This window comes from Nocardia sp. NPDC004123 (assembly GCF_053603795.1).
In genome coordinates this window covers 223652-264260 of sequence record NZ_JBSGGG010000014.1, presented here as the reverse complement: position 1 = coordinate 264260, position 40609 = coordinate 223652, and the positions used below count along the sequence as shown (strand labels likewise).

The following is a 40609-nucleotide window of genomic DNA, read 5'->3' as shown; positions in this document are numbered from 1 at the left end:
GAGTAGGTTTTGTGTGTTGTTTGAGAACTGCTCAGTGGACACGGCACGCACGACGGACTCGAACCGAATCGCCTGCGCTGCTTGGTGATTCCCGATTCCGAGGCACCGACTCTCGGCCCCGGCGTCAGTCCCGCCCCGCCGACATGGTGGGGGCGGCCGCGCGGACCTAGACTCCGATCATGACCACCGACGCCACCCCGGAACTGGTCGTCTACCGCCGCCCGGGTTGCCCCTACTGCTCCCGCATGCGCCGAGTGCTCAATCGCCACGGCATCGTCCACCGCGAGGTCGACATCTGGCAGGACCCGGAGGCGGCCGCCTTCGTCCGCTCGGTGGCCGACGGCAACGAGACCGTCCCCACGGTCGTCCTGCGCGACGGCGACTCCGAACGGAACTGGGTGAACCCGCATCCCAAGCAGCTGATCGCCACCGTGACCGCGGACGCACCGAGCCTCACGGGCGGGCCGCGCAAGTTCTGGTCGTTCTAGCCGGGAATCCCTGGCGGGCAACGAATCTCATCGCGACCCAGAGTCGCACCGCGACGCGGAGAGCCCGCCGCGATCATGGAATCGCGGCGGGCTCTCGGTTGTCCGGCGGGCCTCAGCCCAGCAGGCGCCAGTCCTCCAGGCCGTCGTACAGCGGGAAGTCCTGCGCCAGCGTGGAAACGCGCTGACGCAGCGAGTCCAGGTCGGCGGAGCCGGTGAGGGCGGCGGCGATGATGTCGGCGACCTCGGTGAACTGCTCGTCGCCGAAGCCGCGGGTGGCCAGCGCCGGGGTGCCGATGCGCAGGCCGGAGGTGACCATCGGCGGGCGCGGGTCGAACGGAACGGCGTTGCGGTTCACGGTGATTCCGATTTCGTGCAGCAGATCCTCGCCCTGCTGACCGTCCAGCTGCGAGTTGCGCAGGTCCACCAGCACCAGGTGCACGTCGGTGCCGCCGGTGAGCACGGTGATGCCCTTGGCCTTGGCGTCGGGCGCGGTCAGGCGCTCAGCGAGGATCTTGGCGCCGGAGATGGTGCGCTCCTGGCGCTCCTTGAACTCCGCGCTGCCGGCGATCTTGAAGGCCACGGCCTTGGCGGCGATGGCGTGCATGAGCGGGCCGCCCTGCTGACCCGGGAAGACCGCGGAGTTCAGCTTCTTGGCGAACTCCTGCTTGGCCAGGATCAGACCGGAACGGGGGCCGCCCAGGGTCTTGTGCACGGTCGAGGACACCACGTCCGCGTGCGGCACCGGCGACGGGTGCAGCCCGGCCGCGACCAGACCGGCGAAGTGCGCCATGTCGACCCACAGGTAGGCGCCGACCTCGTCCGCGATCTCACGGAAGGCAGCGAAGTCCAGGTGCCGGGGGTACGCTGACCAGCCGGCCACGATCACCTTCGGGCGGGTGTCGCGGGCGATCTTGCGCACCTCGTCCATGTCGACGCGGTGGTCTTCCTTGGCGACGCCGTAGGCGTGGACCTCGTACAGCTTGCCGGAGAAGTTCAGGCGCATGCCGTGGGTGAGGTGACCGCCGTGCGCCAGATCCAGGCCCAGCAGCTTCTCGCCCGGGTTCATCAGCGCCATCAGCACCGCGGCATTGGCCTGCGCGCCCGAATGCGGCTGGACATTGGCGAATTCCGCGCCGAACAGCTCCTTGACGCGGGCGCGGGCCAGATCCTCGACGATGTCGACGTTCTCGCAGCCGCCGTAGTAGCGGCGACCCGGGTAGCCCTCGGCGTACTTGTTGGTGAGCACGCTGCCCTGCGCCTGCAGCACCGCGCGCGGCACGAAGTTCTCCGAGGCGATCATCTCGAGGGTGTCGCGCTGGCGAGCGAGTTCGCCGCCCATCGCGGACGCGACCTCGGGATCGAGTTCGGCGAGGGACTGGCTGTTGACAGAGGCGCTCGTCTGGGTCACGCCGCCGAGTCTATTGGCCGCTGCCGCCGAGCCGATCCGGGGGTTCTCTGTCTCGTTCATCGCGCACCTCCGTTGTCCGGGTACCCCGAATACGGTTCGGGGGTCGCCAGGCACCCAGGCGCGCGGTGCCGGACTTCGGTGCTTCCCGGTGGTTGCTTCCACCTCGAGTGCGCCAGTCGCGGTCCGGTCATCCTATCTCGCGACCGGCGGCGACCATCCGCCGGTCGCCACGCGCGAAGGAATCGTGCCCCGGAAATTGGGGGCAGAGGAATCGTCGGCGCAGGAGAGACGACCGAATCGCCGTGAGCGGTGGACATCACTATGAAATCAGGCTATGGCAGGGCAACAAATCTCGGTAATGTATCGCCGCGCTGGCACAGTTACGCCAGTGACATTGGCCCATCCGATCTTTCGAGGAATCTTTCATGAGCGCTGACGCCACCACCATCCAGTCCCTGATCTTCACCCTGCTCAAGACCATGTGCACCATGTCCAGCGGCGGCGCGTCCTGTGCCAGCTGGGGCGCGTAAGCACCAATCAGGACGTCGGGGAGTACCCCTCACATGCGGCGGATCGCGCCGGGTGTGAGGGGTTCGTCCAAGAGACGGCGAAAACGCTCGGACCGGTCTTCCGGATCGGCTGCCCGGTCCAGCCACCCTCCCAGCAATCGATATCCCTCCACATAGGTGGAGATATAGGCCCGCCACAGCGGCGATGACAGGAATCGCAGCGATTGCGCGGCCCGCTCCGGAGTGACCAGACTCCAGCGCTGCAGAAATTCCGACACCTCGCCGGCATCCCGCCGGCGATCGTGCAGCAGCAGCGCGGCATCCTGGCGCACGCTCAGCAGATTCGCGGACGCGTTCGAAATCCTTTCGGCGCGTTCGCCATCGAAGCGCAGCCCCAGGTCCGCGTAGATCTCCTGCGCCCAGCGGCCCCAGCCCGGGCCGACGATCGACTTCAGGGCCAGATCGGCCAGCCCCTCCGCCATCAGGCACTGCGGGGTGTTCACCAGGAACAGCGTCTGCTCGGCCTGCCCCGCGCCCACCAGCCCGGCCTCTTTCCGGCAGTGCTCGGTGTGATGACCCGGGTAGGCCTCGTGCGCGATCAGTTGCGGCAGCTGTGACATGTGCTGCTTGAGATCGGAATTGATGGCCACCCGGGATTGATAGTTGCCCAGGTAATAGTTGAAGCCCGACCACGGCTTGTCGCCCACCACTTCGTATTCCACGTGCTCGTTGTCCGGCAGCGGATAGCGGTCGCGCACGAGTTCCCGCAGCGCGCCGGAGAACGCGGCCACGCATTCCTTCAGGCGTTCGGGCGGAATCTCGTCCTGGCGGCGGTGCACGGTAATCCGGTCGAGCAGTTCGCCGTCACCGGGCAGCACCTCGTCCAGCTGCCGGTGTGCCTCACGGTAGTTCTCGGTATCGCCGGGGGTGATAGCCACGTCGAAGTAGGCCCGGACCTCGTCGACGAAGTTGATGTCCTCGCCGGCGAATTTGCGGCCCGAGCATTCCATCGCCCGCAGGTGCGCATCCAGGAATTCGACGCGCTCCGCGGGCAGGCCCGCCTCGGGCAGTTCCTTGCGCAGTGCGGCTGCCCCGTGGGCGATATCACGCGGCTCCGGCGCGGGCGCGTTCTCCACCTCGCGGCGCAGGCCGGGATCGCCGGTATAGGCGTCCACGAAACCCTCTTCGAGCCGGTCGAATGCCAGACCCAGCCGCAGATATTCAGTGACCAGTGGATGCGCTCTGTTCAATTTGCCCTCCGCTTCGCTCCGGGCGGGTTCGCGGCCCTGGAGGTCTCGATTCTTCCCTCCCTCCGCTCCTCCGCTGCGCTCCCCCGCTCCACTCAGTCCAGAATCGAGACGGGCCGCGAACCATTATGTCCTTCAGCCGCCCGTATCAGCCTGTCGTGCAACCTCACCGGATACGCCCAGGGGCTGAGGTGTTGCCCATCTCACTAGAGTTACCCGTCAGTAGCAACACCTGGTGTTCACCCGAATGTTGGAGCCGAGCACAATTCGGCTATGCGTGGAGTGTTGGCCGGATCGCCGGGCACGGCGACGATGCGGCTTCCCGAGAGCTGTTGTTGTCGGCCGGCCCGAATGCGGGGACACGAGTGTCGAGTACGGGGACGCGGGTCTCGAGTGCGGGGACACGAATAATGGCGCGGATGAGCGAGCCCAGCCCCTACGTGGAATTCGACCGCAAGCAGTGGCGCACCCTGCGCAAGTCGACTCCCCTGGTCCTCACCGAGGAAGAACTGGTCGGCCTGCGCGGTCTGGGTGAGCAGATCGACCTCGAGGAGGTGGCCGAGGTCTACCTCCCCCTGGCCCGTCTCATCCACCTCCAGGTCGCGGCCCGGCAGCGCCTGTTCGCCGCCACCGCCACCTTCCTCGGCGAGACCCACCCGGACCGTCAGGTGCCGTTCGTCATCGGCGTGGCGGGCTCGGTGGCCGTCGGCAAGTCCACCACCGCGCGTGTGCTGCAGGCGCTGCTGGCGCGCTGGGACCACCATCCGCGGGTGGATCTGGTCACCACCGACGGATTCCTGTACCCGACAGCCGAACTCACCCGGCGCGGCATCATGCACCGCAAGGGCTTCCCGGAGTCCTACGACCGGCGCAAGCTGCTGCGCTTCGTCACCGAGGTGAAATCCGGTGCGCACGAGGTGTGCGCGCCCGTCTACTCGCACATCGCCTACGACATCGTGCCCGGCGAATACCACTGCGTGCGCCAGCCCGACATTCTGATCGTCGAGGGCCTGAACGTGCTGCAGACCGGGCCGCGGCTGATGGTGTCGGACCTGTTCGACTTCTCGGTCTATGTCGACGCCCGCATCGAGGACATCGAGAACTGGTACGTGCAGCGCTTCCTGTCGCTGCGCAGGACCGCCTTCCAGGATCCGAATTCGCACTTCCACCACTACGCGAACTTCAACGACCAGGAAGCCAGCAACCAGGCCAAGGAAATCTGGCACAACACCAACCGCCCGAATCTGGTGGAGAACATCCTGCCGACGCGCCCGCGCGCGACGCTGGTGCTGCGCAAGGACTCCGACCACTCCATCAACCGGCTGCGACTCCGGAAACTCTGAGCTCCCCCGCCTCCCCGGGACTTCAGCGGACGGCTCGGTGCCGTCGGCAGTTTCGCATCCGTGCCGGCGGTTGGGAGCCGAACCTATTGTGGACGTACCCGGCGAGTTACCCTCGCCGCACGAGATCAGTCGTCACGTTGGTTCATAGCTTCCAGGCGGCATCGAGTCGGGCGGCGACATCGATATCGGTGGCTGCCTGGATGTGCGGTTTGGAGATCTCCGTGGCGATATAGCGTGCGACGAAGCGGCGGATCTCGTGGTCGACGCTGGCGAGAATGCGTAGCAATTCCCCGCGGCGGGTCGCGCTGGCGACATTGATGCGGACATTGCTGGGCTGCGGCTCGTCGATTTCGATGAGGACCCGCAGCGGCTCCGCGGTGCGGACGGTCAGGTGCAGGTGAATGGTGCCGTCCACCCGGAACGGATACCGATCCACCGCCAGATCGATGAGCAGGTCGACCTTGAGCGGGATCACCAGGTCGAACGAAATCAGGTCGTCCACTTCGCGATTCAGCCGTGGCCGCCCGAGCCGCACGGTGGCCGAGAGTTTCGCGAGCTTGCCGGGACCCGCCCCGATCGGCCCGAATTCGAACGCCTCCCCCGTGAGCTTCTCGAACGCCCCGGCTATCCGCTCGGTGGAGGCGGCGTATTCCAGGAATCGGCGGCCGAAGTCCTCGTAGCTGATGTACGGCACCGCCACGACCTGACTCTCGGCCGGGCCACTCAGCCCTTCACGCAGCTCGCTCATACTCCCCGACGGTACGGCAGCGACCGTCCCGCGAACACGGAAGCCATTGCACTGCAATGGAACCGTTGATTCGCCGTGTTCTACACCCCGAAGCGGCGGTGCCGCGCCGCGTAATCGCGCAGGGCGCGCAGGAAATCCACGCGCCGGAATTCCGGCCAGTACGCCTCGGTGAACCAGATCTCCGAATACGCGCTCTGCCACAACAGGAATCCCGACAGCCGCTGCTCGCCGGAGGTGCGGATGACGAGATCGGGATCGGGCTGGCCGGAGGTGTAGAGGTGCTGGCCGATGGCGTCGACGGTGATGGACTGGACCAGATCCTCGCCGGTCTCGCCCGCGTCCATCTCCTGGCGGACCAGCGAGCGCACCGCGTCGGCGATCTCCTGGCGGCCGCCGTAACCGATGGCGACATTGACGTGCACGCCGGTGCGGCCCTCGGTGCTCTTGGCCGCCTCGCTCAGGCGCCGGGCGAACTCGGCGGGCAGTTGATCGAGGGCGCCCACGATGCGGACGCTCCAATTCTGTTCCGGCGCAGAGAGTTCGTCGACGACGTCGGTGATGACCTCGAAGAGGGTCTCGAGCTCGTCGGAGTCGCGGCGCAGATTCTCGGTGGAGAGCAGGTAGAGGGTCACCATCTCGATGCCCGCCTCGCCACACCAGCCCACGAGTTCGGCGATCTTCAGCGCACCGACTCGATGGCCATGGCTGATATCGCTGAACCCGTTCTCCCGCGCCCACCGCCGGTTGCCATCGCACATCACGGCGACGTGCCGGGGATGTTGTTTGCCAGCCAGCTGCCTGGACAGCCGTGACTCGTATATGCGATATGGGAGTCCACGCACCTGACTCGCAATCTTCACGGCCGCAACCCTACGCCCCCGGAACGGATGGCGGAGCGACCGGGACAGACGAGCGAAACACCCGGGGCTCGTAGTGACGACAGCCACTATGAAGGGTGGCCCGCCGCCAACCTACGCTACCGTAGGTTACCGAGGAGGAAACTAATGGCCGAGGCAATACAGCCGGTCGACCCGGCGGTGGGGGTCATCGAAACCGTCCGCGAGGAGCTGGAATTCATCAAGCCCCGCATGCGCGGATGGATTCACGCCTGGGCCGTGGGCGTCGCCGCCATCGCGGTGATCGTGCTGGTGTCGGTGGCGAGCACCGTGTCGGCGAAGGCCGCCTGGTCGACGCTGGTCTACGGGATCACGGTGTGCGGGGTTTTCGGGATCAGCGCGACCTATCACCGGGTGAACTGGAAGACCGCGCGGGCCCGCATGTGGATGAAGCGGGCGGACCATTCGATGATCTTCCTGTTCATCGCGGGCAGCTACACACCGTTCGCCCTGCTCGGCGTGCGCGGCAGCGCGGGCACCGTCCTGCTGAGCATGGTGTGGGCGGGCGCGCTGGCCGGGGTAGCGCTGAAGATGCTGTGGCCCACCGCTCCCCGATGGGTCGGGGTGCCGTTGTATCTGCTGCTCGGGTGGGCCATCGTCCCGGTGGCCGGGACGCTCATCCACCACGTCGGCTGGACGCCGGTGATCTTGCTGCTCGCGGGCGGTATCGCCTACAGCGTGGGCGGGATCCTGTACGCGTCGCGCTGGCCGGACCCGTGGCCGGAGGTCTTCGGGCATCACGAGTTCTTCCACGCGGCAACGGTGGTCGCGGCGCTGTGCCACTACGTTGCCATCTGGTTCGTGCTGTTGCGCTGATCCGAGCAATTACTCACAAACGTGCAATCCGAGGCGAACGTTCTCTAAAGTCTGCGACGTGACCAGCAGACTCATCCTGTGGGCGCTGCGGGCGCCGGGGGGTCTGTCTGCTGTCGTCATGGCGTGCAATCTCGGTGGCCTCGCGGTGATCACCACCGAACTTTTCCTGAGTGGTTTCCTGAGCCGGCTCGGACCGGACTGGATGGCCACCTTCATTCAGGTGTCGATCTATCCGTCCATCGGCGCGCTGGTCGGCATCATGCTCGCGGTGCGGGATCGGCACCACTACTTCAGCTGGCTGGACCAGCGCCGGCCACCGACCGAGGTCGAGGCGAAACGGCTGCTGCGGCTGCCGGTCGCGATCACCGGACGGGCCCTGGCCATCTGGCTGCCAGGTGTGTTCGTGGCCGCCTTCGTCTTCGCGCACGCCACCGAGGACCGCAGCTTCCCGGTGGTGCTGTCGATGTTCACCCTGGGCGGGCTGGAGTCCGCGGCGCTGACCTTCCTGATCGTGGACCGGCTGATCCGGCCGACCATTCCGGTGGTGGCCGAGGTGCTGGACGAGACCGCGCACTGGAGCAATACCGTGCTGGCCCGGGTGCTGGTCACCTTCGCGGTGGCGGGCGCGGTGCCGCTGTTCATGTTGATCACGGTGCTGGCCGACCCGTCCACCGATGCCCAGGACCGCATTCGGACCGGGATCTACATGGCCATCGTCGGCCTGTCCGCGGGCGCGGTGGCGACGGCGGCGCTGGCCCGGGCGGTGGCGACGCCCATGCACACGCTGCGCGATGCGCTGGACCGGATCGCCCGCGGCGATCTCGACGCCCGGGTGACGATCAACAGCACCAGCGAGATCGGGCGGCTCGAGCATTCGGTGAACGAGCTGGCCGCCAATCTCAGTGAGCGCGAGCGCATGCGGACCGTCTTCGGCCGGCACGTGGGTACCGAGGTGGCCGAGCGGGCGCTGTCGGGCAGCCCCAGCCTGACCGGCGACATGCGGGTGGCGACCGCGCTGTTCGTGGACGTGACCGGGTCGGTGGCCATGGCCACCGAGCTCGCCCCGCACGATTTCGTGGCCAAGCTGAATCGGCTGCTGTCCATCGTGGTGGCGGCCACCGAGGACAATCAGGGCCTGGTCAACAAGTTCGAAGGCGATGCGGCACTGTGCATTTTCGGCGCGCCCATCGCGCTCGACGACAATGCCACCCCGGCGCTGCGGGCCGCCCGCCGCATACGCGACGAGGTGGCCGCGCTGGGCGAGCTCGATGTGGGCATCGGCATCGCGCGCGGGCTGGTGTTCGCCGGTGATGTCGGCACCGACACCCGGCTGGAGTTCACCGTCATCGGCGACGCCGTCAACGAGGCCGCCCGCCTCACCACCGAGGCCAAACTGGTGCCGCGCCGCATTCTGGCCAGTCAGGCGGTCATAGACGCCGCCTGCGACGCCGAGCGCACGCAGTGGATCCTGCACGACACTCTCCACCTCCGCGGCCGCAAGGAACCCACTCCGGGCTGGACCGACGTGGTGTCCCCCGGAGCGCCCCACCGCAACGGCAGTGCCCCGCAGGCCGGCCCGCGACCGGCCGCACCCCCGTCTTCGGAGTCCGCCGGCCGGGCCACGGATCGCTAATCATCAACCCGCGCAAGGGTCGGCCCTGCACCTGGCGGGACCTGGCAATACTCCGGTGAGAAACATGAACCGAACACCTCCGGGACTGTATGACCGCCCGCTCCGGGCGGCAACGGATTAAGCACCGGCGGCGCGGCCGGGCTCGGCCCGTCGAATCGCGGTGTCGTACCTGAGGAGTGGGCGCATGTCGTACTCGCGGGGGATTCGGTGCGGACCGGGACGCCGGACAGTAGCGCTATGAATGAAATCGGCGCGTTCGAGCGGACTTCGGCCGCGGTGTGGGCACGGCCGCAGCGGGCGGTACTGGCTTATCGAGCGATCGTGGTCGCGCTGATCGCGGGCGTGGGCGAGACGTTGGGACGCGTCGCGCTCGCCCTCGATGAGCCCGGGGTCCACGTGGCCGGCCTCGCCCTCGGGGTGCTGATCCGGGCGGCGATCTATCTGACGGTCTTCGCGCTGGCCGCCCGGATGCTGGCCGGAAACCTGTGGGCGCGAGGGATTCTCGTGGTGGGGTTGGGCACGCTCGGCCTGGCCTCGCTGGCGGTCGAGCCGCTGCGGGCGGCGCTGACGGCCGAGCACCTCGGTGACCTCTTCACGCACTGGACCCCGAATGCGGTGATACTCGGGCTGTTTCGCGCCGCCCACCTCATCGCGGTGCTGGTCGCGGTGCCCGCCGCGGTCATGGCCGGGCACCGCGTCGACAGCGCGACCTGAACGCCGGCCGTGCCCGCAGCAGCGATCAGGCGGTGGGCGGGGGCAGCAGGCCGGCGCGCACATCCTCGACCGTGGTGACCGGGAGGTCGCAGACCGAGCCGCGGCAGATGTAGGCGGCGGAGGTGTCGCGCACCGGAGGCCGGTCGGCCAGCAGCGGCTGGGAGCCGACGGGGCCGGACACGATCACCGATCCGCCCGGGGCGGCGGCGCGGGCGGCCGCCACCAGCGTTGCGGCCCAACCGGATTCGCCATCCGGGCCGTCCACCACGGCCACCTGGATCGGGCCGCGCAGGGCTGCCTCCGCGACGGCGAGCCAGTGGCCGGCCGAGCGGGGCGCGCGAGCCAGCAGCACCGCACCCCGGGTCAGGGTGTGATCGGCCAGCTGCCGGTAGCGGTCGGCCCGCTGCGGGTCGGTGAGGGCGGCCGCGGTGAGCAGCGCCTCCGCGAGAACCGACGTGCCGGACGGGGTTGCGCCGTCCAGCGGGTCGCGCGGCCGGGTCAGCAGGGTCTCGGCGTCGTCGGCGGTGTCGAACCAGCTGCCGGAGGTTTCCGGATCGGCGAAGTGGGTGATGGCGGCGTCCAGCAGATCCTGCGCCGCGTCAAGCCAGTCCCCCTCGGCGGTCTGGTGCAGCGCGAGCAACCCCAGCGCCAGCCACGCGTAATCCTCCAGCACGCCCGGAGCCGCGCCGGGCACACCGCCCAGCGAGGCGCGGCAGACGCGGCCGCCGGTCACATGGGTGTCGAGCAGGAAGCGGGCGCACCGGACGGCGGCCGCGATCCACTCCGGATGTCCGTGTGCCGCACCGGCTTCCGCGAGCGCGACGATGGCCATGCCGTTCCAGGCGGTGACCGCCTTGTCGTCCCGCTCCGGCTGCGGGCGGCGCGCACGGGCGGCGGACAGTTTCGCCCGGATCGCCTCGAACCGCTCGTAATCGGCCGGTGTCGGATCGGCGTACCGGGTCAGCACCGAGGTGCCGTGCTCGAAGGTGCCCGCCGTGGTGACATTGAAAACCTCTGCCGCCCAGGCGCCGTCGAGCGCACCGAGCACACCGTTGAGTTCGGCGGGCGTCCACACGTACGTGGCGCCCTCCACGCCCGGCCCGCCCGGTTCCAGGTGGGTGTCCGCGTCCAGCGCCGAGGCGAAGGCCCCCTGCTCGGTACCGAGGTCCGTCAGCAGGAATTGCACGGTCTCGCGAGTCACCCGCAGCGCCAGCGGTTCCCACGCATCGGTCGCACGCTCATCGGCCGACGCGTCATACCCCCGCCGCGCCAGATGCGCGTACACACGCAGCAGCTGGGCATTGTCGTAGAGCATCTTCTCGAAGTGCGGCACCACCCACGCCGCATCCACCGAGTACCGCGCGAATCCGCCCCGCAGCTGGTCGTAGATGCCGCCGCGCGCCATCGACTCGCAGGTGAACGAAACAGTCTGCAACACAGTCGGATTACCGGTCAGCTCGTAATGCCGGAGCAGTCCCTCCAGCAGGGCCGACGGCGGAAACTTGGGCGCGCCCCCGAACCCGCCGTGCTGCCCGTCCACGTCCTTCGACACCGCACCGACCGCATGCTCGAGCAACTCCGGCCCGATCCCGATCTCCGCATCCGGCAACCCCGCGGTCTGTTGCCGCAGCGCGTCGGCCACCTGCGCCGCCGCCGTGTTCACCTCGTCGCGCCGGTTCCGCCACGTCTCGCTCACCGCTGTCAGCACCTGGGTGAACGACGGCATCCCGTGCCGCGGCGTCTTCGGGTAATACGTTCCGCAATAGAACGGCTCCCCCTCCGGCGTCAGGAAGCAGGTCATCGGCCACCCACCCTGCCCCGTCATGGCCACGGTGGCATTCATGTACACCGCGTCCAGATCAGGCCGCTCCTCCCGATCCACTTTGATGCACACGAAGTTCTCGTTCATGACCGCGGCGGTGGCCTCGTCCTCGAACGACTCGTGCGCCATCACATGACACCAGTGGCATGATGCGTATCCGATCGACAGCAGAATCGGCACATCCCGCTCGGCCGCCTCGGCCAGCGCCTCCGCATCCCACTCCCGCCAGTGCACCGGATTCCCAGCATGCTGACGCAAGTAAGGCGATGTCGCGCTGCCCAATCGGTTCATATCCCCACCCTTCCACACCCGGCGCTCACGCAACACGACCCAGACGCAGCCTCGGGCGGTTCGGGAGCAGCGGGCGAGCCAGCTGCCGAAGCGGCGGGTGAGGAGCGGCATGACGATCCACACCATGGCCGCGACGGTGATCGGGATGAGCAGGGCGAGCCGCAGCGGCGACGGCCGGCATGCGCGGGACATTGACCGCGCCGATGCTGTGACCGACGAGCACGATGTCCAGGGTCGGACCGCTCGCCGCCGCGGTGAGTGTCTCGCGCCACGGATCGAGCCGCGGCGCGTCGGTGCCGGGCAGGTTGGGGATGACGACGCGGTGCCCCATGCGGTCGTGAATTGCGCCCGCCGAGGTGGCCGACGGCCGCTACTGTGCGCCGATGGCCGGGCTGATGGCGGTGCCGCCGCTCACATCAACCACATTGGCGGTGATCCAGCGGGCGTCCTCGGAGGCGAGAAAGGCCACCACATCGGCGATATCGGCAGGCTGCCCCACCCGGCCCAGCGCGGTCATGGCACTGATGCCGGCCCGCACCTGCGGATTGCCATCGAAAAAGGCGGCCATCCCCTCGGTCTCGGTCGCACCGGCGGCCACCGCGTTCACGGTGATACCGCGCGGGCCGAGCTGTACCGCAAGGGTTTTGGTGAGCACATCGATCGCCCCCTTGCTCATCGCGTAAGCCACCTGCGACGGGGCCGCCACCCGCGGTGCGCAGGAGGAGATATTGACAATGCGACCGCCATCGCGCATCAACGGTATCGCCTGCTGCGAAATGAACAGCGGTGCAGACACATTCACCGCGAAGAGACTGTCCACCGCCGCCGGAGTCAGCTGCTCGATCGAGCCGTTGCCACCGCCGCCGCCCGCATTGTTCACCAGAATGTCCAGCCGCCCGTCGGGCAGGCTCTTCGTCAGATCGCCGAACAGCGCGTCGATTCCGGCCGGCGTGCTCAGGTCGGCGCGGATGGCGAACGCCTGCCCGCCCGCCGCTCCGATGTCCGCCACGGTCTTCGCCGCCGCTTCGTCATCGTGTCCGTAGTGCACCGCGACCACCGCGCCGTTCGCCGCCAACCGCAGGGCAATGGCGCGGCCGATTCCGCGAGAAGCGCCGGTAACGAGGGCGAACTTGCCGATCTGAGACATTGGAACTCCTGTGCTCGGGTTTGTTTCCTTGACACAGACGTTCGCCGACCGCGCTCACCAAACCCTCACCGTCTGCTCACCGACGGCGGACGCGCCGTGTTGACCGCGGACCGGCACCTGGCGCGGGCTCGCCCGCGAAGCCCTCGGCGAGGATTGAACTTCCTTGTCCCCGCGAACGCGCCCAACTGGGGTCCTCGCATACGAATCAGGCCTGGTCACACCACAAATCCTGACATCCCGCAGCGAAGACCACCGACTCTACGTACCGGCGATTTGCGACACCTGGGCGATGTGCTGCGCGCTGCACGCCCGATGGCCGGCGGTCATCGTGCCGCCCTCTGGTTGCGGAGCTCGGTGCGTGCGAGCGTGCTCTTGTGCACCTCGTCCGGTCCGTCGGCGAACCGCAGGGAGCGGATGCTCGCGTAGGCGGCGGCCAGCGGGAAGTCCTGGGACAGGCCGCCGGCGCCGAATACCTGGATGGCCTTGTCCAGGATCCACTGCACCGTGGCCGGGGTGGCGATCTTGATCGCTTGGATCTCGGTGTGCGCGCCCTTGTTTCCGACCGTGTCCATCAACCATGCGGTCTTCAACACCAGGAGCCGAAGTTGCTCGATACGGACCCTGGACTCGGCGATCCAATCCCGCACCACGCCTTGCTCGGACAGCGGTTTTCCGAATGCGACCCGCTCGTCCGCCCGCGCGCACAGCAACGCGAGCGCCCGCTCGGCGACGCCGATGGACCGCATGCAGTGGTGGATCCGGCCTGGTCCGAGCCGGGCCTGCGCGATGGCGAACCCGTCGCCCTCGTCGGAGATGAGGTTCTCGACCGGGACCCGCACATCGGTGAACGAGAGTTCCGCGTGGCCACCGTGGTCATGGTCGTCGTAGCCCAGGACATGCATGGCCCGATGGATCTCGAAGCCCGGGGTATCCCGCTCGACCAGGATCATCGACTGCTGGCGGTGTCGCTGCGCGGACGGGTCGGTCTTGCCCATCACGACGAAGATCTTGGCGTTCGGGTTCATGGCGCCGGTGATCCACCACTTGCGGCCATTGATGACGTACTCGTTGCGGTCGCGTTCGATCCGGGTCCCGATATTGGTGGCATCGGAGGAGGCCACGTCCGGTTCGGTCATCGCGAAGGCGGAACGGATCTCGCCGTCGAGCAGCGGTTCGAGCCACTTCTCGCGCTGTTGTCCGCTGCCGAAGAGTGAGAGCACCTCCATGTTGCCGGTGTCGGGGGCGGCGCAGTTCATCGCCGCCGGAGCCAAGTGGCTGTGGCCGGAGATCTCCGCGATGGCGGCGTACTGCAGGTTGGTGAGTCCCGCGCCCTCTTCGCCGGGCAGGAAGAGGTTCCACAGGCCGCGCCAACGGGCCTCGGCCCGCAGCTCCCCGATGATCGGCACCGAGTCCCAGGCCCACCTGTCGTCGAGCTGGGCCAGTTGTTCCGCGAAGACCTTCTCCGCCGGGTAGACGTGGTCGTTCATGAACTCGAGCATCGTCTCCCGCAGCTCCGCGGTGAGGGGGTCATATGCGAAGTGCATCAGCGGACCTCGTGCAGCGCGTCGAGACCGGCGTCGAGCAACGGGTGGATCGCCGCGCCGAGTTCGTCGAATCCCGCACCGACCGTCTGGCCGTTGAGATACCGGAAGTGAATGCCCTCGAGGATCGCGGCCAGCTTGAACGAAGCGAGACCGAGATAGAACCCGAACCGCGACAGGTCACGGCTGCTGGCCCGGGCGTAGCGCTCGATGATCTCCTGCTCATCGAGGAAGCCCGGAGCCGAAGCCGCATCGGCGACCACCTCACCACCGAGCAATTCGCCGAGCCGGTGATAGGTGAGCATCAGCGCCAGGTCGGTCAGCGGGTCGCCGAGCGTCGCCATCTCCCAGTCGAGCACCGCGGTGACCCGGTCGCCGGAGTCGACGAGCAGGTTGTCGAGCCGGTAGTCACCGTGCACGATGCCGGTGGCCGACTCCTCCGGCACGTCGGCGGCCAAGCGCTCGTAGAGGGCATCGGCCGCGGGAAGATCCCGGTTGTACGAGGCGTCGAGCTGTTTCTTCCAGAGATGCACCTGGCGTGCGAGATAGCCCTCCGGCTTGCCGAATTCGGCGAGGCCGACCTCCGACGGGTCCACCCGGTGGAGTGCGGCCAGGGTGTCCACCAGATGCGTCGAGATGACGCGAGTGCGTTCGACGCCGAGCGACTCCAGCTCCGCGGCCCGGCGGTAGGGCACACCGGCGCAGCGCTCCATCACATAGAAGGGCGCGCCGATCACGGCGTCGTCCTGGCACAGCGCGTACACCATCGGCACCGGCACCGTGGTCTGCTGCAGCGCCCACATCACGCGGTACTCGCGGGCCATATCGTGCGCGGTGGCCAGCACGTGGCCGAGCGGTGGCCGGCGAACGATCCAGCTCGACGCGCCGTCGGTGACCGCGTAGGTCAGATTGGACTTGCCCCCGGCGATCAGGGAAGCCTGCAATCGGCTTCCCGCACAGGGGATCTGGGTAGAGAACCAGGTGCCGAGTCGCTCGAGGTCGAGGCCCGGGGGCGCCTGGACGTCCAGGTCGGGAAGCTCTCGGTTGTCAGACATTGATCGCACCCGCCGTCCGGAAGAGCCCGGCGTCACCCAGCCGCTGCCCGCCATCGATGACGAAGGTCTCCCCTGTCACCCAGCTCGCCGCGTCCGAAACCAGGAACGCGATGACGGAGCCGATGTCTTCGGGCTCACCGATCCGCGACAACGCGGTGGCCGAATTCAATTGGTCCTCTTGCTCTTTCCACAGCGCTTCGGCCAACTTCGTCCGCACCACGCCTGGCGCAACGGCATTCACTCGCACCCGCGGCGACAACTCGAGCGCCAATTGCTTGGTGAGATGGATCAGTGCGGCCTTGGATGCGTTGTACACACCGAGGTTCGCCTCGAAACCCATCCCGCCGATCGACGCCGTATTGACCACGACGCCCCCGTGCTCCCCCATCCACGCGCGGGTCGCCAGCGAGGTCCACAGGATCGGCGCCCACAGGTTCACTTCGAAGGTTTTGGCGAAGCGGGCGTAGTCCTGGTCGCAGACCGGCCCATAGGCCGGATTCGTCGCCGCATTGTTGACCAGGATGTCGACACTGCCGAACCGTTCCAACGCCACGTCGATGCAGCACCGGGCCTCGTCCTCGTCGGCCGCGTGCGCGGCGAAACCGATTGCATTGCCACCGATTTCGGCCGCTGCGGCATCCGCGGATTCCTGCCCGCGCGACGTCACGACCACGTTGCCGCCCGCTGCCGCAATCGCTTGCGCCGCGGCCAGACCGATGCCGCGGGAAGCGCCGGTGACGATCGCGGTCCGGCCGGTGAGATCGAATCGGCTGGTGTCAGCGCCGGTTCTGCTGTGAGTCTGCAAGATTGTCCTCTGTGTCGAATTCGGATGGCTGTCGCCGCGGGTGCCACGCCGCACCTGTCAGCGCCAGTGATGGTGTTGAGAACCGGGTCGCTCATGCGAGCACTCCCGACTGCCGGAGCAGGGCCTTGAACTCGCCGTGATGGCGTAGTTGAGAGACGAGCGTGGCGACCAGGATGAGCAGCGCACACGCCAGCGTGACCAGGTAGCCCACCGTGTAGAGAGATGCCGTCGGCAGGTGGGTGACCGGATCGGTGTCGGCGCTGAGCACGCCGGTGATCAACGCGGAGCCGAAGGCGATGCCGATCGCCATCGTGGTGCCCGCCATGCCCGCGGCCATCCCGGCCTTGCGTTCCGGCACGAGCAGCTGCGGCACCGCGAAGGCGCCGCTGTATCCGGCGCGACTGCCGAGTCCGATGAGGGCGGCGCCGACGAGGTACTCCCACCACTGTCGATGGGCGACGACCAGAAATGCCAGCCCGAAAGCGGAGATCGACGCGCCGAGGACGAGCACCTCGCCCGGACGCCCCTTGGCGACACGTTTCTCCGCGACCTTGCCGCTGATGAACATCGTCAGGGCGAAGGGCAGCATCAGCAGGCCGGTGCCCAGGGCATCGACGCCGAGCCCGTAACCGGCGCCCCTCGGTGTCTGCGTGTAATAACTGACCAGCAGGAGGAACCCGGCGTCCACGGCACCGAACAGACCCGCGGACAGCAACGCGACCCCGACGAACGGCATCTTGAGCAACTTCAGATCGAAAACCGCTGTTGCCGAACGCCGTTGCGCGCGCATCCAGGTGATGCCCCCGATGATTCCGGCCACCAGCGGAATCAGCACGACATCGCCCCACACCAGCCCCTGGGTGAAGGTGAGGAGCACGGCAGTGAGCCAACCGAGCATCCAGACAGTGCCGAAAACACCGATCTTGCCGGCCGATTCCGGCTTCGCGGACGGGACGATGACCATCAGGGCCACCGTCGTCGCCGCGGAGACCAGCACCAGGATCCAGAAGAAGCTCGCGATCGACAGGCTGCGGACCGTCAGCCCGCCGCCGATCATGCCGGCGACGACACCCGTGCCGGTCGCCATGATCAGGACGCTGACGGCGGTCGAGACCTTGCTTCCGGGAAGGTGCCGGCGCAGGAATCCGATCGGCAACAGCTGCGCCGAGCTGCCGAATCCCAGTAGGGCACAGCCGAGAGTGATTGTGGGGTACGAGTTTCCGATGGCCGGGATCAGCGCCCCCAGCGTCAGGACGCTGCCCGACAGCAGTGCGGTGGTGCGGTCGCTGAGGACGTCGGCGAGCCGTGGAAGCAGGACGAACCCGGCGCCGCCACCCAGCGTCAAGGCCGTGAAGATCCAGGTCTCATCCGACAGGCCGAGTGCGAACTTCGCCTGCATCAACGGCAGCAGCGGCGGCAGCATGAACGTGACCGCGTTGGTGACGGTCGCCAGGAGTGCCGCGACGCCGATGAGCGAGAGACGCTTCGATGCCGTGCTCGGTGGTGGTGGTGCCATCAGGCCGGCGATATCGAACGCCTGGTGATTGTGGGCCATCGTCTTCTCCAAGGAACGCCGGCTGTCTCAACAAACTCGAATATGATTCGATTTCGAAGTAAGCTAGGTCACGATCCCCCGGGTGTCAATGGGCTCGACGGAAGGCGTTGACGGACCCGTCGGCCGACTTCATACTCAAATTCGAATTGAGTTCGATTTCAGGTATCGAAGCTGCCTCGGTTCACCGCAACGTACGCCGTGTATCCCAGCCCTAGGAGATTTGACAAGCATGATCATCAAGCGCAATGGGCGCTCCACGGAACACCGCTCGAGGCACGTCGACGTCTTGGTCATCGGCGCCGGGATCTCCGGAATCGGCATCGCCCACCATCTGAAGTGCGAACGCCCAGGGACGTCCTTCACGATCCTGGAGGCGCGCGAGGAGATCGGCGGCACCTGGAGCCTGTTCCGCTACCCGGGAATCAGATCCGACTCGGACATGCCCACCTTCGGCTACAGCTTCAAGCCGTGGACCAGCCCCCTGTCGATCGCCGAAGGGCCGTACATCCTCGAATACCTACGCAAGACGGCCGAAGAATGCGGGATCCGCGAGCGAATTCGCTTCGGCCACAAGGTGGTTGCCGCCGACTTCGACACCGGCTCAGGGCTGTGGACGGTAACGGTCCACCGGACCGGCAGCCGGCGTCCCGCGACCTTCACCTCGCGCTTTCTGTTCCTCAGCACCGGCTACTACGACTACGAGTCCGCCTTCGTCCCCGACTTCGAGGGCATCGGCGAGTTCACCGGACGGGTCGTCCATCCGCAGTTCTGGCCCGACGACCTCGTCTACGCCGACAAGCGCGTAGTGGTGATCGGCAGCGGCGCCACGGCTGTCACCCTGATCCCGTCGATGACGCCCCTGGCCAAGCACGTCACCATGCTCCAACGCTCGCCGAGCTACGTACTCTCGGCCCCCGGCGTGGACGTCACCACCCACCTCCTGAACAAGGTCGTCGGACCGGAGCGGGCACACCGGATCAGCCGGCGCAAGAACATCGCGCTCGGTCGGGGACTCTTCAAAGCGAGCAAACTGGCGCCGGGGCTGATGCGCAAGTTGCTCATCGCACAGGTCCGAGCTCAGCTGCCCGAGCACTTCGACGTCGACACGCACTTCACACCCCGCTACAACCCGTGGGAACAGCGCCTGTGCATGGTGCCGAACGGCGATCTGTTCAAGGCCATCTCCTCGGGGAAAGCGTCGGTGGTCACCGACCACATCGACAGGTTCACCGAGAACGGCATCCTGCTCCGATCGGGCCAGGAGCTGGCCGCGGACGTGGTCGTCACGGCCACCGGACTCAATATGCTCCCGTTCGGCAAGATCACCCTCAGCGTCGACGGGCAGCAGGCCCATCTCCCGGACCTGGTCGCCTTCAAGGCGATGATGCTCTCGGGGATTCCCAACCTCGCGTACGCGGTCGGCTACAGCAATCTCTCCTGGACCCTCAAAGTCGAGCTGGTTGCCGAGCACTTCTGCCGCTTGCTGGACCACATGAAGGCTTTCGGCTACGACACCGTCGTCCCGGTCCTGGACAATCCGGGTATGGAGCGGTTCCCGATCCTGGATCTCCAGGCGGGCTACGTCAACCGCGGAATCGGCGCATTCCCCCGGGCCGGTGACGAGGGGCCGTGGACCCTCGAACATGTCTACGAAAAGGACGTCGAGCGCCTGCGCCGCGGTCCCGTCGACGATCCTGCCCTCCATTTCACCACCGTGCGCAAGCCTGCCTTCGCCCGAGCCGGGAGCCGATGAGAAAGCGATGACGAATTCGATGACACGCAAAGAACTCTCATTCACCAGTCACGGAATCACCTGTGCCGCTTGGCATATCCCCGCCACGAGTACTGCCTTCGCACGGCGTTCCGGGCGGCCGTGCGTGGTCCTGGCACACGGATTCGGCGGAACCCGGGACACCGGCCTGCTGCGCTACGCCGAGTCGTTCGCAGCAGCCGGGCTGGACGCATTCGTCTTCGACTACCGCGGATTCGGCGATTCCGAAGGCACGCCACGACAACTCATTTCGTACCGTCGGCAACGACAGGACTACCACGCCGCGATCGATGCCGCGCACCGCCTGCCCGGCGTCGACCCCGATCGAATCGCCCTGTGGGGCACCTCGTACTCGGCGGGCCATGCGATCGCGGTCGCCGCACAGTCACCTCGGATCGCGGCCGTGGTCTCGCTGACACCGGCCACCGATGGCCTGGCCGGCCTCGCCTCGATCGCACGCAAGGACGGGGTCGGCCGCCTGGCTCGCCTCGCAGCACAGGGACTCGCCGATGCGGCGACCGTGATCACCGGCGGCCGGCCTCGCATGGTGCCCATCGTGGGACAACCCGGCAGCACGGCAATGATCACCGTGACGGGCGCGGAGGAGGCCTATACGTCATTCGCCGGACCTACGTGGCGCAACGAGATCGGTGCCCGCCATGCACTCGAGGTCGCCCGCAACCGACCGACGATCTACGCCGAACAGGTGACCTGCCCGGTACTCGTCCAGATCGGCGAGGCCGACCGTGTCGTCCCGGTCGCCGCGGCCCATCGCATGGCGCGGAAACTCGGCGATCACGCCGTCGTCAAGGAATACCCGGTCGATCACTTCGATGTGTATGACGGTGTGTGGCAACGACGCGCGCTCGCCGATCAGCTCGAGTTCTTCGGCCGGGTCCTCCGCTGATAATGTGTCGAATTGTGATCGACTTTCCGGCTGAGGGCAGTATCCATGGCTGAGACTGCCCGCTCCCCCAAGCGTTCGGCTTCGACCAGGAAGCCGAGCACGAAAGCCGCGCCGGCGGCCGATCGCATCCGCGCGAACAAGCACCAGGCACCCGCCCGCCCGGACGCCGTCCTGCAGCGCCGCGGCGCCGAACGCGTCCAGGCCATCCTGGACGCCGCGGAGGCTCTGCTCGCCGAAGAAGGCTACGAGGCAGCGACCCTCAAGGCCATCGGCGAGCGGGCCGGTATCCCGATCGCGTCGGTCTATCACTATTTCTCGGACCGCCACCAGGTCGACGCCGAGATCATCGGTCGCCACATTGCCGAACTGGATCAGCAGCTCTCGAAGTCGCTCGACGGCGACGTCCGGCTGGACTCGGTACAGGATGTCGTCGATGCGGTGATCGATCCGATGCTCACCTATTTTCGTACCCACCCGAGCTGCGTTCAGCTGTGGTTCTCCGGGCGTAGCGATGCGCTGGCCGAACGGGTGCAGTCCTTCGACGAATCGACTGCCGAGCGAACGCTTCAGCTGGGCGTCCAACGCGAACTGCTCCGGCAGGACACACCCCCGCTGGTGATTCAGCTGGCTTTCGAGGTCGGCAATCGCCTGTTCGACATAGCATTCCGCCGGACACCGAACACCGGCGACGACGCCACCATCGCCGAGGCACGCCGCCTGCTCGGTCTCTATCTGGAGTCGTACGCGCCCGAGTCCGAGCGTCCGGAGAACTGACCTCCCCCAACACCTTTCGCACCGCGCGGCGGCCTGGAGCCAGGTAACGCCTCGCGGTCCGCAGTCGCGCGCCGATCAACCCTCGTAGGGCCACAACCTTCCGAGCCGACGATGCGCCGAACCCGTGATCCGACCGGCTGCGCACTCTTCGATCCGTCATTCAGATCCCGGCACCTCCCCCATTGACATAGATCACACTTCTTCTTAAAGTCGAACCCGATTCGGGTTCCATTTCAACTCGATGAGCGGCCGAACGGAGAAGGTCATGGCAGGCGATCACAACGAGGCGCGGAACGTCGACATTGTCGGCCACTCGTGGCCCGACGAGGTGCTCGATCAGCCGGAGGCGCGCCGAGCCGCGATCGTGAAGGATCTCGTCACCCGCTTCGGCCCTGAGGCAGGAGCGCCGGTGCGCATCATCGAGCAGAGCTGGGTCGACGAGCCGTGGATCGCCGGGTGCGTGAGCACCCGGGCCCCGGGGGTCGTGACCAGCTGCACCGACGCGGTCATCGAGCCGGTAGGCCGGATCCACTGGGCCGGCACCGAAGCCGCACCCGAGTTCGAGGGTTTCCTCGAGGGCGCGCCGTCCGCGCGGCCGAGCGCACCGTGACCGAGGTCCTCACCACGCTCTGACACTCGCCGGCCCACTCGTCGGCGAGCCGCTGCCGCAGCAGCTGAAAGTCCTTCATGTGCGGGGACTTCAGCGGAACGGAGGTTCCAACGCTCGACCACATCTAGTCGGCAGACAAATCAGCAGAACCAACGACGACCCCAGCGTTGCCGCTCGATAACCCTGCGGCACTGTTCAATTCGCGTTTCTTGGAAGGTTCGGTTCACCGATGAGGAAGCTCACCGCCTACACCGTCGCCGCCGTCGTCACGCTCGGCGTGCTCACCAACAATATACCCGACTCCAATGCCGCTCCGGCGCAGCCGATCCCGGCCCCGGCCGACCCGGCCGATGCACAGCAGTCCGGCATCCACTGGACCGCCGACCGCGTCGGCGACTCCGTGGTGGTCAAGACCGATCTGGGCGCACTGGCCACCGACGGCGGCCAGTTCCAGGTCCTCGACTCGACCGGAAAGGCTGTCGCCGGTCTGCCACTGAGCTACGACATGCGCGGCCTGCGGTTCCCGATCGCAGCGAAGATCGACGGCAATACCGCCACCCTGACCCCGAACACCGACCCGGCCGCGGCCGCCCCGGTCGACATGATCACCCTTCCCGCGGATCCGCTGAAGCCGGTCGATGCCCAGTTCGACGCCGATCTGGGCCGCGCGGCCGCCCAGTTCGGCCTGGCCACCGGCGTCGGGACCCTCCTCGGCACCATCGTCGGACTCGGCGGTGGCTGCATCCTGGGCGCGGTCGTCGGCGCCGCCCTGATGACCCCGATCTTCGTCCCCGGCTGGGTCGGCAGCTGTATCGCCGGTGCGGCAATCGGTACCGCGCTGGGCGCGGCGGCAGGCATCATCCTGCTGGGTGTGCCGGTGGGTATCGCCTCGGCGATCCAGTTCTTCCAGATGGAGAACGCACCGGCTCCCGTATCCTGACAGCCCTATGTGGTTGCGCCGGTAGCGATCTCGCCCGGCGCAACCACAATATCCACTGACCGGTCCCGGTGGTTCCTCAGCGCAACGGAGCACCCCACTGCACCTGCCGGCGCAGATGGTTCTTGAGCAGTTTGCCCCCGGCATTGCGCGGTAGCGCCTCGGTGACAACCGTGGCGTACTGCGGAATCTTGAAGTCGGCGAGATGGTTTCGGCAATGCGCGAGCACGGCCGCGACATCGATCGGCGCCCGGTCTCCGAACAGGACGGCGCCGACCTTCTCCCCCATCACGTCGTCGGGCACGGCGAGCACCGCGGCGTCGGCGACACCGGGAGCGGACAGCAGTACCGCCTCGACCTCCACACTCGAGATGTTCTCGCCGCCGCGGTTGATGATGTCCTTGATCCGGTCGATGATGTGCACGCGTCCGGCATCATCGATCCGGACGACATCGCCGGTGCGCAGCCAGCCGCCGACGATCGTTTCCGCGGTCGCCTCCGCTCGGTTCCAGTATCCCGCAGTGACATTCGGGCCTCGGACCACCAGTTCTCCCGTGCCCGGTTCACCGTCGATCGGCACGATACCCAGATCCACCGACGGCACCGCGTAGCCGACCGAATCAGCGTGCTCGATCGCGTCCTGGTCCGGTAGCACCGCGATCAAGGACGCCGTCTCCGTCATGCCGTAACCGTTCATCACGGTCGCCCGGGGGAACGCCGCCTGCAACGCCTGTACCAGCGACGGCGCGATCGGCGCGCCACCGTACCCGACTATGCGGACCCGGGACACGTCCGCGTCGGCGAAGTTCGGATGACGGAGCAGCAGGGAGTACACCGCGGGCACCGTCACGAGGAAGGAAATGCGTTCCGCGGCAATAGCTTCGATCAGTGCCGGCAGGTCGAGTGCGGGCAGGATCACCGAGGTGCCGCCGGCGTAGGCGGCGACCAGCAGTTGTGAATTGCAGGCCGTCACATGGAACAGGGGCACGGAGATGAGGGTGCGCAGCTCCGGGCCGGCGTCACGGGAGATGCCGGAACAGCGAATCATGTTCTCGGCGCTGGTGATGAAAGCCTCGTGTGTCGTCGGAACACCTTTCGGGTGTCCGGTCGTACCGGAGGTGTAGAAGAGCGCTGCCACATCACCGGCGCCGAGACCCTCCGCCACGTACGGATCGCCGTCGGGCAGTGGAGTATCGGCCGCCAGATCGACCGTCACATCGGCGTCGTCGAGCACGAACTCCACCTCCGGACGAGCCGAGCGCGTATTGACCGGCACCGCGATGCCGCCCGCGAACACCGTGCCCCAGAAGGCCAGCACCCAGTTCACACCGGCCGGATATCGCAGGGCGACTCGATCCCCGCGCCGCACGCCGAGCGCCCGAAGCCCACCGGCCACCCGCGACGCGCGTTCCCACAGCCGGGCGTAGGTCAGCCGATCACCGCCGATCTCGACGACCGCCTCGACATCGGGGTGCGTGTCGACGTGCGCGCGCACCAGGTCCGGCAACGTCGCCGGCACATCGGTGTAGTGCGCGATTCCCCGCGCGTCCCTGGTCAACGCCGATTGGTCGAAAGGGTTGCGCGAGCGCGCTATTTCGATGATCGCAGTGGTCATTCGGCGACCTCCGGGCGGCGGCGCGAGTCGGCTACGGACATCATGGTGATCTCTCCTCTGTCATCGCTGGGGGAAGTCCGATTCGGCACAGGATCGCGAGTGCCGGTGACGCGAGCCGACAGGCCACCGCGCCAGGGATAGGTCCGCCGGACCGCTGCCTTCGCGAAGAAGTCCAGCAGGATGCGGCTCTCCTTGCGGCGGAGCGAGCACTCCGGCATCGCTGATGTCGACGACGTCATCACAGTTGGCCACGAGACCACTCCGTTCTCTTGGTGTCGTCGTGTGCAGGGCGACATCGCGCAACGCGGCCGGCAGCATCCGCGATGCAGTTCGATATCGAATCGAATTCGAATTTAAGGGCCATGGTGTGAGGGTGTCAACAGTCGGCCGACCTGCGCATGGCGTCCGACTCGACGGCGACTGCCCGACCGGGTCGAGACATTCCTTGCCTCAGTGCCGTGGCGCGTATGTCCCCAGGTACGCAGCGACCAGGCGGCTCGCCTCGTCGATCGTGGCGTCATCCCCCTCCGGAGAGCGCCGAAAGGCGACATCGAAGAGCCTGTCGGCGGCCTCGAAGGCGAGTTCGACAACGGCCGGCGGGGTATCGGGACGAATCAGGGCCCGCTCGGTGAGGTGACACCACAGCTGCCGTGCCTGCGACGCGTCGAACGTCTGCGCCAGTCCGCTGAGCAACGAGCTACGCCCCGAGAACCACAGCTCGCCGAAGCTCGGATGTTCGCGCATGTAAGCGAGATACAGGTCGCCGACCGTGTCGCAGGCGTCGCGCAGGGTGCCCGGCTCGCTGCGACCCAACGCGACACGCAGACGTTCGTCGAGTTCGCGCAGATACCGGTGCGCCAACTCGGTTTCAACCTGATGCCGGTCAGCGAAGTAGTGATACACCGAGGCCACCGGAATGCCCGTTCGCTCGCCCATCGCCTTGAGGGTGGCAGCCTCGTAGCCCCGCTCACCGAGCAACGCCTCGGCGGCGTCGAGAATGGCCTGCACGCGCTTGACTCCCCGGCGCTGGACCGGAGCAGGGCGGGTGGAAGCCCGAGGTGTCGACAGATTTTCGAACACGATTCGAGATCGTAACAGCGCCGAAATTCGACATCGAAATCGATTCGACATCTACACTGCGAGACAGGAAGATGAGGCTACATCACGGCAATCGTTCAATGAGGTGGCCACACCGTCGCTGAACAGGGTTTTCAGGCCACACCGCAGCATCGGCAGACCTTGTTTTCGATCGGGGCAACCACTCACCTTCTCGCGAGGAGTAGGGCTGGTACTGGATATCTCATACCCCTAAGGGGTATGAGATAGGTCACAGCAACCAATATTCCTGCATACCCAATAGGGGTATCAAAGACGGTTTGGAACTGCCAGTGGCCGACCGGCCGCCCGAGATCTCTGTCAGGGAGTGATGCCTATGTCCACCCGGTACTCCGCGCCGCCGCCGTCGCGGCGCCGGATCGCCTTGGGGCTCATCGCCCTCGCCCAGTTCATGGTCATCATGGACACCTCGATCATCGCACCGCAGGCGTGTTCCTGGGCGGGCTGATCACCCAATCCGCCTCGTGGCCTTGGGTTTTCTACATCAATATCCCGATCGCGCTGGTGGCGGTGTTCGGGGCCGTCGTGCTGCTGGGCGCGTTCGTCGCGATTCAGGCCCGGCGCAAGGAACCGCTGATGCCGCTGAGCATCTTCCGGGCCCCGGATCTGGGCGCGGCCAATCGCGCGCAGGTGCTGCTGGGTGCGGCGTGGGTGCCGATGTGGTTCTTCCTGAACCTGTATCTGCGACAGGTGCTCGGGTATTCGGCGTTCCCGTCCGGCGCGGCGGGAGCCGGCCGGATCGGAAACATGAACGGCCCGAAGGGAACCCACCCCCGCCGGGCCGTTCGCCCGCACCGGAGATCGGGTGTCCATTCGCCGGGGTGCATGATGGGGCGCATGCTTCCCACCGACCGCCTGCACCAGGTCGACCGGCATCCCGCCGTGATCGATACGCCGCTCGGCACCGTCGTGTTCGCTGTCGCGCTCGGCTCGGAACGGGTACCGACCGGTCCGGATGCCGTGTGGCGCTTGGCGAACGGCTCGCACCTGCACCGCTGGCGGCACCGGGACGCCACGGTCGATCTGCTCCTGGGCCGCATCGAGATGCCGGCCTGGGACGGCGGCGCGGCCGTACCCATGTGGGCGGGAATCTGGCAGGTGCAGGCGCATTCGGCGGTGCCCGCACTGTCCTTCTCGGCCGAACTGACCGATCTGTCCGCGGACACGTTCTGTGGTCCCGACTCCGGTGAATGCCTCGCGGCCGTGACCGCCGAGAACGACCGCTTCTCGGTGTCGATCGGCGGCCCGGATTCCGAACTGCTGGCCATGCAGGCCGCCGACGGCCGGCTCATGCCCGCCGACTGGGCGGACCAGCTGCCCGCCGACGGCAATGACGACGACTGCGAATACGGTGTGCGCTACCTGGATCCGGCCGGAATCCAGTGGCGGCTACCCGGTCTCGCCACCACGGAGGTGGCCCGGCTCTGCATCGCGACCGCCTGGTGCCCCCGCGACGACGACCGGCCCGCGGCCTGGTTCGCGGTCGACATCCCCCTCGACACCGCCTACCTCCACCTCACCACCGACCACGCCTGAAGAACGCCGGCTACCCGGATATCGAACCGGTGGCCGCCCACCGGCGGAACTCGTCCGGCGATTGCCCCGCCTGACGGCGGAACGCCCGCCGCAGCGCCCTCGGGTCGGTGTAGCCGAGCCGGGCCGCGATCGCGTACATGGGGAGATCGGTGCCGCGCAACAGATCCGACGCGTGCTCGTGGCGGACCGTGTCGACCTCGGCACGCCAGCTGGTGCCCAGCTCCTGCAGACGACGTTGCAGCGTGCGCGGGCTGACCGCGAGCCGGGCGGCGACCTGATCGAGTTCGAGTTCGCCGCACGCCATCGCCTCGCGCAGCACCGCCCGGATCCTGCCGATCGGGCTGGGCACGGGACGCGCACTGGCGAGCAGCAGTTCCGCGTAGTCGCGATGGATCCGGCCCAGGTTCGGGTCGCCCCCGGTGGGCAGGGCCGCCGCATCGAGGAAGGTCAGCTCGGAGTGCGGGGCCTCGAAGCAGATCCGGTTGGTACCGAACGCCTCGACGAGTTGCCGATGATTGCGCGGCGCGCGGTGCCGGAACGCCACCCGGACCGGAACCAGCGGATGCCCGGTCGCCTCACGGGCCCGCTGCAGCATCACCGCGAGCGTGAACTCCTCGACCAGCCCCAGGATCGGACCCGGTTCGACGGTCGCGGTATCCCGGACGATGAGCAACCCGCCGCTCTCCAGCACCTGGCCGCCACCGAGCGGATCCGCGACGACGGCGCGCAATTCGACCACGCTGCGCAGACTTTCGGCCAGCGTCGGCCCGCTGGAGAACAGGTAGTCCCACACCGACAGGCTCCCCCGCGTCGCCGTGGCCGCCGCGCACAGACCTCCCGTCGGCCCCGCGGCCGCATAGATCAGCTCCCAGACCCGCCACGCCGAGCCGGTCGGAACCCGCACCAGATCGTCGCCGAGCTGATCGGCCTCCAGCTCCAGCACGCTGAAGAGTTGCGACGCCGACGCTCCCGCCCGCAGCGCCGCCTCCCGGACCAGGGCCGCCAGCCGCGACGAGATGGTATTGCCGATCATCGCCGCAGCTTAGCGACCACCGATTACTTCTGAACGGGACCTTCGGGACCGCAACCCGGCCATTGCTGCCCGGCCGCTGACCGGCCGGACGGCCGTCACCTCGGACGCTGAAGTCACCCACGTCGTGCGTCCTGTTTCAAAAACCGCACCGCACAGTCTAATTTGGACCCTCGTGCATTGCACCGTGAGTGCAACACGATGCCACCGCCCGTCGATGACGCTCCACTCCCGGGAACCCAATGACCATCCACCCCACCGGTATTCACGCCCCCACCGGGGCCGGGCTCGACCCCGACGCACAGGTGATGGACACCGTGCTGCTGCCGGGGTATGTGCTGAGCACGATCGGAGTGTCCGACGACACGCGACATCGCCTGGCGCTCGCCGCGGACCTGCCCGGCTGGCTGCTGACCTCCCCCGAATCCATGGTGCCCAGCGAGCGGTACCTGCGGCTGTGGGAACTCGTCGAACACGAAACCCAGGATCCCGCCATCGCCGTCCGCACCGCACTCGAGTACACGCCCGGACAGCTCGGCATCATCGACTACCTGCTGCTGACCGCGCCTACCCTGGGTGCGGGACTCGCGCTCACCGATCGATTCATGGACGCGTGCTCGACCAACCGGGAGTTCCGGGCGGTCGCCGACGCGGATCCGGACGGTGTGACGACGGTGTACACCGGCCTGGCCCGGGGTGAGGGCCGCGGCAGCGAACTGGCCATGCACACCGGTCTGTGCGGGATGGTCGTGAAAATGCGCACGGCCACCGGCCAGCACGTGGTGCCGGTGGATGTGCGACTGCGGCAGCGGGCGCCCAAGGGCCGGGCGGAGCTGACCGCGCTCACCGAGCTGTTCGGCACGCCCCGAATCGATTTCGGGGCGGCCACCAATCGCGTCACCTTCCGGAACGCCGATCTGGCGCTGCCGCTGCTGCGCGCCGACCCGGTCCTGAACCGAATCCTGGTGCAGCAGGCCGAGATGACGGCGCCACCGCGCATCACCACCTGGTCCGACCGGCTGCAGCAGGAGCTGGCGTCGATGCTGATCGACGGCGCGGTGACCATCGACGCGGTGGCCCGCCGGCTGCTGACCGGCCGTCGCACCCTGCAGCGCCGCCTCGCCGAGGAGGGCACATCCTGGCGGTACGAGCTCGAAAAGGCCCGCAGGCAACAGGTTCTCGACCAGCCGCTGGGCCTCACCCAGGCCGAGCGCGCCCGCCGCCTCGGCTACTCCGATCCGAGGTCGCTGCGCCGCGCCCAGCAGCGCTGGACCGACGTGAGCTGAGTGGGCCGCGGTGCACCTGCGCAGCGGCGGTCACCGCGGCTGATCCCGGCGGAAGCTCGCGGGTGACTGCCCGGTCCAGCGGCGGAAAGCCCGGGCCAGCACCCGGTGATCGCGGTACCCGAGGCGCAACGCCACCGACCGCACCGGCACCGTGTGGTCGCGCAGCAGGGCGATCGCCGTGTCCCGCCGCACGATCTCGAGCTCCGCGCGCCAGCTGGTGCCGTGCTCGGCCAGGCGGCGCTGCAGGGTCCGGTCGCTGATCCGGAGGGCGGTGGCCACCTCCTCCAAGCCCACCCCGTCGCCGCCGGACTCCGGCAGCGCCGCTCGCAGCGCCGCGCGGAAGACATCCAGCCAGGCCGGTTCGGGCCCGATCGAGTCGATCAGCTTCTGCGCGTGCGATCGCAGAATCCCCTGCAGGACAGGATCATTCGTCCGGCCACCGGTCTCCGCGGTGGTGAGGAAGGTGAGCGCGTCCCGGTCCCGACCGAAGTGGATGTTCCCGGTGCCGAGGGCACGGATCAGGTGCGCACGATCGTCGGGACCCCGGTGCGAGAAGTCGACCCGCACCGGCCGGCCCGCGTCGCCGAAACTCTCCGTCGCCCGCCGCACCATCACCGCCATGACGAATTCCTTGTTGGCGGCCGCGGCCGCGCCCCGATGCGGCAGATCGAGATAGCGTGCGGTGAGCAGGGATCCGTCCTCCACCACCTCCATATCGACGCGGCGGTCGCAGATGGTGTTGTTGTAGCGCGCCGCGTCGCGCAGGCCCTCGGCGAGTGTGGGCGCATTGCCGATGAGGTAGTCCCACACGTGCAGCCGCCCCAGCTCGGCCACGTTCGCGGCCAGCACTCCGGCCTCGGGTCCCGCCAGCCGGTCCAGCAGCTCCCACAGCCGCGACGCCGTCGCGGTCGGAATACGCGCCGTGTCGTCGAACGGCAGGGCCGGATCACGACCGAGCAACTGGGCGATCTGCTCCGTCTCGGCGCCCGCCCGCCGCGCCGCGTCCGCGATCACCCCCACCACATGGGACGAGACGGTATCGACCGCATTGCCGGACCGGTCCAGGACCGTAGTCGCCATCTCTGCCACCTTCTCACGGAATTGCGCCTTCTCACGGAATTGCGCTGAGACTCCCGTTAACTCGGACCTTCCGGTACGTATTCCCCCGCCGACCCGCAGAGTAAGCGCATCGGTAACTGTCACCGCCTGCTCGAGGAGCTGGGCATAGGCGATGATGCCCGTCCGGCGTACTGTCGAGTCTGTGAGCAGTGGCGCCGCCCCGGCGGCAGCGGCGGAGGGCTCGGACCTGTGGGCCCGGGCTTTCGCGACGCTGTACGACCCGCTGCTGTGGATGGGCGAGAAGGCGGGGATGGGCGCTCGCCGGCGAAATTTGCTCAGCCGTGCGAGGGGGCGGACTGTCGAGCTCGGCAGCGGTACCGGCCTCAACCTGGGGTACTACCCGGACGGCCTGGACGAGCTGATCTTGACCGAACCGGAGGCCGCGATGCGGACACGGTTGGCGCGGAGGCTGGGTCGCAGCCGACATCCCGCACGTGTGCTCGACGCATCGGCCGAAAAACTGCCGTTCGCGGATGGAACCGTGGATACGGTCGTCTCCACACTCGTGCTGTGCACTGTCGATGACCCGGATCCGGTGTTGCGGGAGATCGAGCGCGTGCTGCGTCCCCGCGGCCAGCTGCTGTTTCTCGAGCACGTACGTTCCGAGTCGCCGCGACTTTCCGCTTGGCAAGACCGTCTCGCCGAGCCGTGGCGCCGGTTCGCCGAGGGCTGCCACTGCAACCGCGCCACCCTCGAGCTGATCCGGGCGTCCGGGCTGGAGCTCGAAGACGTGCAGGAAATGCCGTGGCGGGCAATGCCCCCGATCGTTCGACCGCTGATCACGGGCGTGGCCACCAAAAACGGTTAGGAGCCGGCGCCCCATCCGGGCGGTGGCCGCTCGCGCCAGGAGAGTGCCATTCCGCGTCAGCGGCGTGGCGAAGTGGCATTCTTCAGGGGTTCATGCCCCGCTCGCCGCACCCCGATCAGGAGGCACCATGGCCGGATTGGTCCGCATCCGCCACGTCAAACTGCCGGTCAGCGACCTGGCGCGCAGTGTCGCCTGGTACTGCGACCTGCTGGATCTGCGCCTGGCGGGCGAGTTCCGGGAGGAGGGTGAGCTGCGCGGGGCACAGCTCATGCACCCGTCCGGCTTCGGCATCGCGCTGTGGGAGCGCGAATACTGTGCGGGCACACCGGATTTCCGCGGCTTCGACGTATTCGCCCTGGAGGTGGACTCGGTCGACGACCTGCACGCCTTCGCCGCCCGCGCCGACGAACTGGAGTACACCCGCGGCGAGGTGATCGATCGCGGCCCGTACGGCGCGATCCTGGATCTCGCCGACCCCGACGACACCGTGGTGCGGCTGCTGGCCAACAACCCCTTCCACGCGGATCGATTCCTCGGGATGGACACCGACGGCAAGGGTGGGTTCACCGTCTACGACACCCCAACCCTCGGCTGAACACCTTCCCGGAAGCGCATATCCCCAGGCAGACCTGCCTGAGACATTTGTACTAGACAAGCGTGCCAATCGTTTAGTACATTTGTCTTAGACATTGGAGCCAACCGAGAGGGCCCGACACCATGAACACCACCGCCAACTCGCTGCACGTCCTCGTTTCCGGCGGCGGCATCGCCGGCAATGCCGTTGCGCTGCAACTGCTCCGGGCCGGCGCCCGGGTCACCGTCGTGGAGCGCGCCACCGCGCCCCGCCCCGGCGGCCAGGCCGTCGACCTGCGCGCCGCGAGCAAGGAGGTCGCCGAGCGCATGGGCCTGATGCCGGGCATCCGCAAATACCAGCTCGAAGAGCTGGGCATGGCCTGGGTCGACCGCAAGGGCACCGAATACGCCGCCCTGCCGGTGGAGGCATTCGACGGCAAGGGCCCGGTCGCCGAAATCGAGATCACCCGCGGCGATCTGAACCAGGTGCTGCTCGACCTGCTGGCCGAAACTCCGGGCAAGCTCGACTACCGCTACGGCGAGTGGATCGAGACCCTCGACCAGGACGACACCGGCGTCACCGTCGGTTTCGGCTCCGGCGCGAACGGGCGCTTCGACCTGGTGGTCGGCGCGGACGGTGTGCACTCGGCGGTCCGGCGCCTCGCCTTCGGGCCGGAGGAACAGTTCTCCACGTACCTGGGCGGCTACACCGCCTTCTTCACCATGCCCACCCCGGCCGACACCAAGCCGGGCTGGTTCGCCATGCACTCGGTGCCCAGCGCCGCGGTCGGCATCCGCCCCGACCGCGACCCGCGCACCGCCAAGGCCATCCTGACCCTCCGCACCTCGGAGAACCCTGCGCTGCGCCGCGATGTCGCCGCCCAGCAGCGCCTCATCACCGACATGCTCGCCGAGGCCGGCTGGCACGCGCCCACCGCGCTCGCGGCCATGCCCGGCGCACCCGACTTCTACTTCGATGTGCTGGCCCGCATCGACATGCCGACCCTGGCCGCCGGGCGGGTCACCCTGGCCGGCGACGCGGGCTACTGCGGATCCCCCCTGACCGGCATGGGCACGGCGATGGCGTTGGTGGGCGCGTACATCCTGACCGGCGAAATCGCCGCCACCCCGGACGATCTGCCCGGCGCGCTGGCCCGCTACGAGGAGCGGGTGACCCCGTTTCTGGACGCGGCCAAGGAACTTCCCGGCGGCGGCATCCAGATGATGCTCCCGAAGTCGAAGGTCCTGACCGCCCTGGGCCGGCTCAATATGCGGATCATGACCTCGGGCCCGATGCTCCCGCTGACCCGGAAGCTGTTCGAGCCCAAGGCCGAGGACTACCGGCTGCCCGCGTACGAGACCGAGACGCTGGTCTGAATCCCGGCCTCAGCCGAGATGCTCGCGCAGGAAGGCCGCGATCCCGCCGGTGGCGGCCGCCGCCTCCGGGGTGTCCCGCATGATCGGGTAGACATGCGGGAGACCCTCGCCGAGCGACAGCGTCACATCGACGCCCGCGGCCCGCGCGGCGGCCGCGAAGCCCTCGGAGTCACTGAGCAGCACTTCGGCCGTGCCGACCTGGATCAGCAGCGGCGGCCGGCCGGCCGGGTCACCGAAAAGCGGTGAGGCCGAATGAATTCGGGGATCAGCGCCATTCAGATAGGCGGCGAAGACACCCCGCAGCATGCCGGCGGTGAAGATCGCGTCCCGGCCGTCGAGCTCGGTCATGGAGACCCCGGAAGCGCTCATATCCAACCCGGGCGAGAGCAGCACGGCTGCCGGGGGCAGCGCCGCCCCGGCATCGCGCAGCTCCAGCAGCAGCGCCGCGATAAGATTGCCGCCCGCCGAATCACCCGCCAGCGCAATGGAATTCGCGGCCACAGCCGCTTCCTCGCGCAGCCAGCGCCCGCTGTTTGTTCCGGCGGCCCCGGATATGCCACGACCCCGGTCACCGGACCGGGGTCGTGGGATGCCGAGCGGATTCAGGCGGTGCCGTTGGTGGCTTCCGGCTTGGTCTCGCTGCGCGGCTCGGACTCGGTGTCCTCCGCCTGCGCGGCCTCCTGATCCGCATGCGCCGCGATGCCGTGCTCGGTGCCCTCGTCGGCCTCCTGGTCCGCCTCCGGATGTTCCGGGGAGAACTCGGCGGGCAGGTTCTTGATATGCCTGTTCATGTTCCGGATGAGCAGGATGGTGCCGGCCAGCAGCACCAGCACGATGACCAGACCCAGCGGGGACGCCTTGCCGAACTCGGGTCCGGTGGGCGAGTTGGTGCCCTGGGCGAGCAGCGTGAGCATCATCGGTCGGTGTCCTCGGTGTCGGCGGCGTCGAAGCCGGAATCGGCCTCGTCGATTCCCGCGAACAGGTCGGTCTCCGGGATCGCGGTCGTGACCCGGGTCTTGGCCAGCTCGAACTCCTCGGTGGGCCACAGTCGCTGCTGCATCTCGAGCGGAATCGCGAAGAAGGCGCCGTTGGGGTCGATCTGGGTGGCGTGGGCGCGCAGGGCGTCGTCACGCTGCGGGAAGTACTTGGCGCACTCTACCTGGGTGGTGACCCGCGCCATGATGTCGCCGCGCTCGGCGGCGTACTTGCGCATGCGGTCCATCCAGTCCTGCATGGGGAAGGGCTCGCCGCGGCGCGCGTACTCGTCGGCGAACACCTCCAGCCGGGTGAGGCTGAAGCCGTGGTTGTAGTACAGCTTGAGCGGCTGCCAGGGCTCGCCCGCGTCGGGGAACCGCTCCGGATCGCCCGCCGCCTCGAAGGCCGCGACCGACACCTTGTGGCACATGATGTGATCCGGGTGCGGGTAGCCGCCCATCTCGTCATAGGTGGTCATGACGTGCGGCCTGAACTGGCGGACCACGCGCACCAGCGCCTCGGTGGCCTCCTCCAGAGGCACCAGCGCGAAGCTGCCCTCGGGCAGCGGCGGCAGCGGATCGCCTTCCGGCAGACCGGAATCCACGAAGCCGAGCCAGGTCTGGCGGACGCCGAGCGCCTCGGCGGCGGCGGCCATCTCCTCGCGGCGGACCTCGGTGATGCGGTCCTTGATGCCGGGGGTGTCCATGGCGGGGTTCAGGATGTCGCCGCGTTCCCCACCGGTGAGGGAGACGACCAGCACGTCATTGCCTTCGGCGGCATAGCGCGCGGTGGTCGCCGCGCCCTTGCTGGATTCGTCGTCGGGATGCGCGTGCACCGCCATGAGGCGAAGACCACTCACTTCTCGTTCACCTCACCGATCACGTTTTCCACCTCGTAGCGTCGAGCTGTATCAATTGGCACGTGCAGGGGCCCTGCGTGGTTACGCAAGCTTCCGCCTCCGGACCCTGACCGCACGTACCGAGTCCAGACACAGGCATCAGATATTCATTCCCTATAGTTCCATCCGATCGTTGTTTGTTCCGACCTACCCCCCGGGAGCGTCCCCGATATGAGTGAAAGACCGGCTGACCGGTATGGGATTGCGCCTCGGAAGACCCGCCGCTGGCTCCCCTACGCCCTCGGAGCGGTCGTCATCCTCGCCGGGCTCGGGGTCTCCTATCTGGGCTACCGCACCTATGGGCCGCAGGCCATCGAACCGGATCGGATCGGCTACACGATCGTCGACGACTCCACGGTCAGCGTGGATTTCAAAGTGACACGCAAGGATCCGGGCCAGGCGGTCGTCTGCTTCGTCCGGGCCATGGACGGCGACACCGACGAGGTCGGCCGCCGCGAGATCCTGGTGCCCGGCTCCGACTCCGGCACCGTCCGCGTGGTCACCACGATCAAGACCACCCGACGGGCCGGCGCCGGCAATGTCTACGGGTGCAGCGACCATGTGCCGGCCTATCTGCGCGCCGGGTGAATCGTCCGTTAAGCGACCCGCTTTGATGCTTCTACCTGCGTCTTTCCGAATCGTGCTAAAATGACGCGATACACGGTTCCGGCGTTCGGAGCCGTGTTTGCTGCATTGACGGCCGGCGCTGTCGGGACTCTCCCCAGGGATCGCTCTGGCTGTCCACTGCTGCTGTGCCCATCTCCGGATGGCCACGGTAGCGGGCATCAGGGAATCCCGGCTTGCCGGGGACAACTACTAGGGAGTGATCGAGATGACTGAGACCGTGACTTGGCTGACCCCGGAGTCGCACGAGAGGCTCACGAGCGAACTCGGCGCGCTCATCGCCAACCGTCCCGTCATCGCGGCCGAAATCAACGAGCGCCGTGAAGAGGGCGACCTCAAGGAGAACGGCGGTTACCACGCGGCGCGTGAGGAGCAGGGCCAGCAGGAGGCGCGCATTCGCCAGCTGCAGGAGCTGCTGAACAACGCCAAGGTCGGCGTCGCGCCCACCAAGTCCGGCGTCGCCCTGCCCGGCTCGGTCGTCAAGGTCTACTACGACGGCGACGAGACCGACACCGAAACCTTCCTCATCGCCACCCGCGAAGAGGGCCTCGGCAGCGCCGACCTCGAGACCTACTCCCCCAACTCCCCGTTGGGCGGCGCCCTCATCAACGCCAAGGTCGGCGAAACCCGCGAATACACCCTGCCCAATGGCAACACCATGAAGGTGACGCTGGTCTCCGCGGAGCCCTACCACAGCTGATTTACGACCGACGGATTCGCGGCCCCGGTCCACACGGACGCCGGGGCCGCAATGTTTGTCGGCACCGGCCGCGAACAGCGAAGCGCCGCACCAAAAATGGTGCGGCGCTTTGTTTTTCGGAAAGCGACAGCTGATTTCGGGAGGCCCGGGGTAACTCACCGGGTACCCCCGAAATCGGCTCGGATCCCGACCGCCGGCACGGGTGTGTGACCGAGCACGGCACCCGGCCGCCCGTTAAAGGCTCGGGGAGGTGGTCAGGCCAGGGCCTGCTCGATGTCCGACAGCAGGTCGCTGATGTCCTCGATGCCGACGGAGAGACGGACCAGGTCGGCGGGGACCTCGAGGGCCGAGCCGGCGGTGGAGGCGTGGGTCATGGCGCCGGGGTGCTCGATGAGGGATTCGACGCCACCGAGCGATTCGGCGAGGGTGAAGATCTTGGTCTTGGCGCAGAAGGCGAGGGCCGCGTCCTTGCCGCCGTGGACGCGCACCGAGATCATGCCGCCGAAGCGGCGCATCTGCTTCTGGGCCACGGTGTGGCCGGGGTGCTCGGGCAGGCCGGGGTAGATGACCTGGGCGATCTTCGGGTGGTTGGCGAGGAACTCGGCAATGGTCTCGGCATTGTCGCAGTGCCGGTCCATGCGCAGGGCCAGCGTCTTGATGCCGCGCATGGTGAGGAAGGCGTCCATCGGGCCCGGGACCGCGCCCGCACCGTTCTGCAGGAACGCGAACTTGGCGTCCATCTCCTGATCGTTGGTGATCAGCGCGCCGCCCACCACGTCCGAGTGCCCGCCCAGGTACTTGGTGGTCGAGTGCAGCACGATGTCCGCGCCCAGCAGCAGCGGCTGCTGCAGGTAGGGCGAGGCGAAGGTGTTGTCCACCACCAGCTTCGCGCCGCCCGCGTGCGCCACGTCGGCCAGGGCCGCGATATCGCCGACGTTCAGCAGCGGGTTGGTCGGCGTCTCGATCCACACCAGCTTGGTGTTGGGCCGCATGGCCGCGGCGACCGCGTCCACATCCGACACCGGCGCGACCGAGTACTCGATCCCCCACTGGGTGAACACCTTGTCGATGAGCCGGAAGGTGCCGCCGTACGCGTCGTTCGGGATCACCATGTGGTCACCGGGCCGCAGGTTCGCGCGGATCGCGCAGTCGGTGGCCGCCATACCCGAGGCGAAAGCCCGCCCGTAGGTACCGGATTCGAGCGCCGCCAGGTTCGCCTCCAGCGCCGTCCGGGTCGGGTTCCCGGTGCGCGCGTACTCGTACCCGCCGCGCATCCCGCCGACACCATCCTGGGCGAACGTCGAACTCGCATAGATCGGCACGTTCACCGCACCGGTCTGAGGGTCCGGATCGAACCCGGCGTGCACCGCCCGTGTAGAAAAACCCAGCTCGCTCATGCGAACAGCCTAAAGACGCTGCAGATTCGCCAACGCCCCGGGTCGGGCCCGCACCGCAGCCACCGCTGCCTGCGCGCCGAACGACCACGGCCGGCACCCTGCTCGGAGCGGAAACCCCTGGTCTGACCCCGCAGACCGAGCGGGCCGCCGGCGCGGTCGGCACCGGACCCGGCGCTGCCGGCCGTCGGCCCGGTCCCGGCGCGGCGTTGTGAAGCCGCCGGCGGCGGTTCTAGGGTGGGCGCATGGTCACCGTGGACGAGCTGTTCGCCATCGATTCCCTGCTCAGTGACGAGGAGCGGGCGATCCGGGATACGGTGCGCGCCTTCGCCGCGGAGCGATTGCGGCCGGGGGTGGCGGAATGGTTCGAGGCGGGGACGTTTCCGGCGCGAGAGCTGGCGCCGGAGCTGGGGAAGCTCGGGCTGCTAGGGATGCATCTGGACGGGTACGGGTGCGCGGGGACGTCGGCCACGGCGTACGGGCTGGCCTGCCTGGAGCTGGAGGCCGTGGATTCGGGTGTGCGCAGCATGGTTTCGGTGCAAGGGTCGCTGGCCATGACGGCGATCCACAAGTACGGGTCCGAGGAGCAGAAGCTGCGGTGGCTGCCGGAGATGGCGGCGGGCCGGGTGATCGGATGCTTCGGGCTGACCGAGCCGGACTTCGGCTCGAACCCGGGCGGCATGCGAACGCGAGCGCGGCGGGACGGGGACGACTGGATCCTCGACGGGTCGAAGATGTGGATCACCAACGGGTCCGTCGCGGACGTGGCCGTCGTGTGGGCGCAGTCGCGCGAGGGTGAGCGGGATGTGATCCGCGGATTCGTAATACCCACGGACACACCGGGTTTCAGCGCTCGCGAGATGAAGCACAAGCTGTCGCTGCGCGCGTCGATCACCGCGGAACTCTCCCTCGACGGCGTCCGGCTGCCCGCCGTCGCCCTGCTGCCCGAGGCCCGTGGACTCCGCGCGCCGCTGGGCTGCCTGTCCGAGGCGCGGTTCGGCATCATCTTCGGCGCGCTCGGCGCGGCCCGCGACTGCCTGTCCGCCACAATCGAATACGCGCGGACCCGCGAGGTGTTCGACAAGCCGCTGGCGGCCTACCAGCTCACCCAGGCCAAACTGGCCGACATGGCGCTCGAACTCGGCAAGGGCGAACTGCTGGCGCTGCACCTCGGCCGATTGAAGGATCGGCACGAGATCTCCAACGAGCAGATCAGCGCCGGCAAGCTGAACAGCACCCGCGAGGCCATCAAGATCGCGCGCGAGTGCCGGACCATCCTGGGCGCGAACGGCATCACCCTCGAGTACCCGGTGCTGCGGCACGCCAACAACCTGGAGTCCGTCCTCACCTACGAGGGCACCGCCGAAGTGCATCAGCTCGTCCTGGGCGAGGCCCTGACAGGCGCGAAAGCGTTCCGCTGACCGGCAGTTCCGGCGAATTGCGCGATATGTCACAGCCGGTCCTCCAGGTGCCGGTCGATTGCTAGCATCACCGGGTGTTTGTGCCCGGCTCCGCCCTGCTCGTCGTTTCGGCGCGTAAAACCCTGAACCGCCTGCAGCGCACCCATGGAGCCCCCGCCGCGGAGGCCGCGGCCGTCTTCCCCGGTGTGTCCGCAGCGATCGACCAGCATGCCGCGGCCATCCGCGACATCCTCGACCTCGGCGTCGATAACTCCGGCCTCGTCCCGGCAAGTGTCCTGCTGGCCGGCTACGCCCGCGGCATCCTCGAGGACCTGCGCGAAGCCGAGGCCGTCCTCCCCCACTCCCTGCTCGACTGGCAGGACGCCGATTGGCTCCACCTGCGCCTGGCGGGCGTCTGCTCGCTGGCCCGCGCCTCCTGACCTCACGATGACGTGACGCAGCCCCGGGGTAGAGACCCCGGGGCTGCTCGGTTTCCGGCGGCACGGAATCAGGCCATGTCGTCGCGATCTCCCCGGTCCTGACTGCCGGGCCGCGGCATCTGCCCGCTGGAACGTGGGGGCTGTCCGGGCGGCATCGGCTGTCCGGGCGGCGGCATCTGGCCGGGTTGTGCGGGCATCTGTCCGGATTGGGGCGGCATCTGGCCGAGCTGCTGCGGCATATGGCCAGGCTGTGGCGGCATCTGCCCAGACTGCGGCGGCGGCATCTGCCCGGATTGCTGCGGCGGCATCTGCCCGGGCTGCTGCGGCGGCATCTGGCCGGGCTGCTGCGGCGGCATCTGGCCACCGCCGCCCGGTCCGTGGCCGCCCTGCTGGCCGTATCCGGGTTGCCCGTAACCCATCTGGCCGCTCTCGGGCTCGGCCCACTTGCCCGGAGGCATCTGGCCCATGCCCTGCCCCGCCATCATGGGCCGGGTCGCCGAGCGCTGCGCCCACATGGCCGCCTCCTGCGCCTGCCGCTGGCGGGCCGCATCCTCACGGCCCCGCTGATAGGCCTGCGCATGGCCCTTCACCTCGGGCATTTCGCCCTCGATGGCGTCGAGCCAGCCCGCCCACCGCTCCTGCATGGGCCGGATCAGGCCACCGCCGAGACCGACGACGAGAACACCGCCGATCGTCGCCAG

The 40609-nt window shown here is 68.0% G+C and carries 39 protein-coding genes, 1 pseudogene and 1 riboswitch (1 of these 41 only partly in view); of the genes and pseudogenes, 20 read left to right on the top strand and 20 right to left on the bottom strand.

Annotated features, from left to right (window positions below):
- Nucleotides 1-179 precede the first annotated feature (179 nt).
- Complete coding sequence (locus tag ACWEQQ_RS22220; RefSeq protein WP_354833436.1) at nucleotides 180-488, top strand: glutaredoxin domain-containing protein; 309 nt, start codon at nucleotides 180-182, stop codon at nucleotides 486-488.
- 112 nt (nucleotides 489-600) lie between these two features.
- Here the strand turns inward: ACWEQQ_RS22220 and glyA are convergent, their stop codons facing one another.
- Nucleotides 601-1896 (bottom strand): serine hydroxymethyltransferase, encoded by a 1296-nt coding sequence (glyA, locus tag ACWEQQ_RS22215; protein WP_354833434.1) that lies wholly within the window; start codon nucleotides 1894-1896, stop codon nucleotides 601-603.
- Between the two features lie 105 nt (nucleotides 1897-2001).
- Nucleotides 2002-2086: riboswitch (ZMP/ZTP riboswitch) on the bottom strand.
- Between the two features lie 369 nt (nucleotides 2087-2455).
- A complete protein-coding gene (locus ACWEQQ_RS22210) occupies nucleotides 2456-3655 on the bottom strand; it encodes a DUF885 domain-containing protein (protein ID WP_452349515.1) in 1200 nt (399 codons plus the stop codon).
- 407 nt (nucleotides 3656-4062) lie between these two features.
- Here ACWEQQ_RS22210 and coaA point away from each other — a divergent pair, with 407 nt between their 5' ends.
- Nucleotides 4063-4995 (top strand): type I pantothenate kinase, encoded by a 933-nt coding sequence (gene coaA, locus ACWEQQ_RS22205; protein ID WP_452342419.1) that lies wholly within the window; start codon nucleotides 4063-4065, stop codon nucleotides 4993-4995.
- 142 nt (nucleotides 4996-5137) lie between these two features.
- Here the strand turns inward: coaA and ACWEQQ_RS22200 are convergent, their stop codons facing one another.
- Nucleotides 5138-5743 (bottom strand): hypothetical protein, encoded by a 606-nt coding sequence (locus tag ACWEQQ_RS22200; RefSeq protein WP_452349514.1) that lies wholly within the window; start codon nucleotides 5741-5743, stop codon nucleotides 5138-5140.
- An 80-nt stretch (nucleotides 5744-5823) separates the two neighbouring features.
- On the bottom strand, nucleotides 5824-6603 hold the full coding sequence (locus ACWEQQ_RS22195; RefSeq protein ID WP_354833426.1) for an isoprenyl transferase: 780 nt from the start codon (nucleotides 6601-6603) through the stop codon (nucleotides 5824-5826).
- A 144-nt stretch (nucleotides 6604-6747) separates the two neighbouring features.
- Between ACWEQQ_RS22195 and trhA the strand changes: the two genes are divergently transcribed.
- The 3 genes from trhA (at nucleotide 6748) to ACWEQQ_RS22180 (ending at nucleotide 9802) form a co-directional block, all read left to right on the top strand.
- Nucleotides 6748-7455 (top strand): PAQR family membrane homeostasis protein TrhA, encoded by a 708-nt coding sequence (gene trhA / locus ACWEQQ_RS22190; RefSeq protein WP_452349513.1) that lies wholly within the window; start codon nucleotides 6748-6750, stop codon nucleotides 7453-7455.
- A 58-nt stretch (nucleotides 7456-7513) separates the two neighbouring features.
- Nucleotides 7514-9088, top strand: coding sequence for an adenylate/guanylate cyclase domain-containing protein (locus ACWEQQ_RS22185; RefSeq protein ID WP_452349512.1), 1575 nt, complete (start codon nucleotides 7514-7516; stop codon nucleotides 9086-9088).
- Nucleotides 9089-9325: 237 nt separating this feature from the next.
- Nucleotides 9326-9802: a hypothetical protein gene (locus tag ACWEQQ_RS22180; protein WP_452349511.1), complete on the top strand. Its 477-nt coding sequence runs from the start codon at nucleotides 9326-9328 to the stop codon at nucleotides 9800-9802.
- Nucleotides 9803-9827: 25 nt separating this feature from the next.
- Here ACWEQQ_RS22180 and ACWEQQ_RS22175 read toward each other — a convergent pair whose 3' ends face one another.
- From ACWEQQ_RS22175 to ACWEQQ_RS22150, 6 genes are all read right to left on the bottom strand, one after another.
- Complete coding sequence (locus tag ACWEQQ_RS22175; RefSeq protein WP_452349525.1) at nucleotides 9828-11915, bottom strand: thioredoxin domain-containing protein; 2088 nt, start codon at nucleotides 11913-11915, stop codon at nucleotides 9828-9830.
- Between the two features lie 370 nt (nucleotides 11916-12285).
- Complete coding sequence (locus ACWEQQ_RS22170; RefSeq protein ID WP_452349510.1) at nucleotides 12286-13062, bottom strand: SDR family NAD(P)-dependent oxidoreductase; 777 nt, start codon at nucleotides 13060-13062, stop codon at nucleotides 12286-12288.
- 323 nt (nucleotides 13063-13385) lie between these two features.
- On the bottom strand, nucleotides 13386-14606 hold the full coding sequence (locus ACWEQQ_RS22165; RefSeq protein ID WP_452349509.1) for an acyl-CoA dehydrogenase family protein: 1221 nt from the start codon (nucleotides 14604-14606) through the stop codon (nucleotides 13386-13388).
- Nucleotides 14606-15658, bottom strand: a complete 1053-nt coding sequence (locus ACWEQQ_RS22160) for a phosphotransferase family protein (protein ID WP_452349508.1) — start codon at nucleotides 15656-15658, stop codon at nucleotides 14606-14608. The genes ACWEQQ_RS22165 and ACWEQQ_RS22160 overlap by 1 nt, the downstream gene beginning before the upstream one ends.
- Nucleotides 15651-16463 carry an SDR family oxidoreductase gene (locus tag ACWEQQ_RS22155; RefSeq protein WP_452349507.1) on the bottom strand — a complete coding sequence of 271 codons (813 nt, stop codon included), beginning with the start codon at nucleotides 16461-16463 and terminating at the stop codon, nucleotides 15651-15653. The genes ACWEQQ_RS22160 and ACWEQQ_RS22155 overlap by 8 nt, the downstream gene beginning before the upstream one ends.
- Before the next feature lie 91 nt (nucleotides 16464-16554).
- Complete coding sequence (locus ACWEQQ_RS22150) at nucleotides 16555-18018, bottom strand: MFS transporter (protein WP_452349506.1); 1464 nt, start codon at nucleotides 18016-18018, stop codon at nucleotides 16555-16557.
- A 229-nt stretch (nucleotides 18019-18247) separates the two neighbouring features.
- Here ACWEQQ_RS22150 and ACWEQQ_RS22145 point away from each other — a divergent pair, with 229 nt between their 5' ends.
- The 5 genes from ACWEQQ_RS22145 (at nucleotide 18248) to ACWEQQ_RS22125 (ending at nucleotide 23020) form a co-directional block, all read left to right on the top strand.
- Complete coding sequence (locus tag ACWEQQ_RS22145; protein ID WP_452349505.1) at nucleotides 18248-19771, top strand: flavin-containing monooxygenase; 1524 nt, start codon at nucleotides 18248-18250, stop codon at nucleotides 19769-19771.
- Between the two features lie 19 nt (nucleotides 19772-19790).
- Entirely contained in the window at nucleotides 19791-20696 is a 906-nt protein-coding gene (locus ACWEQQ_RS22140) for an alpha/beta hydrolase (protein WP_452349504.1), read from the top strand.
- A 45-nt stretch (nucleotides 20697-20741) separates the two neighbouring features.
- On the top strand, nucleotides 20742-21470 hold the full coding sequence (locus ACWEQQ_RS22135) for a TetR/AcrR family transcriptional regulator (RefSeq protein WP_452342405.1): 729 nt from the start codon (nucleotides 20742-20744) through the stop codon (nucleotides 21468-21470).
- 265 nt (nucleotides 21471-21735) lie between these two features.
- Nucleotides 21736-22080, top strand: a complete 345-nt coding sequence (locus ACWEQQ_RS22130; RefSeq protein WP_452349503.1) for an FAD-dependent oxidoreductase — start codon at nucleotides 21736-21738, stop codon at nucleotides 22078-22080.
- Nucleotides 22081-22309: 229 nt separating this feature from the next.
- Nucleotides 22310-23020 (top strand): hypothetical protein, encoded by a 711-nt coding sequence (locus ACWEQQ_RS22125; protein WP_452349502.1) that lies wholly within the window; start codon nucleotides 22310-22312, stop codon nucleotides 23018-23020.
- 76 nt (nucleotides 23021-23096) lie between these two features.
- Here ACWEQQ_RS22125 and ACWEQQ_RS22120 read toward each other — a convergent pair whose 3' ends face one another.
- The 3 genes from ACWEQQ_RS22120 to ACWEQQ_RS22110 all read right to left on the bottom strand — a co-directional run bounded on the left by ACWEQQ_RS22120 (nucleotide 23097) and on the right by ACWEQQ_RS22110 (nucleotide 25712).
- Nucleotides 23097-24632, bottom strand: a complete 1536-nt coding sequence (locus ACWEQQ_RS22120) for a class I adenylate-forming enzyme family protein (RefSeq protein WP_452349501.1) — start codon at nucleotides 24630-24632, stop codon at nucleotides 23097-23099.
- Nucleotides 24629-24850 (bottom strand): hypothetical protein, encoded by a 222-nt coding sequence (locus ACWEQQ_RS22115; protein ID WP_452349500.1) that lies wholly within the window; start codon nucleotides 24848-24850, stop codon nucleotides 24629-24631. Before ACWEQQ_RS22115 ends, ACWEQQ_RS22120 begins: the two co-directional genes overlap by 4 nt.
- Nucleotides 24851-25082: 232 nt before the next feature.
- Nucleotides 25083-25712: a TetR/AcrR family transcriptional regulator gene (locus ACWEQQ_RS22110; protein WP_452349499.1), complete on the bottom strand. Its 630-nt coding sequence runs from the start codon at nucleotides 25710-25712 to the stop codon at nucleotides 25083-25085.
- Between the two features lie 352 nt (nucleotides 25713-26064).
- Here ACWEQQ_RS22110 and ACWEQQ_RS22105 point away from each other — a divergent pair, with 352 nt between their 5' ends.
- Both ACWEQQ_RS22105 and ACWEQQ_RS22100 read left to right on the top strand, forming a co-directional pair.
- A complete protein-coding gene (locus ACWEQQ_RS22105; RefSeq protein ID WP_452342399.1) occupies nucleotides 26065-26196 on the top strand; it encodes a hypothetical protein in 132 nt (43 codons plus the stop codon).
- Nucleotides 26169-26474, top strand: a pseudogene (locus ACWEQQ_RS22100) (MFS transporter); the annotation flags it as partial. The gene ACWEQQ_RS22105 and the pseudogene ACWEQQ_RS22100, both read left to right, overlap by 28 nt.
- 820 nt (nucleotides 26475-27294) lie before the next feature.
- Here ACWEQQ_RS22100 and ACWEQQ_RS22095 read toward each other — a convergent pair.
- Nucleotides 27295-28317, bottom strand: a complete 1023-nt coding sequence (locus tag ACWEQQ_RS22095) for a helix-turn-helix domain-containing protein (RefSeq protein ID WP_452342398.1) — start codon at nucleotides 28315-28317, stop codon at nucleotides 27295-27297.
- A gap of 239 nt (nucleotides 28318-28556) precedes the next feature.
- On the opposite strand from ACWEQQ_RS22095, the gene ACWEQQ_RS22090 reads away from it, so the two are divergent.
- Nucleotides 28557-29600, top strand: a complete 1044-nt coding sequence (locus tag ACWEQQ_RS22090) for an AraC family transcriptional regulator ligand-binding domain-containing protein (protein ID WP_452342397.1) — start codon at nucleotides 28557-28559, stop codon at nucleotides 29598-29600.
- Nucleotides 29601-29630: 30 nt separating this feature from the next.
- On the opposite strand, the gene ACWEQQ_RS22085 is transcribed toward ACWEQQ_RS22090, so the two are convergent.
- Complete coding sequence (locus ACWEQQ_RS22085; RefSeq protein ID WP_452349498.1) at nucleotides 29631-30680, bottom strand: AraC family transcriptional regulator ligand-binding domain-containing protein; 1050 nt, start codon at nucleotides 30678-30680, stop codon at nucleotides 29631-29633.
- Nucleotides 30681-30861: 181 nt separating this feature from the next.
- Here ACWEQQ_RS22085 and ACWEQQ_RS22080 point away from each other — a divergent pair, with 181 nt between their 5' ends.
- The 3 genes from ACWEQQ_RS22080 to ACWEQQ_RS22070 all read left to right on the top strand — a co-directional run bounded on the left by ACWEQQ_RS22080 (nucleotide 30862) and on the right by ACWEQQ_RS22070 (nucleotide 33477).
- Nucleotides 30862-31527, top strand: coding sequence for a class I SAM-dependent methyltransferase (locus ACWEQQ_RS22080; protein WP_452349497.1), 666 nt, complete (start codon nucleotides 30862-30864; stop codon nucleotides 31525-31527).
- Nucleotides 31528-31654: 127 nt separating this feature from the next.
- The gene (locus tag ACWEQQ_RS22075; RefSeq protein WP_379441765.1) at nucleotides 31655-32122 is read left to right on the top strand and encodes a VOC family protein; all 468 of its coding nucleotides are present in this window, start codon (nucleotides 31655-31657) and stop codon (nucleotides 32120-32122) included.
- A gap of 122 nt (nucleotides 32123-32244) precedes the next feature.
- Entirely contained in the window at nucleotides 32245-33477 is a 1233-nt protein-coding gene (locus ACWEQQ_RS22070; RefSeq protein WP_452349496.1) for an FAD-dependent monooxygenase, read from the top strand.
- A 9-nt stretch (nucleotides 33478-33486) separates the two neighbouring features.
- On the opposite strand, the gene ACWEQQ_RS22065 is transcribed toward ACWEQQ_RS22070, so the two are convergent.
- The 3 genes from ACWEQQ_RS22065 to mca all read right to left on the bottom strand — a co-directional run bounded on the left by ACWEQQ_RS22065 (nucleotide 33487) and on the right by mca (nucleotide 35293).
- On the bottom strand, nucleotides 33487-33996 hold the full coding sequence (locus tag ACWEQQ_RS22065) for an alpha/beta hydrolase fold domain-containing protein (protein WP_452349524.1): 510 nt from the start codon (nucleotides 33994-33996) through the stop codon (nucleotides 33487-33489).
- An 83-nt stretch (nucleotides 33997-34079) separates the two neighbouring features.
- Nucleotides 34080-34394 (bottom strand): hypothetical protein, encoded by a 315-nt coding sequence (locus ACWEQQ_RS22060; RefSeq protein ID WP_452349495.1) that lies wholly within the window; start codon nucleotides 34392-34394, stop codon nucleotides 34080-34082.
- Complete coding sequence (mca, locus tag ACWEQQ_RS22055) at nucleotides 34391-35293, bottom strand: mycothiol conjugate amidase Mca (protein ID WP_452342451.1); 903 nt, start codon at nucleotides 35291-35293, stop codon at nucleotides 34391-34393. The genes ACWEQQ_RS22060 and mca overlap by 4 nt, the downstream gene beginning before the upstream one ends.
- 228 nt (nucleotides 35294-35521) lie before the next feature.
- Between mca and ACWEQQ_RS22050 the strand changes: the two genes are divergently transcribed.
- Nucleotides 35522-35938, top strand: a complete 417-nt coding sequence (locus ACWEQQ_RS22050) for a DUF4307 domain-containing protein (protein ID WP_379380105.1) — start codon at nucleotides 35522-35524, stop codon at nucleotides 35936-35938.
- A 244-nt stretch (nucleotides 35939-36182) separates the two neighbouring features.
- A complete protein-coding gene (greA, locus tag ACWEQQ_RS22045; protein WP_354833370.1) occupies nucleotides 36183-36674 on the top strand; it encodes a transcription elongation factor GreA in 492 nt (163 codons plus the stop codon).
- A gap of 254 nt (nucleotides 36675-36928) precedes the next feature.
- Here greA and ACWEQQ_RS22040 read toward each other — a convergent pair whose 3' ends face one another.
- Entirely contained in the window at nucleotides 36929-38071 is a 1143-nt protein-coding gene (locus tag ACWEQQ_RS22040; RefSeq protein WP_452342392.1) for a cystathionine gamma-synthase, read from the bottom strand.
- Nucleotides 38072-38313: 242 nt separating this feature from the next.
- Between ACWEQQ_RS22040 and ACWEQQ_RS22035 the strand changes: the two genes are divergently transcribed.
- Entirely contained in the window at nucleotides 38314-39489 is a 1176-nt protein-coding gene (locus ACWEQQ_RS22035; RefSeq protein ID WP_452349494.1) for an acyl-CoA dehydrogenase family protein, read from the top strand.
- Nucleotides 39490-39563: 74 nt separating this feature from the next.
- A complete protein-coding gene (locus tag ACWEQQ_RS22030) occupies nucleotides 39564-39908 on the top strand; it encodes a DUF6401 family natural product biosynthesis protein (RefSeq protein ID WP_452342390.1) in 345 nt (114 codons plus the stop codon).
- A gap of 68 nt (nucleotides 39909-39976) precedes the next feature.
- Here the strand turns inward: ACWEQQ_RS22030 and ACWEQQ_RS22025 are convergent, their stop codons facing one another.
- Nucleotides 39977-40609: the 3' portion of a membrane protein gene (locus ACWEQQ_RS22025; protein WP_452349493.1), read on the bottom strand. Its footprint extends 573 nt past the window's final position; 633 of the gene's 1206 nt are visible here — the last part of the coding sequence; the start codon falls outside the window, past its right edge — the gene reads right to left on this strand; the stop codon is at nucleotides 39977-39979.

Excerpts from the sequence above, each read along its gene's own strand:
- ACWEQQ_RS22125 (WP_452349502.1), top strand. The coding sequence starts at position 22,310 with ATGAGGAAGCTCACCGCCTACACCGTCGCCGCCGTCGTCACGCTCGGC.
- ACWEQQ_RS22060 (WP_452349495.1), bottom strand. The coding sequence starts at position 34,394 with ATGATGCTCACGCTGCTCGCCCAGGGCACCAACTCGCCCACCGGACCC.
- ACWEQQ_RS22140 (WP_452349504.1), top strand. The coding sequence starts at position 19,791 with ATGACACGCAAAGAACTCTCATTCACCAGTCACGGAATCACCTGTGCC.
- trhA (WP_452349513.1), top strand. The coding sequence starts at position 6,748 with ATGGCCGAGGCAATACAGCCGGTCGACCCGGCGGTGGGGGTCATCGAA.
- ACWEQQ_RS22165 (WP_452349509.1), bottom strand. The coding sequence starts at position 14,606 with ATGCACTTCGCATATGACCCCCTCACCGCGGAGCTGCGGGAGACGATG.
- ACWEQQ_RS22050 (WP_379380105.1), top strand. The coding sequence starts at position 35,522 with ATGAGTGAAAGACCGGCTGACCGGTATGGGATTGCGCCTCGGAAGACC.
- ACWEQQ_RS22105 (WP_452342399.1), top strand. The coding sequence starts at position 26,065 with ATGTCCACCCGGTACTCCGCGCCGCCGCCGTCGCGGCGCCGGATCGCC.
- ACWEQQ_RS22150 (WP_452349506.1), bottom strand. The coding sequence starts at position 18,018 with ATGGCCCACAATCACCAGGCGTTCGATATCGCCGGCCTGATGGCACCA.
- ACWEQQ_RS22145 (WP_452349505.1), top strand. The coding sequence starts at position 18,248 with ATGATCATCAAGCGCAATGGGCGCTCCACGGAACACCGCTCGAGGCAC.
- ACWEQQ_RS22220 (WP_354833436.1), top strand. The coding sequence starts at position 180 with ATGACCACCGACGCCACCCCGGAACTGGTCGTCTACCGCCGCCCGGGT.
- ACWEQQ_RS22160 (WP_452349508.1), bottom strand. The coding sequence starts at position 15,658 with ATGTCTGACAACCGAGAGCTTCCCGACCTGGACGTCCAGGCGCCCCCG.
- ACWEQQ_RS22200 (WP_452349514.1), bottom strand. The coding sequence starts at position 5,743 with ATGAGCGAGCTGCGTGAAGGGCTGAGTGGCCCGGCCGAGAGTCAGGTC.
- ACWEQQ_RS22115 (WP_452349500.1), bottom strand. The coding sequence starts at position 24,850 with ATGCCGGAGTGCTCGCTCCGCCGCAAGGAGAGCCGCATCCTGCTGGAC.
- greA (WP_354833370.1), top strand. The coding sequence starts at position 36,183 with ATGACTGAGACCGTGACTTGGCTGACCCCGGAGTCGCACGAGAGGCTC.
- mca (WP_452342451.1), bottom strand. The coding sequence starts at position 35,293 with ATGGCGGTGCACGCGCATCCCGACGACGAATCCAGCAAGGGCGCGGCG.
- ACWEQQ_RS22130 (WP_452349503.1), top strand. The coding sequence starts at position 21,736 with ATGGCAGGCGATCACAACGAGGCGCGGAACGTCGACATTGTCGGCCAC.
- ACWEQQ_RS22095 (WP_452342398.1), bottom strand. The coding sequence starts at position 28,317 with ATGATCGGCAATACCATCTCGTCGCGGCTGGCGGCCCTGGTCCGGGAG.
- ACWEQQ_RS22120 (WP_452349501.1), bottom strand. The coding sequence starts at position 24,632 with ATGACCACTGCGATCATCGAAATAGCGCGCTCGCGCAACCCTTTCGAC.
- ACWEQQ_RS22070 (WP_452349496.1), top strand. The coding sequence starts at position 32,245 with ATGAACACCACCGCCAACTCGCTGCACGTCCTCGTTTCCGGCGGCGGC.
- ACWEQQ_RS22180 (WP_452349511.1), top strand. The coding sequence starts at position 9,326 with ATGAATGAAATCGGCGCGTTCGAGCGGACTTCGGCCGCGGTGTGGGCA.
- ACWEQQ_RS22035 (WP_452349494.1), top strand. The coding sequence starts at position 38,314 with ATGGTCACCGTGGACGAGCTGTTCGCCATCGATTCCCTGCTCAGTGAC.
- ACWEQQ_RS22075 (WP_379441765.1), top strand. The coding sequence starts at position 31,655 with ATGGCCGGATTGGTCCGCATCCGCCACGTCAAACTGCCGGTCAGCGAC.
- coaA (WP_452342419.1), top strand. The coding sequence starts at position 4,063 with ATGGCGCGGATGAGCGAGCCCAGCCCCTACGTGGAATTCGACCGCAAG.
- ACWEQQ_RS22090 (WP_452342397.1), top strand. The coding sequence starts at position 28,557 with ATGACCATCCACCCCACCGGTATTCACGCCCCCACCGGGGCCGGGCTC.
- ACWEQQ_RS22175 (WP_452349525.1), bottom strand. The coding sequence starts at position 11,915 with ATGAACCGATTGGGCAGCGCGACATCGCCTTACTTGCGTCAGCATGCT.
- ACWEQQ_RS22085 (WP_452349498.1), bottom strand. The coding sequence starts at position 30,680 with ATGGCGACTACGGTCCTGGACCGGTCCGGCAATGCGGTCGATACCGTC.
- ACWEQQ_RS22135 (WP_452342405.1), top strand. The coding sequence starts at position 20,742 with ATGGCTGAGACTGCCCGCTCCCCCAAGCGTTCGGCTTCGACCAGGAAG.
- ACWEQQ_RS22040 (WP_452342392.1), bottom strand. The coding sequence starts at position 38,071 with ATGAGCGAGCTGGGTTTTTCTACACGGGCGGTGCACGCCGGGTTCGAT.
- ACWEQQ_RS22170 (WP_452349510.1), bottom strand. The coding sequence starts at position 13,062 with ATGTCTCAGATCGGCAAGTTCGCCCTCGTTACCGGCGCTTCTCGCGGA.